At 52.8% G+C, this 57,671-nt stretch carries 45 protein-coding genes and 1 pseudogene (1 of these 46 running past the window's edge); 22 read left to right on the top strand and 24 right to left on the bottom strand.

What is annotated here, in order from left to right:
• Together ACF8OF_RS02575 and ACF8OF_RS02580 are read right to left on the bottom strand one after the other, a co-directional pair.
• Positions 1 to 2,457, bottom strand: a pseudogene (locus tag ACF8OF_RS02575) (hypothetical protein); the annotation flags it as partial.
• On the bottom strand, positions 2,454 to 2,915 hold the full coding sequence (locus tag ACF8OF_RS02580) for a hypothetical protein (RefSeq protein ID WP_025154263.1): 462 nt from the start codon (positions 2,913 to 2,915) through the stop codon (positions 2,454 to 2,456). The pseudogene ACF8OF_RS02575 and the gene ACF8OF_RS02580, both read right to left, overlap by 4 nt.
• A gap of 944 nt (positions 2,916 to 3,859) precedes the next feature.
• On the opposite strand from ACF8OF_RS02580, the gene xdhA reads away from it, so the two are divergent.
• From xdhA to xdhC, 3 genes are read left to right on the top strand one after another with little or no spacing between them, the layout of a single operon-like run.
• Complete coding sequence (gene xdhA / locus ACF8OF_RS02585; protein ID WP_392495625.1) at positions 3,860 to 6,166, top strand: xanthine dehydrogenase molybdenum-binding subunit XdhA; 2,307 nt, start codon at positions 3,860 to 3,862, stop codon at positions 6,164 to 6,166.
• Between the two features lie 5 nt (positions 6,167 to 6,171).
• A complete protein-coding gene (xdhB, locus tag ACF8OF_RS02590) occupies positions 6,172 to 7,050 on the top strand; it encodes a xanthine dehydrogenase FAD-binding subunit XdhB (protein WP_392495627.1) in 879 nt (292 codons plus the stop codon).
• On the top strand, positions 7,047 to 7,526 hold the full coding sequence (gene xdhC / locus ACF8OF_RS02595) for a xanthine dehydrogenase iron sulfur-binding subunit XdhC (protein ID WP_392495629.1): 480 nt from the start codon (positions 7,047 to 7,049) through the stop codon (positions 7,524 to 7,526). Before xdhB ends, xdhC begins: the two co-directional genes overlap by 4 nt.
• A gap of 35 nt (positions 7,527 to 7,561) precedes the next feature.
• On the opposite strand, the gene ACF8OF_RS02600 is transcribed toward xdhC, so the two are convergent.
• Complete coding sequence (locus ACF8OF_RS02600) at positions 7,562 to 7,927, bottom strand: winged helix-turn-helix transcriptional regulator (protein WP_392495630.1); 366 nt, start codon at positions 7,925 to 7,927, stop codon at positions 7,562 to 7,564.
• A 97-nt stretch (positions 7,928 to 8,024) separates the two neighbouring features.
• Between ACF8OF_RS02600 and nfsB the strand changes: the two genes are divergently transcribed.
• Entirely contained in the window at positions 8,025 to 8,678 is a 654-nt protein-coding gene (gene nfsB / locus ACF8OF_RS02605) for an oxygen-insensitive NAD(P)H nitroreductase (protein ID WP_392495631.1), read from the top strand.
• Positions 8,679 to 8,746: 68 nt separating this feature from the next.
• Here nfsB and ACF8OF_RS02610 read toward each other — a convergent pair whose 3' ends face one another.
• Positions 8,747 to 10,597 (bottom strand): sigma 54-interacting transcriptional regulator, encoded by a 1,851-nt coding sequence (locus ACF8OF_RS02610; RefSeq protein ID WP_392495632.1) that lies wholly within the window; start codon positions 10,595 to 10,597, stop codon positions 8,747 to 8,749.
• 535 nt (positions 10,598 to 11,132) lie between these two features.
• Here ACF8OF_RS02610 and ygeW point away from each other — a divergent pair.
• From ygeW to ACF8OF_RS02640, 6 genes are all read left to right on the top strand, one after another.
• Positions 11,133 to 12,320, top strand: a complete 1,188-nt coding sequence (gene ygeW / locus ACF8OF_RS02615; protein WP_279796054.1) for a knotted carbamoyltransferase YgeW — start codon at positions 11,133 to 11,135, stop codon at positions 12,318 to 12,320.
• Between the two features lie 59 nt (positions 12,321 to 12,379).
• Positions 12,380 to 13,582 (top strand): diaminopropionate ammonia-lyase, encoded by a 1,203-nt coding sequence (gene dpaL / locus ACF8OF_RS02620; protein WP_279796055.1) that lies wholly within the window; start codon positions 12,380 to 12,382, stop codon positions 13,580 to 13,582.
• 19 nt (positions 13,583 to 13,601) lie between these two features.
• Positions 13,602 to 14,819, top strand: coding sequence for a YgeY family selenium metabolism-linked hydrolase (locus tag ACF8OF_RS02625; protein WP_046892061.1), 1,218 nt, complete (start codon positions 13,602 to 13,604; stop codon positions 14,817 to 14,819).
• A 54-nt stretch (positions 14,820 to 14,873) separates the two neighbouring features.
• A complete protein-coding gene (gene hydA / locus ACF8OF_RS02630; protein WP_392495633.1) occupies positions 14,874 to 16,265 on the top strand; it encodes a dihydropyrimidinase in 1,392 nt (463 codons plus the stop codon).
• 46 nt (positions 16,266 to 16,311) lie between these two features.
• Positions 16,312 to 17,244 carry a carbamate kinase gene (gene arcC, locus ACF8OF_RS02635; protein ID WP_262858866.1) on the top strand — a complete coding sequence of 311 codons (933 nt, stop codon included), beginning with the start codon at positions 16,312 to 16,314 and terminating at the stop codon, positions 17,242 to 17,244.
• A 194-nt stretch (positions 17,245 to 17,438) separates the two neighbouring features.
• On the top strand, positions 17,439 to 19,136 hold the full coding sequence (locus tag ACF8OF_RS02640; RefSeq protein WP_392495634.1) for an AIPR family protein: 1,698 nt from the start codon (positions 17,439 to 17,441) through the stop codon (positions 19,134 to 19,136).
• A gap of 58 nt (positions 19,137 to 19,194) precedes the next feature.
• On the opposite strand, the gene ACF8OF_RS02645 is transcribed toward ACF8OF_RS02640, so the two are convergent.
• Entirely contained in the window at positions 19,195 to 20,820 is a 1,626-nt protein-coding gene (locus tag ACF8OF_RS02645) for a mucoidy inhibitor MuiA family protein (protein ID WP_392495635.1), read from the bottom strand.
• A gap of 259 nt (positions 20,821 to 21,079) precedes the next feature.
• On the opposite strand from ACF8OF_RS02645, the gene ACF8OF_RS02650 reads away from it, so the two are divergent.
• Positions 21,080 to 22,309: an MFS transporter gene (locus tag ACF8OF_RS02650; protein WP_072872256.1), complete on the top strand. Its 1,230-nt coding sequence runs from the start codon at positions 21,080 to 21,082 to the stop codon at positions 22,307 to 22,309.
• Positions 22,310 to 22,455: 146 nt separating this feature from the next.
• Positions 22,456 to 23,007, top strand: coding sequence for an RNA 2'-phosphotransferase (locus tag ACF8OF_RS02655; protein WP_262864613.1), 552 nt, complete (start codon positions 22,456 to 22,458; stop codon positions 23,005 to 23,007).
• A 6-nt stretch (positions 23,008 to 23,013) separates the two neighbouring features.
• Here ACF8OF_RS02655 and fghA read toward each other — a convergent pair whose 3' ends face one another.
• The 3 genes from fghA to tet(D) all read right to left on the bottom strand — a co-directional run bounded on the left by fghA (position 23,014) and on the right by tet(D) (position 26,254).
• Entirely contained in the window at positions 23,014 to 23,844 is an 831-nt protein-coding gene (fghA, locus tag ACF8OF_RS02660) for an S-formylglutathione hydrolase (RefSeq protein ID WP_392495636.1), read from the bottom strand.
• Positions 23,845 to 23,865: 21 nt separating this feature from the next.
• Positions 23,866 to 24,975: an S-(hydroxymethyl)glutathione dehydrogenase/class III alcohol dehydrogenase gene (locus ACF8OF_RS02665; protein ID WP_004236057.1), complete on the bottom strand. Its 1,110-nt coding sequence runs from the start codon at positions 24,973 to 24,975 to the stop codon at positions 23,866 to 23,868.
• Between the two features lie 94 nt (positions 24,976 to 25,069).
• Positions 25,070 to 26,254, bottom strand: a complete 1,185-nt coding sequence (gene tet(D) / locus ACF8OF_RS02670; RefSeq protein ID WP_392495639.1) for a tetracycline efflux MFS transporter Tet(D) — start codon at positions 26,252 to 26,254, stop codon at positions 25,070 to 25,072.
• 94 nt (positions 26,255 to 26,348) lie between these two features.
• Here tet(D) and tetR(D) point away from each other — a divergent pair, with 94 nt between their 5' ends.
• Positions 26,349 to 26,978, top strand: coding sequence for a tetracycline resistance transcriptional repressor TetR(D) (gene tetR(D), locus ACF8OF_RS02675; protein ID WP_279796063.1), 630 nt, complete (start codon positions 26,349 to 26,351; stop codon positions 26,976 to 26,978).
• Positions 26,979 to 27,089: 111 nt separating this feature from the next.
• Here the strand turns inward: tetR(D) and ACF8OF_RS02680 are convergent, their stop codons facing one another.
• On the bottom strand, positions 27,090 to 28,301 hold the full coding sequence (locus ACF8OF_RS02680) for a mechanosensitive ion channel domain-containing protein (RefSeq protein WP_346275052.1): 1,212 nt from the start codon (positions 28,299 to 28,301) through the stop codon (positions 27,090 to 27,092).
• Positions 28,302 to 28,491: 190 nt separating this feature from the next.
• Complete coding sequence (locus tag ACF8OF_RS02685) at positions 28,492 to 29,040, bottom strand: toxin-activating lysine-acyltransferase (protein WP_392495640.1); 549 nt, start codon at positions 29,038 to 29,040, stop codon at positions 28,492 to 28,494.
• 135 nt (positions 29,041 to 29,175) lie between these two features.
• Between ACF8OF_RS02685 and ACF8OF_RS02690 the strand changes: the two genes are divergently transcribed.
• Entirely contained in the window at positions 29,176 to 30,573 is a 1,398-nt protein-coding gene (locus ACF8OF_RS02690) for an Nramp family divalent metal transporter (protein ID WP_392495642.1), read from the top strand.
• A 38-nt stretch (positions 30,574 to 30,611) separates the two neighbouring features.
• Here ACF8OF_RS02690 and yqeB read toward each other — a convergent pair whose 3' ends face one another.
• Positions 30,612 to 32,228 (bottom strand): selenium-dependent molybdenum cofactor biosynthesis protein YqeB, encoded by a 1,617-nt coding sequence (gene yqeB, locus ACF8OF_RS02695; protein WP_392495643.1) that lies wholly within the window; start codon positions 32,226 to 32,228, stop codon positions 30,612 to 30,614.
• A gap of 40 nt (positions 32,229 to 32,268) precedes the next feature.
• Positions 32,269 to 33,084, bottom strand: coding sequence for a selenium cofactor biosynthesis protein YqeC (gene yqeC / locus ACF8OF_RS02700; RefSeq protein ID WP_279796068.1), 816 nt, complete (start codon positions 33,082 to 33,084; stop codon positions 32,269 to 32,271).
• Between the two features lie 146 nt (positions 33,085 to 33,230).
• Here yqeC and ACF8OF_RS02705 point away from each other — a divergent pair, with 146 nt between their 5' ends.
• The 7 genes from ACF8OF_RS02705 (at position 33,231) to ACF8OF_RS02735 (ending at position 45,073) form a co-directional block, all read left to right on the top strand.
• Positions 33,231 to 33,779, top strand: a complete 549-nt coding sequence (locus ACF8OF_RS02705; protein ID WP_392495644.1) for an NTP transferase domain-containing protein — start codon at positions 33,231 to 33,233, stop codon at positions 33,777 to 33,779.
• A gap of 345 nt (positions 33,780 to 34,124) precedes the next feature.
• Positions 34,125 to 37,235: a putative selenate reductase subunit YgfK gene (ygfK, locus tag ACF8OF_RS02710; protein WP_392495646.1), complete on the top strand. Its 3,111-nt coding sequence runs from the start codon at positions 34,125 to 34,127 to the stop codon at positions 37,233 to 37,235.
• A 2-nt stretch (positions 37,236 to 37,237) separates the two neighbouring features.
• The gene (ssnA, locus tag ACF8OF_RS02715) at positions 37,238 to 38,563 is read left to right on the top strand and encodes a putative aminohydrolase SsnA (protein ID WP_392495647.1); all 1,326 of its coding nucleotides are present in this window, start codon (positions 37,238 to 37,240) and stop codon (positions 38,561 to 38,563) included.
• Positions 38,564 to 38,622: 59 nt separating this feature from the next.
• A complete protein-coding gene (gene ygfM, locus ACF8OF_RS02720) occupies positions 38,623 to 39,396 on the top strand; it encodes a molybdopterin-dependent oxidoreductase FAD-binding subunit (protein WP_262862799.1) in 774 nt (257 codons plus the stop codon).
• A 3-nt stretch (positions 39,397 to 39,399) separates the two neighbouring features.
• A complete protein-coding gene (locus ACF8OF_RS02725; RefSeq protein ID WP_392495648.1) occupies positions 39,400 to 42,270 on the top strand; it encodes a molybdopterin-dependent oxidoreductase Mo/Fe-S-binding subunit in 2,871 nt (956 codons plus the stop codon).
• A gap of 61 nt (positions 42,271 to 42,331) precedes the next feature.
• Positions 42,332 to 43,648, top strand: coding sequence for a guanine deaminase (gene guaD / locus ACF8OF_RS02730; protein ID WP_392495649.1), 1,317 nt, complete (start codon positions 42,332 to 42,334; stop codon positions 43,646 to 43,648).
• A 57-nt stretch (positions 43,649 to 43,705) separates the two neighbouring features.
• Positions 43,706 to 45,073 (top strand): NCS2 family permease, encoded by a 1,368-nt coding sequence (locus ACF8OF_RS02735; RefSeq protein WP_025154294.1) that lies wholly within the window; start codon positions 43,706 to 43,708, stop codon positions 45,071 to 45,073.
• A gap of 85 nt (positions 45,074 to 45,158) precedes the next feature.
• On the opposite strand, the gene ACF8OF_RS02740 is transcribed toward ACF8OF_RS02735, so the two are convergent.
• Both ACF8OF_RS02740 and ACF8OF_RS02745 read right to left on the bottom strand, forming a co-directional pair.
• Complete coding sequence (locus ACF8OF_RS02740) at positions 45,159 to 46,085, bottom strand: sugar kinase (RefSeq protein WP_392495651.1); 927 nt, start codon at positions 46,083 to 46,085, stop codon at positions 45,159 to 45,161.
• Positions 46,082 to 47,104, bottom strand: coding sequence for an SPFH domain-containing protein (locus tag ACF8OF_RS02745; RefSeq protein ID WP_392495652.1), 1,023 nt, complete (start codon positions 47,102 to 47,104; stop codon positions 46,082 to 46,084). Before ACF8OF_RS02745 ends, ACF8OF_RS02740 begins: the two co-directional genes overlap by 4 nt.
• Positions 47,105 to 47,263: 159 nt before the next feature.
• On the opposite strand from ACF8OF_RS02745, the gene ACF8OF_RS02750 reads away from it, so the two are divergent.
• Positions 47,264 to 47,986 carry an NUDIX domain-containing protein gene (locus tag ACF8OF_RS02750; protein WP_126323592.1) on the top strand — a complete coding sequence of 241 codons (723 nt, stop codon included), beginning with the start codon at positions 47,264 to 47,266 and terminating at the stop codon, positions 47,984 to 47,986.
• A gap of 18 nt (positions 47,987 to 48,004) precedes the next feature.
• Here the strand turns inward: ACF8OF_RS02750 and ACF8OF_RS02755 are convergent, their stop codons facing one another.
• The 10 genes from ACF8OF_RS02755 to eutC all read right to left on the bottom strand — a co-directional run.
• The gene (locus ACF8OF_RS02755; protein WP_392495654.1) at positions 48,005 to 48,913 is read right to left on the bottom strand and encodes an ABC transporter substrate-binding protein; all 909 of its coding nucleotides are present in this window, start codon (positions 48,911 to 48,913) and stop codon (positions 48,005 to 48,007) included.
• 1 nt (position 48,914) lies between these two features.
• Entirely contained in the window at positions 48,915 to 49,634 is a 720-nt protein-coding gene (locus tag ACF8OF_RS02760; protein WP_392495656.1) for a ferredoxin, read from the bottom strand.
• Positions 49,635 to 49,646: 12 nt separating this feature from the next.
• Positions 49,647 to 51,611: a TonB-dependent receptor plug domain-containing protein gene (locus ACF8OF_RS02765; protein ID WP_392495657.1), complete on the bottom strand. Its 1,965-nt coding sequence runs from the start codon at positions 51,609 to 51,611 to the stop codon at positions 49,647 to 49,649.
• A 339-nt stretch (positions 51,612 to 51,950) separates the two neighbouring features.
• Entirely contained in the window at positions 51,951 to 52,994 is a 1,044-nt protein-coding gene (gene ansB / locus ACF8OF_RS02770) for an L-asparaginase 2 (protein WP_392495659.1), read from the bottom strand.
• A 214-nt stretch (positions 52,995 to 53,208) separates the two neighbouring features.
• Positions 53,209 to 54,243, bottom strand: coding sequence for an HTH-type transcriptional regulator EutR (eutR, locus tag ACF8OF_RS02775; protein ID WP_025154302.1), 1,035 nt, complete (start codon positions 54,241 to 54,243; stop codon positions 53,209 to 53,211).
• Positions 54,244 to 54,278: 35 nt separating this feature from the next.
• A complete protein-coding gene (locus ACF8OF_RS02780; protein ID WP_004236084.1) occupies positions 54,279 to 54,833 on the bottom strand; it encodes a BMC domain-containing protein in 555 nt (184 codons plus the stop codon).
• Positions 54,834 to 54,835: 2 nt separating this feature from the next.
• The gene (locus tag ACF8OF_RS02785; protein ID WP_392495660.1) at positions 54,836 to 56,188 is read right to left on the bottom strand and encodes a 4Fe-4S dicluster domain-containing protein; all 1,353 of its coding nucleotides are present in this window, start codon (positions 56,186 to 56,188) and stop codon (positions 54,836 to 54,838) included.
• Positions 56,181 to 56,735: a BMC domain-containing protein gene (locus tag ACF8OF_RS02790; RefSeq protein WP_392495661.1), complete on the bottom strand. Its 555-nt coding sequence runs from the start codon at positions 56,733 to 56,735 to the stop codon at positions 56,181 to 56,183. Before ACF8OF_RS02790 ends, ACF8OF_RS02785 begins: the two co-directional genes overlap by 8 nt.
• 44 nt (positions 56,736 to 56,779) lie before the next feature.
• Complete coding sequence (gene eutL / locus ACF8OF_RS02795) at positions 56,780 to 57,439, bottom strand: ethanolamine utilization microcompartment protein EutL (protein WP_392495663.1); 660 nt, start codon at positions 57,437 to 57,439, stop codon at positions 56,780 to 56,782.
• 13 nt (positions 57,440 to 57,452) lie between these two features.
• Positions 57,453 to 57,671, bottom strand: partial view of an ethanolamine ammonia-lyase subunit EutC gene (eutC, locus tag ACF8OF_RS02800; RefSeq protein ID WP_004236091.1) — the 3' end only. 675 nt of this gene lie beyond the right edge of the window; 219 of the gene's 894 nt are visible here — the last part of the coding sequence; the start codon falls outside the window, past its right edge — the gene reads right to left on this strand; its stop codon occupies positions 57,453 to 57,455.

Genomic DNA, 57,671 nt, shown 5'->3' on the forward strand with positions numbered 1-57,671 from the left:
GAGTTCTTTTTTCAGCTTATCACCCTGCGCCGCAGCGGCTTTATCCTGACTGACCAGCTGCTCCGCCAGTTTCTGCTTATCTGCTTCGGCATTTTTCAGCTTCTGCTCAGTCTCCGTCAGGTTGCGGGTGACTTTTGCCAGATCGGCATTTTTATCGCTCAGCTGCGCGATATTTTTTTCGGCCTGTGCCTGCTCTTCGGTCAGCCGGGTGATTTGCCCGGTCAGCGCCACTTTATCGGCGGTCAGCGCTGCCAGATCTTTTTGCAGCCGTGTATTCAGCTGCTGGTTATCAGTGGTTTTCTGCAGTAATTCAAGCGCAATAAGCTGTTTTTCTGCAGCACTTTCTTTCAGCTGTTTTTCCAGCTCCGCTACCTGTGCGGCAGTTTTCTCCATTTCTGCTGTCTTCGCATTCAGCAGTTCGGTATTTTTGGCTGAAGCACTGCTTTTGTCTGCGGTCAGTGCGGTGATCTGTTTTTCCAGTGCCGCTTTTTCTGCCGCCAGACCCTCGAGGGATTTTTTCAGCGCTTCACTCTGTTTCGCACTTTTACTGCCCTGCTCCGCCAGTTGCGCAGTCAGCGCCAGTTTTTCTGTATCACTTTGTTTCAGCTGACTTTCTGTTGCTGTCAGCTGTTGCGTGATTTTTGTAAGATCGGCATTTTTACTGCTGAGCAGTACAACGCTCTCTTCTGCCCGGCGCTTCTCTGAATTCAGCTGTGCAACCTGTTTCTCAAGCGCGGATTTATCCGCAGTCAGCGCGGTGATCCGTTTTGCCAGATCAGCTGATTGTTTGCCGTTTTCGGTTTCCTGAGATTGCAGTTTGGCTGCCAGGCGCTGTTTTTCCGCATCCTGAGACTGCAGTTGTTTTTCCAGCTCTGCCAGCTTCTGCGCGATTTTTGCCAGATCGGCATTTTTATCCTGCAGCAGGGCGAGATTTTTTTCCGCCTGTGCATTATCGGCTTTCAGTCCGGCTACCTGTTTTTCCAGCGCGGCTTTTTCTGCTGTCAGTGCGTCCAGATCTTTTTTCAGTGCCTCACGCTGCTGACTGTTTTCACCGGTCAGCGCGAGGATGTTGTCACTCAGCTGCTGTTTTTCCGCATCCCGCTGAGCCAGCTGTTTTTCCAGCTCAGCCAGTTTCTGCGTGACGTTTGCCATATCGGCATTTTTATCCTGCAACAGGGCGAGATTTTTTTCCGCCTGTGCATTATCGGCTTTCAGTCCGGCTACCTGTTTTTCAAGATCGGCTTTTTCTGTTGTCAGTGCGTCCAGATCTTTTTTCAGTGCCTCACGCTGCTGGCTGTTTTCACCGGTCAGCGCGAGGATGTTGTCACTCAGCTGCTGTTTTTCCGCATCCCGCTGAGCCAGCTGTTTTTCCAGCTCTGCCAGTTTCTGCGTAATTTTTGCCATATCGGCATTTTTGGTTTCCAGCAACGCGACGTTTTTATCTGATATCGCTTTTTCTTTATTCAGTGCCGCAATCTGTTTTTCAAGATCGGCTTTTTCTGCTGTCAGAGTCGCAACCTGACTTTCCGCCTGACCAAAACGCGCCAGGTTTTCACTTATCTGCTGATTGAGTGAATCAATCGTTTTGCGGTTCTGTTCCAGCTCTGCAGTCAGTCTGGCATTATCGCCTTCTGCCGCAGCCTGTAACGCATTATTTGCCAGAGTCAGATTTTTCAGTTCTGTCTCTTTTTTCGCAATATCCGCGAGCGCCTGTTCATAATCACGCTGAACATTCCGGTACTTTTCGTTCAGTGACGCCAGTTCGCGTTTCACATCCTGTAATGTCAGGCGGGTGAGGCGCAGCTGTTTCTGCGGGTCCGACGGCGTAAACCAGGTTTCCGGTTTCAGCACACGGGCAACCGTCAGCGGCAGATCAGAGAAATACGTCATTGAACGGAAAGGTTCACCCAAAACGGTAAACAGGACTTCCGGTGTGAGAGTCAATGAGGAGGTCATACGGGAAGGAACGGGTGAAAACACAAATCCGCCGTGGTTCCCGCCCCACTTCTGGCTGTCACGGACCAGATATGCCGGAGACCACTGCGGGTATCCGATCGGAACCGGATTTGTCACAACAACCGGTTCCCTGACCACAATATTGTCACATTGTGCCGGTACAGAGAGTACCGGGGTTGTTGTGTCCGTTTTCTGTACGGCAGCTGTTTGTGTCCGGCCTTCCTGCGCGGACGAAACAGCGCGTTTTCCTGTGCGGGCAGCTTTACGTGTGCCCTGACGCTGTGACTGAGTGGCCTTACCCGCCGTGTTTACCGGCGCGGTAACCCGTTTTGCGGGATACCGGTCAGGTTGCTGTACTGATACCGGAAAATTGCCTGATTCTTTTTCAGTCTGAATATAACGGTCAAAATCTTCGATAACCTGATTAAATTCAGATGCAGTTGCCGGTTGCACTGCCGCAAATAACGCGACAGTAATACACAACCTGATGTTCAGTCTCATAACCCGTTAACCTTCTCCAGGGTATTCTCAATAGACAGAACAGAATAATAACGAACCTGCGCGCACATCACTTTGGTTTTCGCTTCAATCGACATTTTCAGTAATTTAAGCGTATCCGGGCTGGCGGTTCTTTCGAGCTGACGGTACAGTTTGTTGATCTGGCTGATTTCACTGAAACCGGCGACCATCTGACTGTAATCTTTCGGAGAGATCGTTTTGAGTGAGTCGAGTTCTTTGACACACATACTCAGCTCAGGCGAAATCAGTCCGGAGGGTTGCTGTAATTCAGGTTTTGGCAAAGGTGCTGTCGTTCTCACCGGCTCCTGCTCCGCCGGCTGAACCGGTTGTGCCGCAGGCTTCGGCGCAGAGGGTGTCGTTAATGAACAACCTGACAGGGTTACAACGCCTCCTAACAGGAGTATCCCCGCCATTTTGTTCAGTGCTGTCTTGGATAACATAAGTTTCACCTTAGAGAAATAATTTGGCCACTGCTGCGTTGTGCAAAAATAGGCACCAATTGTATAGCCAGAGCCGGGGAAAATAAACTCTGACGTGTCACAACTCAGCCTTATGTAACATACACTACGTCACGGGCAAGTCTGAACTATTTGTTTTTTGTTATCCGGACACCTTACTGCAGCCGCACAATCTGAATTTTCACGCTTGTCAGCGTCAATGATTTGGCATCGTTATTATTCTGCTCTGCCGCTCTGTTTATCACAGGCGAGAACATAAATTAGTCATTTTGCTTTACAAAACCGTACCGGGATATTTGCCGGACAATTTGTAACAAGTTTTAAAAACACGTATCACCCGGTATCTGTTCACCATAAAAAAATATAAGCACAGTTGTACCTGACACGGCATTATATCTTATTCACGAATAAAATCGATTAACCGCCGCAGACGACCATTCTGTAAATATGAAAATAAAACGACAGATACAGAACAAATACATAACCAACTGTTATCCCGGATGATTCACGGCAGTATAAATCAATACTCCCGTTATGGATTCTCTTTTTTTCAATTATGCGACCGGGATTCCGTTCCTTTTCCCTGACTGATTATTATCATTATTTTCGTTGTAATCTATTATATTCTTATAATTTAAAAGCGACAGAACTTATCAGGTTTATTACGCATAATATGATTAGTAACGCTATCAAACTGCACATTATCATTTTGCTTCTGTGGTATCCCTGAATTATCAATACCGACATATTTTTCTCTCATATTGAGAGAAATCAGGACAGGAAATGCCGCTGTTTTCAGCCGGATGCCTTTATTTTTTTTACCTCAGTCACAAATCCCCCGATAAATTGCTGTTTTTCTCTCTGCTGGCGTATTTATTGCTTGTTTTTCTGCATGCTTACTTTTTCCTGAAGCCGGAGAAATAATAATGTCTGAAGCAGTCGGAAAACGCGCGCTGGGTACACCTTACCTGCGCGTTGATGCTCTGAGCAAAACATCAGGGCGGGCGCGCTACACGGATGATCTGCCGATGCCGGGTATGCATTACGCCAAATATGTCCGCAGCACCATTGCCCACGGAATGGTGACGTCTGTGGATACATCACGGGCGCTTGCCATGCCGGGCGTGGTTGCGGTATTCACCTGTGACGATGTGCCGCAGATCCCGTTCGCCACCGCCGGTCACGCCTGGTCTCTGGAACCGGCCAAACGCGATGTGGCAGACCGCCTGCTGCTGAACCGCCATGTACGCCACCACGGCGACGGTGTGGCGATTGTGGTTGCCCGTGACGAACTGACCGCCGAAAAAGCAGCGGCACGCGTCAGCGTCACTTATGATGAACTGCCGGTTATCACTTCACCGGAAGCCGCGCTGGCGGCAGATGCCCCGCAAATCCACAACAGCGGCAACCTGCTGAAACGTACCGCGATCAATGCGGAAAGCGCCAGAGCGACAGTCAGCCGGTCGCCGTTTCAGTTCCGCGGTCATTTTGATACCCCGGTGGTCCAGCACTGCCATATGGAAGGCGTCACCTGCTACGCCTGGCAGGAAGCGGATAATAAGATTTCCGTGGTATCGAGCACCCAGATCCCGCATATCGTCCGCCGTGTGACAGGTCAGGCGCTGGATATACCGTGGTCGCATATCCGGGTGATTAAGCCGTATATCGGCGGGGGATTCGGCAATAAACAGGATGTGCTGGAAGAGCCGATGGCAGCCTGGCTGACCCTGAAACTCGGCGGTATTCCGGTGAAAGTGGAACTGAGCCGCGAAGAGTGTTTCTTCGCCTCCCGCACCCGTCACGCCTTTCATATTGATGCGGAAATGGGACTGATCGCTGACGGCACACTGAACGGCTATCACCTTGATGTGTTGTCCAACACCGGCGGCTATGCCTCTCACGGGCACTCAATTGCCGCCGCTGGCGGTAATAAGATCCCGTATCTTTATCCGCGCTGCGATTACGGCTATTCCGCCGCCACCGTCTATACCAACTATCCGTCAGCGGGCGCAATGCGCGGCTACGGGGCACCACAGGTCACGTTCGCCCTTGAATGCCTGATGGATGATGCCGCCGCACAGCTGAATATCGACCCGGTGGATATCCGTCTGCGCAATGCGGCGCGATCCGGTGACTGCAATCCGGTCAACAAAAAAACCATTTACAGTGCAGGGCTGATTGAGTGCCTGAAGCGCGGTAAAGAATTGTTCGGCTGGGATGAACGTAAAGCAGAGGCGCTGGCAACACGCGGGGATATCCGCCGGGGTGTCGGCGTGGCCTGTTTCAGCTATTCATCCAACACCTATCCGGTCGGCGTGGAAATCGCCAGTGCCCGTCTGCTGATGAACCAGGACGGCAATATCAATGTGCAGGTCGGCGCAACGGAAATCGGTCAGGGTTCGGATACTGTGTTCTCACAGATGGTGGCGGAAACCCTCGGCGTACCGGTCAGTACCATTCAGATGATCTCCACCCAGGATACGGATATCACCCCGTTTGACCCGGGCGCGTTCGCGTCACGGCAAAGTTATGTCACCGCACCGGCACTGAAAGAAGCGGCGCTGTCACTGCGGCAGAAAATTCTCGATCACGCTTCGCTGATGACACATCAGGCCGCGTTTAATATGACCATTCTCAACGGCAATGTCGTGCTTGAAGCCCAGCCGGACGTGGTGGTGACCACCGTCGCGGAAGTGGCTATGCACAGTTTTTATCATCAGGAGATCGGCGGTCAGCTTTCTGCCGAATCCTCTCACAAAACACAGACCAACCCGCCGGCGTTCGGCTGTACCTTTGTCGATATCACCGTGGATATTCCGATGTGTCAGATAACCATTAACCGGATCATCAATATGCACGATTCCGGCCGGATCCTGAACCCGCAGCTGGCGGAAGGCCAGGTCCACGGCGGGATGGGGATGGGGATCGGCTGGGCGTTGTTTGAAGAGATGCTGATCAACGAAAAATCCGGGGTTGTCCATAACCCGAACCTGCTCGACTACAAGATGCCGACCATGGTTGACCTGCCGGATCTGGAGTGCGGGTTTGTCGAAACCTACGAGCCGCAGTCCGCCTACGGCCATAAATCCCTGGGCGAACCGCCGATTATTTCACCGGCGGCTGCTATCCGTAATGCCCTGCGCATGGCGACGGGGATTTCTGTCAATACTATCCCGCTGACACCAAAACGGCTGTACCGGGAATTTGTTAATGCCGGGCTTATCAGGGGGTAACTGCCATGTATGATTTTGAAACGTATCACCGCGCGGAGAGTGTCGCACATGCCGTCTCACTGCTGGCTGCGGATCCGCAGGCCAGATTGCTGGCGGGCGGAACGGATGTGCTGATCCAGCTTCATCACCTCAATGAACGTTTCCGCCGTATTGTGGATATTCATGATTTGCCGGAATTGCGCGGGATCCGCTGTGATGATGCGGGGCATATCCGTATCGGCTCCGCGACCACTTTCTCCGAACTGATTGACAGCCCGGTTGTCAATCAATGCCTGCCCGCACTGAGTGAAGCGGCAGCCACCATTGCCGGACCGCAGATCCGCAACGTTGCCACTTACGGCGGCAATATCTGTAACGGTGCCACCAGCGGCGACTCCGCCTGTCCGTCCCTGGTTTATCAGGCAGAGCTGGAGATAGCCACCCCGGACGGCATCCGCCGCAGACCGCTGCGCGGCTTCCATACCGGCCCGGGTAAAGTGGCCTTTGAACCGGGTGAACTGCTGATCGCGTTCCATTTCTCACCGGAGAATTACCGCGGTAAAGGCTCCGCTGCTTACAAATATGCCATGCGCGGCGCGATGGATATCGCCACCATTAACTGCGCGGCACTGTGTGATATCCGGGAAGGACGTTTTGAGGAACTGCGCCTTGCTTTCGGCGTTGCGGCACCGACACCGGTCCGCTGTGAACACGCGGAAGCGGCTGCGCTCGGAAAACCGGTCACCGCAGATACCCTGAAAGCCGTCAGTCAGGCTATTGAACAGGATGTGGCACCGCGTACGTCATGGCGGGCAGAGAAAGAGTTCCGTTTACACCTGATCCGCGTCCTGAGCGAGCGGGTGATCCGCGCGGCGGCTGAACGTCTGGGAGAAAAAATCGCATGAATATCAAAGAATGGAAAACCATCAGCTGCACACTCAACGGACAGGTACGGGAACTGACGGTGTCACCGGCAGCCCGGTTGTCCGATATCCTGCGTGAGCAGGGACTTATCAGTGTCAAACACGGTTGTTCTGTCGGCGAGTGCGGTGCCTGTACGGTGCTTATCGACGGTATCGCGGTGGATACCTGCCTCTATCTGGCGGTCTGGGCGGACGGTAAGCAGATCCGCACCGCCGAAGGTGAGATGAAGCACGGTAAACCGTCTGCGGTACAGCAGGCTTACGCCGACAGCGGCGCGGTACAGTGCGGATTCTGCACCCCCGGCCTGATTATGATGACCACCGCCCTGCTGGAAAAACACAAAGGGCAGACCCTGACCATCCGTCAGATCCGCCACGGCCTGGCCGGTAACCTGTGCCGCTGCACCGGTTATCAGATGGTTGCCAATGCAACGGATAAACTCCAGCGTAATCAGTAAACCGCAGAAAACAGACACCGCGCCCGGCGTCAGGGTTACGGTGTCTGCTGCTGTAAAAGTACCGGCAGGGCATGTTCTTCTCCCCAGCTTTTCAGCATCAGTAAGATCGGTACCAGCGACTGCCCGGCGTCCGTCAGGCTGTATTCCACTTTCGGCGGCACCTCCGCATAGACCTTACGGTGGACAAGCCCTGCCATCTCAAGCTCCCGTAACTGTTTTGTCAGCATACGCGGAGTAATAAATATCAGGAGCCGTTTCAGCTCGTTAAAGCGCTTGATGCCGCTTATCAGATGGTAAAGGATCATTCCCTTGCCCTTCCCGCCCATCATTTCCAGTGTTGCCTCAACCGGACAGGCCTCATAGGCATACGATTCATAACGCGTCTTTCTGACAGTATCCATTTTGTACCTATATACCAAAAATGTACGTACTTGTTAAAAACATATCATAGTTTATCATTGCGCCGGTTAATGTAAATTACCTTATAAGGACGTCATCATGACCATCACTCAGGCTGTAATGCAGCGTTATTCCACCAAATCATTCGATCCGGCGAAAAAAATCAGTGATGAGGTGATGAACAGTATCAAAACATTGCTGCGCTACAGCCCGTCCAGCGTCAATATCCAGCCATGGCATTTTATTATTGCGGCCAGCGAGGAAGGGAAAAACCGGATCGCCGCATCCACCCGCCCGGGCTTTGAATTTAATACCGCAAAAATCACCGATGCCTCACATGTTGTGCTGCTGTGTGCAAAAACAGATGTTGATGAAGCCTACATGAACAGCGTGCTGGAACAGGAAGACAAAGACGGTCGTTACGCCACGCCGGAGCACAAAGCGATGAACAACAGCGGCCGGACTTTCTTTGTTAATCTCCACAAAGAGACGCTCGGTGATCTGCCGCACTGGGCGGCAAAACAGGTTTTTCTGAACATGGGGACATTACTGCTGGGTGTGTCCGCACTGGGTGTGGATGCGGTTCCGATGGAAGGGATGGATTTTAATACCCTGGATACAGAATTTGGTTTATCCGCCAAAGGGCTGACACCGGTGGCCGTTGTGTCGCTCGGTTACCGCAAAGAGGATGATTTTAACGCTGCGCTGCCAAAATCCCGTCTGCCGGAAGCGCAGATCATAACCGTTATCTGATACGAAAAAGCCGCACGGACCGGCAACATCCGTGCGGCTTTGGCACACATTTCTTCTTCCGCTTACTGCTACCCGGCGGATAACTCGTACTTTTTAATCTTCCGGTACAGCGTGGCGATACCGATCCCCAGCTCCTCTGCCGCCTGACGCTTGTTATCATAGCGCTGCAGTGCTTCGCGGATCATCTGTTTTTCCATCTCTTCCAGCATGGTTTCCCCGTGCAGTGCCGGATCCTCATCCGCTGCTGCCGCAGGTACGCTTCTGACCGGAATGGTAATTTCACTGCGGTGGATATCCCCGCTGTTCTGAACCGGTGCGGTAGTACCGCTTATCATCTGCGCCGCATGTCTGGCAACGTTCGGCGGCAGCAGTGAGATATCAATCACCTCACCCGGCGGCACCACGTTGACCAGATATTCCACCAGGTTACTCAGCTCACGCAGGTTGCCCGGCCACGGCCATGCATTAATGACCGCCATCACTTCATCCGAAATGCCCGGATACACCAGACCAAGACGTTTGGTATGCACATTGAGGAAATGGTGTACCAGCAATTCCACATCACCGTGACGCTCACGCAGCGGCGGCAGGGCAATCGGGATAACATTGAGGCGGTAATAGAGATCCTCGCGGAATTTGCCTTCACTGACAAACTGTTCCAGATTCTGGTTGGTCGCGGACACAATCCGGATATCGACCGGGATGGTCCGGCTTGAACCAATCGGCTGCACTTCGCGTGATTCTATCGCACGCAATAATTTCGCCTGAACAATCAGCGGCATATCGCCGATTTCATCCAGAAACAGCGTGCCTTTATCTGCCGCCTGAATCAGACCCTGTTTTCCGTTGGCGGACGCGCCGGTGAATGCGCCTTTCACATAACCGAATAATTCACTTTCCAGTAACTGCTCCGGTATCGCCGCACAGTTAATGGCAATAAACGGTTTTTCACTGCGATTACTCAGTTTATGGATAGCCCGCGCCACCACTTCTTTACCGGTGCCGCTCTCGCCGGTGATGAGAATACTCGACGGGCTCGGTGCCACGCGGGAAATCAGGTGTTTCAGCTGACGGATAGGTTCGGATTCCCCGACCAGGTGCTCAATCAGCAATCCGTTTTCATCACGGCGCACTTCATTCATATCAATCGCCGCGTGAGACTGATGGAACGCCATCAGGAACATCTGACAGCCGTTAACCACATGAAGCTGCCCGATAATAATATTGCTCTCCCCTTCCCAGGAGACAATATGCTGCAAATGCCCGCGGTTCAGACTCTTGAAATAGGTCAGCGGGCGGATGGCAATGGTTTTGCCGGAAATCTTTTCGTGCGGGACATTGAGGATCTTAAGAGCATGCGGATTGGCAAATTTCAGGTGATTTGCCTCATCCAGGATCAGAACGCCCTGATCCATAAACTCTATCAGGCTCAGTAATACCTTTTGTGCGGCATTACGGCCTTCCTGTTCATCCAGCAGTTTAGCCACAAAAATAGTGGAAATATGCTGCACATAATCCGAGAAGTCATGGATATTATCCCGGATGCGCTCCTGCTGTTCAGAGGTGACAGCCACCAGGCTGATAACCCCGATACAGCGATCCTGGAAGATGATCGGTGTACCGATAAACGCTTTCTCCTTACAGTTATCTTTATCCGCGCAATTGAGGCAGAGCGGATCAAAACAGGAGTGCGTGACTATCTTTTCTTTTTTGGTATCCAGCACATAGCGGAGCAGCTGGGAATTATTGGTCAGACGGTGTCCGAGATGCTGGTTAAACAGCCCTGTTCCGGCAATCCTTGTCAGTTTGTCATCAACGATTTCAACATCAAGCTGTAACACACTGGCGAGCATTTTGCTGAAGTGAACAATTGTCGGCTGTATCTGCATCAGCACAGATGGTGATTTTTCAGTGATCATGCTTACGACTTCCTATGCTCTTAAAACGACATATCTAAAAGAAAGTACATAACGCGACAAATTTATGATTTTATTATAGTTATTTATCAACAGGCTGAATTATCACCCGTTAATAGCACAAGATTGCCAGAGTTTTATCACCGAAACTCCAACGCATGTACAAAAATCACACTTTTCTTCAGATTTGATAATGAAACTGGAACCGCCGTCACTCTATTTTATCAATATGATAAATCCGCCGGGGTGTTTATCATTCTGGCCCCGCTTCCGGCCGTTCCGTCCTCTCACCGGTCTGATCCCGGTGACTTTTCACCCTTACTGAAAATAACTTTCATTCGCATTTATCACACATAACCCCGCTCTCAGCCCCTGATAATTGTGATCATTATCCCGATTTTACCCTGTATATCACCTCCGGCAGATCATTCCGGCTGATTTGGCATGCTTATTGTTAATAGTCACAGTACACATGCAGAAATGCCATCTTCTCACTGCATATTCAATTGTCACCGGCCATTTCATATAGGATTTAAAGATGAAAAATGTTAATGAATTATTGAAAGATATCGCCAGACTGAAATCGAATCTTCATCAAAAGGATTTTTTACTTACCTGGGAACAGAGTCAGGATGAACTGACGATGGTGCTTGATATTGCAGCCGCACTGAAAGGGCTGCGTGCCGATAACATCGCCACCAACGTATTCACAAATGGCCTTGGCATCTCTGTTTTCCGTGACAACTCCACCCGTACCCGTTTCTCTTATGCCTCTGCACTGAATATGCTCGGCCTGGCCCAGCAGGATCTCGACGAAGGTAAGTCTCAGATTGCTCACGGCGAAACTGTGCGTGAAACGGCCAACATGATTTCATTCTGTGCGGATGCCATCGGTATCCGTGACGATATGTACCTCGGCGCCGGTAACGCCTATATGCGTGAAGTGGGTGCGGCACTGGATGAAGGTTTTGAGGAAGGCGTTCTGCCGCAGCGCCCTGCGCTGGTTAACCTGCAGTGTGATATCGACCACCCGACACAATCTATGGCTGACCTGGCCTGGTTACGTGAGCACTTCGGTTCACTGGAAAACCTGAAAGGCAAAAAAATCGCCATGACCTGGGCGTATTCACCAAGCTACGGTAAACCACTCTCTGTACCGCAGGGCATCATCGGTCTGATGACCCGTTACGGTATGGATGTGACGCTGGCACATCCGGAAGGTTATGACCTGATCCCTGACGTTATTGATGTGGCGAAAAACAACGCCAAACAATCCGGCGGCAGCTTTAAGCAGGTGACGTCGATGGAAGACGCGTTCAAAGATGCGGATATCGTGTATCCGAAATCCTGGGCACCGTACAAAGTCATGGAACAGCGTACCGAACTGCTGCGTGCCAATGACCATGACGGCCTGAAAGCCCTTGAGCAGCGCTGCCTGGCTCAGAACGCCAACCACAAAGACTGGCATTGTACTGAAGAGATGATGAAGCTGACCAAAGACGGTGAAGCGCTGTACATGCACTGTCTGCCTGCGGATATCACCGGTGTTTCCTGTAAGGAAGGGGAAGTGGAAGAGGCTGTATTCGAGAAATACCGTATCGCCACTTACAAAGAAGCCAGCTGGAAGCCGTATATCATCTCCGCCATGATTCTGGCCCGCAAATTCCCGCAGCCTGCCCTGGTTCTTGAGCAACTGCTGAAAAACGCACGTAAACGTATTTTATAAATCCGGATCCCGGCCGTCACCGGCCGGGTTCTTTTCCCGATGATATGAGGTGAGGCTCTATGTCTGTCTTCTCACTGAAGTTAGATATTTCAGATAACCGTTATTTCAACGGCAAACACTCCCCGCTTTTTTCCCGTGAAGAAGCACATAAAGCGCTGACGTTTCATGAGAAAATTACGGGTTACCATCCGACACCACTGTATGACATGAACGATCTCGCCGCCCTGTTCGGCGTACGTCATATCCTGGTGAAAGATGAGTCACAGCGTTTTGATCTGAATGCATTCAAAATTCTGGGCGGCTCTTATGCTATCGCCCACCTGTTGTGCGAAAAGTACAACATGGATATTAACGATTTCTCTTTCGAGAAACTCAAAAGCACCCTGACTGAAAAAATGACGTTCGCCACCACTACTGACGGCAACCACGGCCGCGGTGTGGCCTGGGCGGCACGCGCACTCGGTCAGAAAGCGGTGGTGTACATGCCGAAAGGCTCCGCACAGGAACGTGTGAATCACATTACCGGCCTCGGGGCGGAGTGTATCGTCACAGATATGAACTACGACGATACCGTCCGTCTCACCATGGAAAATGCCAAAAAACACGGCTGGATCGTGGTTCAGGATACCGCCTGCGAAGGCTACACCAAGATCCCGACCTGGATTATGCAGGGCTACACCACGCTGGCTGCCGAAGCCGTTGCCCAGATGAAAGAGATGAAGATTCAGCGTCCGACCCACGTGCTGTTACAGGCCGGTGTGGGTGCGATGGCCGGCGGTGTGCTGGGCTATCTGGTCGATGAGTTCGGGGCAAAAGATCTGCATTCCATTATTGTCGAGCCGGATCTGGCTGACTGTCTCTACCGTTCCAGCCTGAAAGGCGAAATCGTCAATGTCGGCGGCGATATGGCCACCATCATGGCGGGCCTGGCCTGCGGCGAGCCGAACCCTATCGGCTGGGATCTGATGCGTAACTGCGCGACACAGTTTATCTCCTGTGAAGATGCGGTGGCTGCTCTCGGCATGCGTGTCCTCGGTAACCCGTACGGCAAAGACAGCCGCGTGATTTCCGGTGAATCCGGCGCAGTCGGTCTCGGTGTGCTGGCGGCGGTTAACTATCATCCGGAACGTGCGGAACTGATGGAAAGACTCGGCCTGAACAGTGATTCCGTCATTCTCGTGATCAACACCGAAGGTGACACCGATACCAAACATTATCGTGAAGTTGTCTGGGAAGGTAAAAACCCGGCGCAGAAATATTAACTAATTGGAGTATTGAAACATGGCTAAGCAAATCCCGTTTGATGAAATTGTCAAAAAAGCTGAACACTATAAAAAAGATATGACCCGTTTTCTGCGCGATATGGTGGCAATTCCCAGCGAAAGCTGCGACGAAAAACGCGTGATTCACCGCATCAAAGAAGAGATGGAAAAAGTCGGCTTTGATAAAGTGGATATCGACCCGATGGGGAACATTCTGGGCTATATCGGTCACGGTCCGCACCTGATCGCCATGGATGCACATATCGATACCGTGGGTATCGGTAACATCAAAAACTGGGAATTCGACCCGTACGAAGGTATGGAAAACGACGAAATCATCGGCGGACGCGGTACCTCTGACCAGGAAGGCGGCATGGCCTCTATGGTCTATGCCGGTAAAATCATCAAAGATTTAGGTCTGGAAGATCAGTACACCCTGCTGGTGACCGGGACTGTTCAGGAAGAAGACTGTGATGGTCTATGCTGGCAGTACATCATCGAGCAGGACAAAATCAGACCGGAATTCGTGGTCAGTACCGAACCGACGGACTGCCAGATTTACCGCGGCCAGCGCGGCCGGATGGAAATCCGCATTGATGTGCCGGGGATCAGCTGCCACGGCTCCGCACCGGAGCGCGGCGATAACGCTATCTTCAAAATGGGTCCGATTCTGGGCGAGTTACAGGAACTGTCAAAACGTCTGGCACACGACGATTTCCTCGGCCAGGGCACACTGACGGTTTCTGAAATTTTCTACACCTCACCAAGCCGCTGTGCGGTTGCTGACAGCTGCGCAGTCTCTATCGACCGCCGCCTGACCTGGGGCGAAACATGGGAAGGCGCACTGGACGAAATCCGTGCATTACCGGCAGTCAAAGCCGCGAAAGGTGTGGTTTCTATGTACACCTATGAGCGTGCCTCCTGGACCGGTCTGGTTTATCCGACAGAGTGCTACTTCCCGACCTGGAAAGTGGAAGAAGATCACTTCACCGTGAAGACACTGGATCGCGCTTACCGCGGCCTGTTCAACAAAGAGCCGGTTGTTGATAAGTGGACTTTCTCCACCAACGGTGTTTCTATCATGGGTCGTCACGGCATTCCGGTTATCGGTTTTGGTCCGGGTAAAGAGCCTGAAGCTCACGCACCAAACGAAAAAACCTGGAAAGATCACCTGGTGACCTGTGCGGCAATGTATGCGGCCATTCCGTTAAGCTATATGGCTGAACTGAAAAAATAATCTTGTCTTACCGGCCCCGTACTGATGTGCGGGGCTTTTTCAGGAGTACCCCCTATGCGCACACTGATTATCAACGGCACCGTTGTCAATGCAGACGGACAATACCGGCACGATGTTCTGATTGAAAACGGCCTGATCTCACAGGTTGCACCGGACATTGCCCCGGAGACAGATGACCGCGTTATTGATGCACAGGGATGTTATGTTTTTCCCGGCGGTATTGATGTTCATACCCATTTTAATATTGATGTCGGCCTTGCCCGCAGCTGTGATGATTTTTACACCGGCACGCGTGCGGCAGCCTGCGGCGGTACCACCACCATTATCGATCATATGGGATTTGGTCCGGCGGGTTGTTCACTGCACCACCAGCTTGAGAATTATCACCGCTACGCCAAAGGACGCGCCGTTATCGATTACAGTTTTCACGGCGTGATCCAGCATATCAACGACGATATTTTAAAGGAAATCCCGCTGATGGTGGCGGACGGGATCAGCAGCTTCAAACTCTATCTGACCTATCAGTACAAGCTGGATGATCCGGATATTTTACGTGCCCTGCAACAGCTTAACCACGCCGGGGCGCTGACCACCGTGCATCCGGAAAATGATGCGGTGATTGCGCAGCGCAAAGCGGAATTTGTGAAAAAAGGTCAGACCTCGCCGATTTTCCACGCCCTGAGCCGCCCTGCGGAATGTGAGGCGGAAGCGATAGGCCGGATGATTAATCTGGCGCATATCTGCGGCAATGCGCAGCTCTATATCGTCCACCTTTCCAACGGATTGGGTCTCGATTACCTGAAGATGGCGAAAGCCCGCCACCAACCGGTCTGGATAGAAACCTGTCCGCAGTATCTGTTCCTTGATGAGCGCTGTTATGAGCGTGATGACGGCCTGAAATTTATTCTCAGCCCGCCGCTGCGTAACCGCCGGGAAGCCGATGCTCTGTGGCTGGGTATTGATGACGGCGCGATTGATGTGGTCGCCACCGACCACTGCACCTTCCCGTATCAGCAGCGCCTGGCGCTGTCCGGCGGGAATTTCACCCGCTGTCCGAACGGCCTGCCGGGAGTTGAAAACCGTATGTTACTGCTGTTTTCCGCAGGCGTGATGCAGGGACGGATTTCACCGGAACACTTTGTTTCCCTTACCAGTGCGATGCCGGCAAAACTGTTTGGTATCTGGCCGGAAAAAGGTGTGATCCGCCCGGGCGCGGACGGTGATATCACCATTATCGACCCGGCGCAGGAAACCACTATCCGCCATGCGGATCTGCATGATAACGCGGACTACAGCCCGTATGAGGGAATGACGGTACAGGGCGCAATCCGCTGCACACTGTCGCGCGGTGATATTGTTTACCGTGACGGCGAATTTTCTGCTGAACCCGGCCGCGGTCGTTTCCTGAAACGCCGTCCGTTTAAGGCGCCGCACCGGTGTTATTAATTTTTTCCGATTATCGTTTCAACTCATTTATTACGGGTAAAAAAGGATGAAAAAAACAATCGTATTAGCACTGGGCGGCAACGCACTGGGAAATGATCTTCCGGGACAGATGGCTGCCGTCAAAACCACCTCTGTCGTGATTGCCGACCTGATTGCTCAGGGATACCGCGTTGTGGTCACACACGGTAACGGCCCGCAGGTGGGGATGATAACCGGTGCCTTTGAGGCTGCCAGCAAAACCGAAGCCAAATCACCGGTTCTGCCGATGTCAGTCTGTGTGGCACTGAGCCAGGGATATATAGGTTATGATTTGCAGAACGCGCTGCGTGAAGAACTGCTGAACCGGGGTATCAATAAGCCGGTTGCCACCATCGTGACACAGGTGGAAGTCGATGCGGCGGATCCGTCATTTAAAAACCCGACCAAACCTATCGGCGCGTTCTACAGCAAAGAAGAAGCGGAAGCCCTGAGCAAAAAAGGGTTTGAAATGCGCGAAGATGCGGGCCGTGGTTACCGCCGCGTGGTGTCATCACCAAAACCGGTTGATATTATTGAAAAAGAGACCGTCAAAGCCATGCTGGATGCTGATCAGCTGGTGATCACTGTCGGCGGCGGCGGTATTCCGGTGATCCGCGACGGTAACACACTGCACGGTGCCAATGCGGTTATCGACAAAGACTGGGCGAGCGCCAAACTGGCGGAGATGATCGATGCGGATATGCTGATTATCCTGACTGCCGTGGAAAAAATTGCCATCAACTTCGGCAAACCCAATGAGCAGTGGCTGGATAAACTGACATCTGCGGATGCGCAGCGTTATATCGATGAGAAACATTTTGCGCCGGGTTCGATGTTACCGAAAGTGGAAGCAGCGCTCTCCTTCAGCCGCAGTAAAAAAGGCCGCAAAGCGCTGATTACGTTACTGAATAAAGCCAAAGACGGTATTGAGGGTAAAACCGGTACGGTTATCGGCGACTGATAATCATCCATGATACTAATCTGAAACGACCGATTACTCGGTTGTTTCAGATCAAAAAATCAAGATAACATCTCAATTTATAAACCTTATTATTAATTATCCATAATTAGAAAAAACAAATTAAATGGATAGCATTAAATAATATAAATTGATATTATTTATAGTCAATAAATTTTCATAAAAAATGAGGTGATATGAGTAACTTAACTAACTCGCAAATTATAATGGAAAAAATAATTCGTGACCAAGCAAAAGATGAAGGTGTGAATTTTTCAGAGTACTTTGAGATATATACCGCATCTCAAATTCTTAAAGACTATGATTTAACATATGCTGATATTGAATATAGTATTGTTGGTGATGGTGGAGATGGTGGAATTGATTCAATTTACACATTTCTAAATGGTGAGTTAATAAAAGAAGATACTGCATATCAAAAATCAGGAAAACATAATAAGATTGAATTAGTAATAATTCAATCTAAAACCTCAAAATCATTTGGTGAAGATGCAGTTGTTAAATTCAATGAAGTAACAAGGGATTTATTTAATATATCATTAGATATTAATAGCGACGAACTAGCTAAAAGATATAACGATGACCTAAGAGGACGCGTATCCATTTTTAGAAGCGTCTATAGTGATCTAATGAAAGGATTCCCTGACTTAACATTTTCATTTTATTATTCCACGTTAGGTGAGGATGTTCATGATAATGTAATCGGGAAAGGGACACCATTACAAGAAACTATATCTAGAATGTTTACAGGCTCTAAGTTTTCATTAGAATTTATTGGTGCCACTAAATTAATAGAGCTAAATAGAAAAGTAAGAAGTACATCAAGAACAATGGAGTTAGCGGAATCACCAATAGCAACCGAAACGGGAAGTTACTTATGTCTTGTCAATCTGAAAAAATACTATGATTTTATTTCTGATAATAATGATTTATCTAGAAGCATCTTCGAATCAAATGTAAGAGATCATAATGGTGATGTTGTTGTAAACGTAGCAATACAGGAAACACTTTCTCAAGGAAATGAGGATTTTTGGTTTTTAAATAATGGAATAACGATAATTACATCAAAAGCTGTTCTTGCTGGTAAAACATTGACTATAGAAAACCCTCAAGTAGTAAATGGGTTACAAACCTCTCATGAAATTTATAATTATTTTTCTACCTTGATAGATGATAAAAAAGAAATCCGAAATGTTTTAGTTCGTGTTATCTGTGAAGATGACCCAGAATCAAGAGATAAAATAATAAGAGCTACAAATAGTCAAACTAGCATCCCTCCGGCTTCATTGCGAAGTTCTGATATGATACATAGAGATATTGAGGATTTTTTTAAGGCTAGCGGTTATTTTTATGATAGAAGAAAAAATTTCTACAAGAATGAAGGAAAGGCTGCATCCAAAATTGTATCAATCCCATACTTATCTCAATGTGTAATATCCATCGTCCTTCTCCAGCCTAATAATGCCAGAGCAAGGCCATCGACATTAATAAATGATAACACTCGCTATGAGAAAATTTTCAATAAAAAATATTCATTATCACTTTATTTAAATTCCTATCTAATCCTTAAGCGATGCTCTGAATTATTAAAGGAATATGAATTTAAAAGCAAAAGGGATTTTAATAACGTTATATATCATGTATCGATGGCAACCATATTTAGCCTAGCCATCAAAGATGGCGAAAATAATAAAATTATAAAATACGTTAGTGAGTTTGACATTAATAGAATTGACAATCTTCATTTCGATAATATTTTTGATTTAGTTTGGAAGGAATATGCTAATTTAGGTCAGGATGATAATGCTGCCAAGGGGACTGATTTCGTTGAAAACATACAAAAATCGCTTATAAAACTCTATAAAAATAATTAATTTAAAACACTAACGGCCAACAAATTTGGCTGTTAGTGTTTTACCTTAAATAAGAATATTATAAACCGCTGATAGGTTTTTCTTTCGGGTATTTCAGTGTATAACTCAGCGACAGTTCCATGACCTGCTGCGGCTTCAGTTCGGCTTTCCATTCCACTTCACCGGTCTGTTTATTGACAGTTCCTTCCCCGGTTTTGACATCTTTCACCAGGATATTGCTGTCCTGACTGACCGGGATCTGGTCATAAACCGTCACCACCAGCGGCGCTTTGGCAAAAGAGGATAAAGTAATCATATAGCCTTCGCTCTGTTCAACCGCAGAGCCCAGAATACCCGGCTGTTTTGTCAGCTTACTGTCCACCTTACGGCTGACCTGAATATCTTTATTCATGCCGAACGGCAGTTCCAGCTCATTAGTGATCAGGCCGGAATCGAGATAGGTCTGCCCGATATAACGGTTATCAAAATAGATATTCGCCTTACCGCTGAGCAGATTCAGCGCCGGTGCGTTTTCCACAACCGCCTGTAAATACACATGTTCGTCCATCTTCGGTCGTGTGATATAACGGTATTTTCCGTCCAGCGCCGTCTGTTTGATGGTCAGGGAACGGGATTCCGGAACGGACGGCAGGGAATACGGTTTATCAATGCGGTACGTCAGGCTGATACCGTTACTTTCTGCGGTAACAAACGACGAGATCCCGCCTGCAGGGGCTTTTTTCACTGAGCGGTTACGGCTGTAATCTTTATCCTCCGCCATCATGGCTACCGGAGCAGGCGCCATTTCCCCCATCACCGCATACTCATTGATCAGTGACAGATACTGCGGATAGAGCTGCGGCGGGGCAATACTCTGTACCGGGTCAGCGGATGACAACACCAGTTCCACCTGATCCCAGTCGATACCGGTGTTCTGTATCACATCCGCTTTGTAGGTCAGTGTCACGGGCTTATCCATACCGGCGCTGCGGATATCATAGGACGGCGCCCAGGCCGCATCCGGCGTGATATAGTTGATATCCAGTTCCGCTGTCACCGCTTTTTTCGCGGACACATTCAGCACCAGCTGCGTGCGGCGCGCCTTAAACTGTGCGACTTTCTCTTCATACTGCGCTTTCAGCAGGTTCAGTGCTTCGGTTTTTTCATTGATTTGCCGGGTGTATTCCAGCTGTTCCGCATAGATTTTTGCCATCTGACTGCGGATAAAATCCAGCTTCTGCACCGATTGTTCCTGTGTCAGCGGCGCACCGCCGGTGCCGAAGAAATTCTGATCCCGCAGCAGACCCAGCTGTTCGTTATTCACTTCCGTCTGCATATTCAGCTGCTGAATCGCCCGATCCTGCTCCTCAATCTGCGCCTTCATGGCATTGATGTCGTCTGAATACTCCGGCTTTTCAATTTCGCTGCGCAGATTGACGGACTGAATAATGACATCATCATTATTCAGCATAACGGATAAGCTGCCCGGATTAATATTTCCGGCCACATTGGTCAGGATCACATCACTGTCACCGGCAGGCAAATTCAGTGTTGCACTGTTACTCAGCTCTGCCCCGCGCAGGAAAATCGTGGCTGTGTTAAGTTTTACATCCTGAACAATGACATTCGGTTTGCCCGCCGCCGCCGCGGTTACCGCCATACCGGCGATCAGCAGGGTACTTTTAACGCCAAAGGTTAATGCCATTACGTAACTCCCTGATTATTATCATCACGATTCCGGCACCGCATACCGGCAGGCCGCTGTGTGCACCATAACACACCATAGTAAAACAGCTGCCATAACGAAGATAACGGAATAACCTTAAAAGCGCGGCTGTCCGCTGTTTGCCGGGCTTTTTATATGTTACTGCTTCTTTAAAACCGTATTTTATGATTAACATTTGCACGCTTATTGTTTAGTATACTAAACACATTTCATCTGACGGATAAAAAAGGTCGCAACCATGACGACACTCCGGACACACACGGCAGCGACTGCCACTTCACGCAACAAGTTGTTATGGATAGCCGGGATGGGCTGGACATTTGACGCCATGGATGTCGGGCTGCTGGCGTTTCTGCTGGCTGCCTTACAGGCAGACTGGGGGCTGAGTGCCGCACAGCTCGGCTGGATCGGCAGTCTCAATGCCGCCGGGATGGCAGTCGGTGCCTTTGTTTTCGGTCTGATGGCAGACAGAAAAGGCCGCAAACCGGTATTTATTCTCACTCTGCTGCTGTTCAGTCTGGGATCCGGACTGACGGCTGTCGCCGGTTCGCTGGCGGTGGTGCTGGTGCTGCGCTTTTTCATCGGTATGGGGCTTGGCGGAGAACTGCCGGTGGCCTCCACGCTGGTCAGTGAGAGCGTGGCTCCTCACGAACGCGGACGCGTGGTCGTGCTGCTGGAAAGCTTCTGGGCCGTGGGCTGGCTGATTGCGGCACTGATTGCCTATTATGTTATCCCGGATTACGGCTGGCGCACGGCGATGCTGCTCAGCGCCCTGCCTGCGCTGTATGCCCTCTGGCTGCGGGCAAAACTGCCGGAGCCGGTATCCCGCTATACCGCGCAGGAACGCCCGAAACTCACCATTGCACAATCGATGGCCCTGATCTGGTCACCACAGTACCGTCGTGCCACCCTGATGCTGTGGATCCTGTGGTTCTGTGTGGTGTTTTCCTATTACGGTATTTTTCTCTGGCTGCCGGGCGTGGCGATCCTCAAGGGATTCAGCCTGATAAAAAGCTTCCAGTATGTGCTGATCATGACACTCGCCCAGTTACCCGGCTATTTCAGTGCCGCCTGGCTGATTGAACGTTACGGCCGCAAATTCGTGCTGGTCACCTATCTCGCCGGAACAGCAATCAGTGCTTACGGGTTCAGTTGCGCGGAAACCGCCACGGCACTGGTCATTTCGGGTATGCTGCTCTCATTCTTTAACCTCGGTGCCTGGGGCGCGCTCTACGCCTACACGCCGGAACAGTATCCCGACAGTGTCCGCGCCACCGGCGCGGGAACTGCCACCGCCATCGGACGGATAGGCGGGATCCTCGGCCCTCTGCTGGCCGGGTACCTGATTCAGTATCAGTTTGCTGTCAGCACCATTTTCCTGATCTTCAGTGCAGCGGTGGTGATCGCCATTCTTGCGGTCATTTTTCTCGGTGCGGAAACCCGCAACCGCGAACTCAGTACCATTTAAACCACATCCTGACGGCGGTTATTCCGCCGTCAGGGCCTGATGCAGCGCATAGTTATCGCTGTCATTCCTCCCCTTTACCGCAACAGGCGCGTATAATTCCGCCATGATGTCACGACCGGATCACCGGTAAAAACCGTAAAAAGAAAATGAATCAATACGATAAAATCAGTAAATTTCTGAGTTATGTCCTGCGGCACCAGCCGGAGTCCATCGGGATCCGCCTTGACAATGAAGGCTGGACAGATATCGCCGTTCTGCTGCATCAGGCCGCTGCTCACGGCACACCGTTTGACCGTGAAACGCTGGAAAAGGTGGTGGAAACCAACGACAAAAAACGGTTTACGATCTCATCCGACGGCATGTATATCCGCGCGGCACAGGGGCATTCCGCCGGACAGGTGGCGATCGATTACCCGCCGCAGACACCACCGGATAGTCTGTATCACGGCACGGCTATCCGGTTTATCAGTGATATCTGTGAACTGGGATTAATTGCCGGATCACGGCACTATGTGCACCTCAGCGCGGATGAAGATACCGCACTGGCTGTCGGTGCCCGTCACGGCAAACCGGTGGTGCTCACCATTGCCGCCGGGGAGATGCATAAAACCGGTTATCCGTTCTATCTGGCGGATAACGGCGTCTGGCTGACGCCGCATGTCCCGATAAAATACCTGTCGCAGAAAAAACCCGGCTGACCGGGTTTATGCGTTAAGACGTGCTGCATGCCACGCGATATGATCGGCGATAAAACTCGCAATGAAGTAATAGCTGTGATCATAACCGGCATGCACACGGATGGTGTGCGGGATATTGTGCGTTTCACAGGCGGATTTCAGTAACCCGGTTTTCAGCTGCTTACTGAAGAAGGTATCCGCAAGCCCCTGATCAACCAACATATCCGCAACTTTATGGCCGGATTCGATCAGTTTCACCGCATCATACTGCTCCCACGCCGCTTTATCCCCGCCCAGATAGGCAGAGAACGCTTTTTCGCCCCACGGTACCTGTGACGGTGACACAATCGGCGCAAACGCCGACACGCTGAGGAACGCCTCCGGATTACGCAGTGCCAGCACCAGCGCGCCGTGTCCGCCCATCGAATGCCCGCAGATACCGCGTTTTTCCGATGTGCCGAAATGCCCGCTCACCAGGGTGTGCAGCTCATCCAGAATGTAATCATACATCTGATAATGCGCTTTCCACGGTTCCTGTGTGGCATTGACATAAAACCCGGCACCCTGCCCGAGATCGTACTCTTTATCATCTGCCACCTGACTGCCGCGCGGACTGGTATCCGGCGCGACAATCACCAGACCGTGCTCCGCTGCATAACGCTGCGCCCCGGCTTTGGTGATAAAATTCTGCTCGTTGCAGGTCAGCCCGGAAAGCCAGTACAGCACCGGACATTTCTCTGTTTTTGCCTGCGGCGGCAGAAACACGGAAAAGGTCATCGGCGTACCGGTCACCGCAGAGTGGTGACGCCAGACTTCCTGGCTGCCGCCGAAACAGACGTGATGTTCAATCCGTTCCATAATATCTCCCTGAATACGTTATCAGTAATGAATGACGGTGCGGATGGATTTACCATCGTGCATCAAATCAAACGCCTCGTTGATTTTATCCAGTTCCATGGTGTGGGTGACAAACGGTGCCAGCTCGATTTTGCCGCTCATGGCATCTTCCACCATTCCCGGTAACTGGGTACGCCCTTTCACGCCGCCGAACGCCGTGCCTTTCCAGACCCGCCCGGTGACCAGCTGGAACGGACGTGTTGAAATCTCTTTTCCGGCACCCGCCACCCCGATAATCACCGACTGTCCCCAGCCGCGGTGCGCACTTTCCAGTGCCGAACGCATCACATTGACATTGCCGATACATTCAAAGGTATGATCCACACCCCATTTGGTCATTTCGACCAGCACCTGCTGAATAGGTTTGTCATAATCATTCGGGTTGATGCAGTCTGTGGCGCCGAACTGTTTTGCCAGCTCAAACTTGGACGGATTGGTATCGATAGCAAAGATACGACCGGCTTTTGCCTGACGCGCCCCCTGCACAACCGCCAGCCCGATACCGCCGAGGCCGAATACCGCGACGGAATCCCCTTCCTGCACTTTCGCGGTATTGTGTACCGCGCCGATCCCGGTGGTCACGCCGCAGCCGAGCAGACAAACCTGCTCCGCATTGGCCTGCGGATTGATTTTCGCCAGTGAGACTTCCGCCACAACGGTGTATTCGCTGAATGTTGAGCAGCCCATATAGTGATAGAGCGGCTGACCGTTATACGAAAAACGGCTGGTGCCGTCCGGCATCACACCCTTACCCTGGGTTTCGCGGACTGCGACACAGAGGTTGGTTTTACCGGAGGTACAAAAATCACACTCGCCGCACTCGGCGGTGTACAGCGGGATCACATGATCGCCCGGTTTCACACTGGTTACGCCCTCGCCGACCTCAACCACCACCCCGGCACCTTCATGACCGAGCACCACCGGGAACAGACCTTCCGGATCATCCCCGGAAAGCGTGTAGGCATCGGTATGGCATACCCCGGTGTGGCTGATTTTCACCAGCACTTCCCCTTTCTTCGGCGGTGCCACATCAATTTCAACAATTTCAAGGGGTAAACCCGGCCCGAAGGCCACTGCTGCACGTGATTTCATAACGGTTCCTCTGTGTCTGAGGCTTATCATGGCAGGTGATAAGCACGAATGCCGTCCACCATACCGCACAACAGCGCTGCCTGTATAGCACCGGTCAGCAGGTGACCGCCACCGGTGCCGGTTTTCTGATCAGCAGGCAGATTGCCAGCAGCAGACCGTACAGTGCCGTGCCAATCAGCCATACCGTGCCGTCCGCACTCTGCTGTGTCTGACTGAAAATAAAGGCAAACAGCAGCGGGCCCGCCACGCCGGTCAGATTAGTCAGGCTGACCAGCACGCCCTGTAATTTGCCCTGGTTTGCCGCTGATGCCCCGGCGGAGATAATTCCCTGCAATGCAGGCAGGGCAATCCCGCCGCCCGCCAGCAGGATCAACACCGGATATACCATCCATCCGGAAGTGATAGCAGACATCAATAAAAACGCGGTGACATCGGCGATAAACCCGGTAAAGATAATCGTTTTTTCACTCAGCCGTTTCGCCAGTATCCCGGCAACCACCGCCTGAAACAGAACATGCATTGCTCCGAGTCCCGCCAGTGAAAACCCGACAGCGGCACTGTCCCAGGCAAAGCGGCTCTCTGTGAACAATACCCAGACGGTAGCCGGGATCTGCCCGATAAGCTGGGCGGTAAAAAAAACAAACAGCAACAGCGCCAGTGGCTTAAGTAATGTGATAAAGCGGATACCTGCGCTTTCCGCTTTCTGCTCCGCCGGTTTTTCGTCTGCCTGTACCGCCGGTTTAAAGAGAAAAAAGACCATCAGAAAGGTGCAGGCATTCAGTATCGCCGCAATGACAAACGGCAGATGCGGCGAGATATCCCCCGCCAGTCCGCCGATAGCCGGCCCGGCGATCAGCCCGGCTCCGAAGGCCGCACCGAGACGACCGAACCAGGCGGTGCGTTCACTGACCGCCGTGCTGTCTGCCACCACCGAAGCTGCAACCGCGCCGGTAGCACCGGTGATCCCGGAGATAATCCGCCCGAGATACAGCATCCACAGCACATTGGACAGCGCCAGCAGCGTGTAATCAAACGCGGCACCCGCCAGGGATAACAGCAGCACCGGTCTGCGCCCCAGCTTATCTGACCATCTGCCCAGCAGCGGCGCAAAACAGACCTGCATCACCGCATACAGCGCCAGCAGAATGCCGTAATGATTTGCCACATCCGCTTCCGGGAGATACTCCCGCAGCAGTGACGGCAATACCGGCATGATCAGACCAATTCCCATCGCGTCCAGCAGTGTAATCACCAGCGCGATAACAGCGGGTTTATTCATGTTTCAGATCCTGTATTAATTCTCTATCATTGATAGAGTTGGAATATATCCCTATCAGTGATAGAGTGTCAATCTGAAATCAGAGGAGAAGGTCATGGCACGGCTGAACAGAGAATCGGTTATTGATGCGGCACTGGAACTGCTGAATGAGACGGGCATTGACGGGCTGACGACCCGCAAACTGGCACAGAAGCTGGGAATAGAACAACCGACGCTCTACTGGCACGTGAAAAATAAGCGGGCACTGCTGGATGCGCTGGCGGTGGAAATTCTGGCGCGTCATCATGATTATTCACTGCCTGCGGCGGGGGAATCCTGGCAGTCATTTCTGCGCAACAATGCGATGAGTTTCCGCCGTGCGTTACTGCGTTACCGTGACGGGGCAAAAGTGCATCTCGGTACACGCCCTGATGAAAAACAGTATGATACGGTGGAAACCCAGTTACGCTTTATGACCGAAAACGGCTTTTCCCTGCGTGACGGGCTGTATGCAATTTCAGCGGTCAGTCATTTTACGCTGGGTGCCGTGCTGGAGCAGCAGGAGCATACTGCCGCCCTGACCGATCGCCCGGCGGCACCGGATGAAAACCTGCCGCCGTTATTGCGGGAAGCGCTGCAGATTATGGACAGTGATGATGGTGAGCAGGCCTTTCTTCACGGCCTGGAGAGCCTGATTCTGGGGTTTGAGGTGCAGTTAACCCACTCAGGACATAGCCCGCGATAACGGGAAAAGAAAACGAAAAGCAGGCGCGTCATGGATGACGCGTCTGAGCGTACAGGGATGTATTTACAGCGACTTTTCGTTTTTGCCCGTTATCAACGCGGGCGGGACGCATCACCGTCCGGCTCTGTAACGCAGATTCGCCAGGTCATGACCGGACGGTTGCTGGTAAATATCCAGCCGGAAATATTTTGCCGACGCATTCACATATTCAAATATCTGCGACTGGGTTTCCTCATAATCAACCCAGGTGGTGGAGCGGGTAAAACAATATATTTCAACCGGCAATCCCTCCGGGGTCGGCGACATGGTTCTGATCACCAGATACATATCCTCCCGCACATCACCGCGCATTTTGATCCAGTTAAGCAGATATTTACGGAACAGCTGTAAATTGGTGACGCCTTTTGCAGCCATCCACTCTTTTACATCATCGTAGCCGGTATTTTCCGCCAGTATTTCATCCAGTGACTGACGAAAAGCGTCCTGATTCCGCAGCTCCGCTAACAACGTTTCATCGGCAAACGATACTGAGGACTGATCAATATAAAAACTGCGTTTAATACGGCGACCGCCGGAAGAGAACATCGGCTGCCAGTTGGTGTATTTTTCGGTCAGGAAATCTTTTGTCGGGATCCTTGAGATCGTATTATCCCAGTTGCGGACAGTAATGGTATGCAGTGCAATATCAATCACTTCACCGCTGATATTGCTGCCGGGTAATTCTATCCAGTCATACAGTTTCAGTACTTTACCGTTGGAGACCAGAATATTGGCGACAAAGGATAATAAGGTGTGCTGAAAGACAAACATCAGCACCGCCGCAACGGCACCGAAACCGGAAATAATAATCAGCGGCGACTGCGAGGTCATTAACGCAATAATCAGGATAAAGGAAACAATCCACACCCCGATTTTGGCGATCTCAATATAGCCCTTTATTGAGCTGTTACGGTACGATGAACGCCCGGTATGGCGCAGAATAAAGATATCCAGCCCGTCATTGACCAGTGAAGCCAGATTAATAATCAGGAATGCGCTGCATACGGTATTAAACAGAATATTCATTTCTGCCGAAAAGGTCGGCAGCATCTTATTAATATACAGTACCAGCGTGACCGCCACGACAGAGGCACTTTTCTTGGCAATACTGTGGATCATGCTGTCGTCAGTCAGGTTGGTAAATAACGACAACAAACGTTTTGCCACGCGCAGAAATATGAGCCGCCCGAGAAACCAGGTGACCAGCAGAATAACCACCAGAATCACTGCCGATAAAACGGCGCTCGCGGTAATAAAATCATATAATTCAGATAATTTTTCCATCATATCTCACAGCATACATCAAAATATCAGCAATAGAGTCTGACACAGGTAAAATAGGTGTGTTTGATTACGGGTGATATCAGGCACCGGTTATTACCGGCGGGAAATTCAGGATTTTTTCTGCGGCTCACAGACCCTGTGCCCCGGTGATTCCGGATTCAGATCGCGGGTGCCGAAGCGGCGATACTTTTCATTTCTGCTCCTGTGAATTCTGCTGCGCTTTCTGCGGATATATAACCGGATGTGCGGCACGCCATTCAGCGGCCTGTTTTTCGCTGAGTTTATGGCCTTTGAATTCGATGATTCTGATACTTTTTTCACTTTCATTCAGGCGCAGCATGCGAAAACACTGATCCGGAAAAATCGTGCTCATAATAAGCTCAGCCATCTCATTTTCCTCATCAGAAGGGGCTATCCAGTCAAATAACCAGATGCGGTTACCGCTGCGCAACTGCTGATACAACTCAGACTCATCACATCCCGCCAGATAGCGCTGTTCCGTTTCCGCACTCAGCGCCCCCCAGCTCAGGAAAAAACAGGGCTGGCTGTTTTCCAGTACCAGAACATACTGTTTTTGTTTGATAAGCGGCAGCAGCAGTTTTCCCAGCGCACGCAGCGGTGTTTTACTGTGCCGGGGAGACAACATCCACAACCAGACCGATGCCCCCCAGATTTCCGCCTCACTGGGTTTATCATCCGCCAGAAACGGGGCATAAACCGTGTATTTGCCGATTTTCATGTTTCTTCCTTTTGCACAGAGCCTGTGCGGAGAGGGTAACGCATTACGGGAAATCCTGTACCCGGTTTCATCCGAAATCCGCCCGTTGTGACGATCGCACAATTGTGATAATTCCGCATCACGATAAGGGATATAGTGATAATAATTCTCATTGCGATCACGGATGAATTTATCATGCTGAATACACCGCAACTCAGTCTGGCTGAAATCAATAATACCGTGCCGGTTGCCGGGGCAAAGTCCGGTTTTCTGCGCAAGCTGTTTGCCTTTTCCGGCCCGGGTGCACTGGTGGCGGTGGGTTATATGGATCCCGGTAACTGGATCACCTCGATTCAGGGCGGTGCGCTGTACAGTTATCTTCTGCTGTCGGTGATTTTGCTGTCCAGCCTGATTGCGATGCTGTTACAGGCAATGTGCGCGAAACTCGGGATCGTGACCGGACAGGATCTGGCGCAGGCCACCCGGGCGCGGGTCGGGCCGAAGCTGGCTGCACTGTTGTGGGTCACCACTGAACTGGCAATTATGGCGACTGAAATTGCGGAGGTGATCGGCAGTGCGGTGGCACTGAACCTGCTGTTCGGCATTCCGCTGATGGCCGGTGTGCTGCTGACCGTGCTGGATGTATTTCTGCTGCTGGTGCTGATGAAACTCGGTTTCCGCAAAATCGAAGCCTTTGTATTTGTCCTGATCTTAACGATTTTCCTGATTTTTGCCTACGAGGTGATGCTGTCAGATCCGGACATGGGCGCGGTGCTGCGCGGCTTTATTCCGTCGGAGAAAATCTTTACCTCCACACTGGCCGGGCAGGATTCCGCCCTGCTGATCGGGCTGGGGATTGTCGGTGCCACCGTGATGCCGCACAACCTCTATCTGCACTCTTCTATTGTGCAGAGCCGTCAGTATGACCGCCGCAGTGAAGCCGGGCTGCGTGAGGCGATCCGCTTTGCGACAATTGACTCCAATATCCAGCTCGGATTTTCCTTTATTATCAATTGTCTGCTGCTGGTGCTGGGGGCAGCGCTGTTTTTCGGTAACGATCCGTCTGACCTCGGGCGTTTCACCCAGCTGTATGACGCGCTGCAGAATCCGGGTATCGTCGGCGGTATCGCCAGTGCCACGCTCTCCACACTGTTCGCGGTGGCGCTGCTCGCCTCCGGGCAGAACGCCACGATCACCGGTACACTGACCGGGCAGATTGTGATGGAAGGCTTTATTCATCTGCGCCTGCCGGTGTGGCTGCGCCGCGTGATCACCCGTGGTCTGGCCGTGATCCCGGTGATTATCTGTATTTACCTGTGGGGCGATCGTGAGGATGTGGTGGAAAGTCTGCTGATTTACACCCAGGTGTTTCTGAGTATCGCCCTGCCGTTCTCAATGATCCCGCTGCTGCTGATGACCTCGAGCAAAAAAATCATGGGGGTGTTTGTCAATTCGCGGCTGACGATCATACTCGGGACGGTGTCCGCTGTGGCACTGGTGATCCTCAATTTACAGTTGATCCGGGAAGTGGCCGGGATGCTGTTTCGTGCCTGAATAATCCGGGTACGGTGCCGTACCCGGAAAATCCGCGATCAGCACGTCGGTGCGCTGTCCATTTTATTCAGCCGTGTCATGATGGCCTCCAGTACGCCACCGGCGATCGCGCGGGCTTTATCAGAGACCGAACGGAAATCGGCCAGTGCGCCGCGCGGGTCAACGTCAGCGATTTTAAACCCTTCCGGCACACACAGCCCTTCATTGAGCAGGCCGCGCACCATGCCGTCCATCGGCGAGAGAATCTCAGTATCACCGATACGGGCAATCACATCCCCTTCGTGTACCAGGTCGCCGATATTCACATGGCGCGTCATCATACCGCTGTGCGGTGCGCGTAACACCCGTTCGGTGGTTTTACCGTTGATATTGCCGGGAATGCCGGTATTCGGTGCCGCGCTGCCGTGAGTAATCACCCGTCCGAGGTGATGGCCCCGCTGCGTTTCAATCACCGCATCACAGTCAACACCCGCTTCAAAGCCAGGCCCGAGGGCAATGGTGCAGGGCGCCATCTTGCGGTGGGTACCGGCAACATTACGTTTGGCGATAATCGCATCCACCACCACATCCGGGTGCAGCGCCGGTAACAGTTCGCCGTGCTCGTCCGCCAGCACCGGAATAGTGCCTTCTTTCAGATAGCGGTTTACTTCATCAATATCATGAGCATAGCGGGCACTGACCCCTTCCACGCAGCTTTCGCCGTCATAGAGCGCCTGGGCGAAAGAGACCGTACAGCGGATCACGGTCGGTTTGCAGACATCCAGCATCACCACCTCAAAACCGCTGTGATACAGACGTAATGCCACGCCGGTTGCCAGGTCACCCGCGCCGCGGATCACCACCCGTTTTGCTCTGCGGATCTCCGCCGGGTTCTGTTTCATTGCCCCGCCCGGTGCGTCATTCATGACCTGTAACAGCTCAGCCAGAATACTGACCGCGATTTCATGCGGCGTTTCCGCACCGATATCATAGCCAACCGGCGCATGAAGCCGGGAGAGCTGTGCATCAGATACCCCGGATTCGCTTAATTGTTTGGTGAATGTCTGCACTTTGCGGCGGCTGCCGAGTAATCCGAGGTATTTCACCGGTTTTTCGATAAGGCAGTTGAGGGATTCCAGATCCTGGCTGTTAGTGGCGATAATCACATAATCTTCCGGCTGCGGATCCAGCTGGTTAACGGCATCGGTAAATGACGGTACGTGCCACAGGCGGGTTGACGGCGGGAACAGATCCGGCTCCAGACTGCCGGCATACACATCCGCCACATGAATATCGATATTCAGAAAAGCCGCCAGCTGTGCAATGGCACGGTTGACGTGACCGCCGCCGAGCAGGATCAGACGCGGACGCACGCCGTGTACCGCGATATACACCGACATCGCACCACCGCAGTCAGAGCCGACAGCATGCTGCCCGTTGCGGGCCATCCGGCCGTGAAACATACGGGAGCGCCCCTCGTGCAGCGCTTCCACCGCCTCTTCAATCACTTTACGCTCCACCATACCACCGCCGATGGTACCGATGGTTTTTCCGTCTCCCAGCACCAGCATTTGCGCACTGTGGCGGGGGGTACTGCCTGAGCATTCAATAATTTCTGCCATGGCAAACGGGCAATTCTTCTCAACCAACTTCGCTGCTTCGGTAAAAATTTTCATAAACAGACCTCAATGGATATCCCTGCATTTATCATTGATATTATTGTCGCTGCAATATGTGTGTAATTGCGGGATCTTCCCTGACGGCACCGAACCATACAGCGTTCAGCGGAGTGCCGCGGATCCAGTCTGCCAGTATATCCGGCGAAAAATTCTCATTTTGAGAAAAGCGGTTTATCAGCCAGATCCGTAATGCATCCGGTGGTGCTGATTTCCACATCCCCTGCGGGTGCCGGATCAGGCGGCTTATCGCTCCCAAATCCAGCGTATCACCGCTGTTTAAGCCGGTAACGGCAGAGAAATGTGACCACCGGTGAACATTATCAGGCCCGACGGACGCCCCCAGAAGCCGGCCATCCGTCACAGCAATAACACAATCACTGTAATCAGGTATGCAAGGTTCATGCTCAGCCGGCGCTTTTATGCCAAAACCGCGAGCTCCGTCAGCTTCGGCTAAAATAACATCAACGGCATTTTGTTCCGCCAGGGCGTTAATATCAGCGGCAGAAAAACCGCGCACCTTATTATTCAGCGGGTTCCAGCCGGTATAACAGGCAAATGAGCCACGGTTCGTCACTGCATCAGGCAGGCAGACCGGGTGACAGGCGAGAATGACCGGAAACCCTTCACGGGGCAGAAACATATGCGTGGTGGTGGTGATCATCACCTTTTTCCCTGACTGAGAAAAAGCCCGCGCCAGCCAGAACAGACAGCTGGTTTTGCCGCCTGCCCCGACAATACTGATCACCATTGCATGGCCGCCCGGATGTGTATCACATAACCGGCGCAGCGGTTCAGGTATAGTGGCGCAACTTCGGACAGGGATCTGTGTATTGAGGGCCGTTGTCATCGTCATTACCGAATCCTTTGAATATCAGTCACTTTCAATATTTACCAGCGGAGTTTATACCCATTATGCCGTCTCACCCGACCTCAGCCGATACCGCTTTATCTTATTTATCAGTCCGGGAGCCGCTTTGCCCGCAGGAAACGGACTGCATAATGACGGCGGCCGGGCTCTCCTCACGGATGGGTGAGTGGAAAATGATGCTGCCGTGGGGCCGCGGCGGTGCCACTCTGCTGGATACCAGTCTGTCGAATGCACTGCGCTTTTGTCACCGGGTCCTGCTGGTGACCGGCTTTCGCGGCTCGGAACTCGCTGCGCGTTATCAGTCCGTAAAACGCATTCAGATTCTGCATAATCCGGATTATGAAACCGGACTGCTCTCTTCACAGCGCCTGGCCGCACAGGCAGTGACCAGCGAATACTGTTTTCTCACCCACGGTGATGTGCCGTTTCTCACCCCGGAAATCTGGCAAACGCTGTGGGTACAGCGCGGTGATGCCGCACTCCTTCCCTGTTACAAGCAAGTTCCGGGCCACCCCGTACTGCTCTCCCGCGCATGTCTGCTCGCGGCACTGTCACACCCGGCGGGCAATACCATGAAAAAACGGCTGCTGGCCGGTCCTCACCGTTTTCTGACTATGCAGAGTGATGCGGTGATTACCGACATCGATACCCCGGAGGTTTATCAGTATTATCGCGGGTAATCCGGATGTACACTATTACACCCATCCCATTAATAACATTAACTGTTAACATCACTTTTTCCATTATCAATGTGATACATTTTTTCTTTTTTTGAGAATCTTATTCACCTGTTAATCCCATGGTAATCAAGATATTTTTTATTGATTCATATTCTCATTTAGCGCTGTGCGAGCTGTTTCACACTTTGACATTAAGATTAGATTTGTCTCACATTTTTTTATTTCTCTGAACGCCAAATCCGCAGCCTTAAACAATCCTGGCGTAATTGTTGCAACTGTGAGTGCATACAGTTGCATGTCCGGCACCACCGGCATGCCCCCTCATATTGCAGCAAGGAGAGTTTTATGGGAGATATAATGCGTCCCGTCCCGTTCGGCGAACTTCTGAACCGGATCTTTGAAGAATATAAGGCGAGCCGTTCCATTTTTGGTATCAATGAACGGCAGTTTTACCGCAGAGAGCATCAGCATCCTCTGATGTCCGTCTTCGGTGAAACCTGTGAGACGCCGATCGGCCCGGCGGCCGGTCCCCATACTCAGCTTGCTCAGAATATTGTGGTTTCCTGGCTGACCGGCGGCCGTTTTATCGAGGTGAAAACCGTTCAGATCCTCGATGAACTTGAGCTCGAAAAGCCGTGTATCGATGCTCAGGACGAATGTTTCAACACCGAATGGTCCACCGAATTTACCCTGCCGAAAGCCCACGACGAATACCTCAAAGCCTGGTTTGCCCTTCATTTATTAGAAGCGATTTTTGACCCGCGCACCAAAGGTGAGGCCAAATCCTTCATCTTTAATATGAGTGTCGGCTATAACCTGGAAGGGATTAAACAGCCGCGTATGCAGCAGTATATCCACGCGATGATGGATTCCTCTCAGTTGCCGGTCTTCGCGAAATACCGTGAGGAAATGAAAGTCTTTATTTCCCGTCCGGGCTTCCTGAAAGAGCTGGGTCTGGAGGATCGCAAAGCCGATCTGCTAGCCATGACTGACCGTGTACCGGGTGATTTATCCAAAGGTGTGACCCTCTCCACCATGCACGGCTGCCCGCCGGATGAAATCGAGGCTATCTGCCGCTACATGCTGGAAGAAAAGCGCATCAATACCTATGTGAAGCTGAACCCGACACTGCTCGGCTTCGCACGCGTCCGTGAAATCCTCGACACCTGCGGCTTTGATTATATCGGGCTGAGTGAGGAATCGTTCTCTCATGACCTGAAACTGGATCGCGCGCTCGAGATGTTACAGCGCCTGATGGATCTGGCGAAGGAAGTGGATCGCGGTTTCGGGGTGAAACTGACCAACACCCTCGGCACCATCAATAACAAAGGGCGTCTGCCGGGCGGCGAGATGTATATGTCCGGCCGCGCCCTGTTTCCGCTCTCCATCAACGTTGCCGCGCTGCTCTCCCGTCATTTTGACGGCAAACTGCCGATTTCCTATTCCGGCGGTGCCAGCAAGTTCAATATCCGCGATATTTTTGAATCCGGTATCCGCCCTATCACCATGGCGACTGATCTGCTGAAACCGGGCGGTTATATGCGCCAGACCGAGTGTCTGCGTGAGCTGGATAAATCCGATGCGTGGGGCATGACGCAGATTGATACGGGTAAACTGAATGCGCTGGCAGAACGCGCCGTCAGCATGGAATATACCCAGAAACACTGGAAATCAGACCAGGAAATCGACGCGGGCGGCCCGTTGCCGCTGACCGACTGTTATGTCGCACCGTGTGTGACCGCCTGTGCCATCAAACAGGACATTCCTGAATATATCCGCCTGCTGGGCGAAGGCCGCTATGCGGATGCACTGGAACTGATTTACCAGCGCAACGCCCTGCCTGCTATCACCGGTCATATCTGTGATCACCAGTGCCAGTACAACTGTACCCGCCTGGATTACGAAAGCGCACTGAATATCCGCGAACTGAAAAAAGTGGCGGTGGAAAAAGGCTGGAAAGAATACAAAACCCGCTGGCACAAACCGGCCGGTTCCGGTGATAAAAACCCGGTGGCGGTGATTGGTGCCGGTCCTGCGGGTCTGGCGGCCGGGTATTTCCTCGCCCGTGCCGGTCATCCGGTGACCGTGTTTGAGAAAGAAGCCAATGCCGGTGGTGTGGTGGCGAATATCATCCCGCACTTCCGTATCCCGCGTGAAACCATCGAACATGATATTCAGTTTGTCGCCGACCACGGCGTGAAATTTGAATACGGCTGTGACCCGCGTCTGACTGTCGATAAGCTGATGGAGCAGGGTTTCACCTATGTGCTGGTCGGGATCGGGACAGATAAAAACAGCGGCGTGAAACTCGCCGGTGACAACCGCAATGTCTATAAATCCCTGCCGTTCCTGCATGATTACAACAACAATGCGCCGCTGAAAATGGGCAAACATGTTGCGGTTATCGGTGCCGGTAACACCGCGATGGACTGCGCCCGCGCCGCCAAACGGATTGCCGGAGTGGAAGATGTGACCGTTATCTACCGCCGCTCTCAGGCGGAAATGCCAGCCTGGCCGGAAGAGTATGAAGAAGCGGTGGAAGATGATGTGAAATTCATGTTCCTGCACAATCCGGAGCAGTTCAATGCTGACGGCACCCTGCTGGTCCGCACCATGAAACTGGGTGAACCGGATGAATCAGGCCGCCGCCGTCCGGTGGCGACAGAAGAAACTGTCACCCTGAAAATAGACAGCGTGATCACCGCTATCGGCGAACAGCAGGACTGCGAAGTACTGTCACAAATCGGGGTGCCGATGGGTGACGACGGCTGGCCTGCGGTATACCGCAACAGCGGTGAAACCACCCGTGCCAATGTGTTCCTGATTGGTGATGTGCAGAGCGGCCCGTCTTCTATCGTGGCAGCTATCGGTGATGCGGGTCGTGCAACGGATGCCATTCTGGCGCGCGAAAATATCCTCTCTCACTACAGCGATAAATACTGGCTCAATGTCGATCCGCAGGATATCACGGACCGCAAAGGCGCTATCGCCGTGCAGATGGTGGACAGCGACGACCGCGAAGCGTTCGTGAAACAGGAAGCAGAGCGCTGCCTGGAGTGTAACTACATCTGTGCGAAATGTGTCGATGTGTGCCCGAACCGCGCCAATATTTCCGTGGCAATTCCGGGCTTCCGTAACCGTTATCAGACCCTGCACCTGGATGCGATGTGTAACGAGTGCGGCAACTGTGCCCAGTTCTGTCCGTGGCAGGGCAAGCCGTACAAAGACAAAGTCACTATCTTCAGTCTGCCGGAAGACTTCGAAAACAGCACCAACCCGGGCTTCCTGGCTGACGGCAGCACCTTTACTGTCCGCCTCGACGGCAAAGTCAGCAAACTGCAACTGGATGCTGACGGGGAATTCAGTCAGGTTCCTCAGGAGCTGGAAGAGATGTGCCGCATCATGAGCCATGTCCATAAACACTATCGTTATCTGTTAGGCCGGGTGGAGAAATAATTATGCTGATTCTGAAAAACGCCACCATCACTGAGTTCGAACCGGCGCAAATCCGCGAAGGGGTCGATATCGCCATTGAAGGTGACAAAATTACGGCGGTGGGTAACGGGCTTCATTCCCGTTACCCGGGCGCGGAAGTCAAAGAGATGAACGGCAAACTGGTGATGCCGGGGATCGTCTGCTCCCATAACCATTTCTATTCCGGCCTGTCACGCGGCATCATGGCGAATATTGCGCCGAGCCCGGATTTTATCTCCACCCTGAAAAACCTGTGGTGGCGGCTCGACCGCGCGCTGGATGAGGAATCCCTTTATTACAGCGGCCTTATCTGCTCTCTCGAAGCGATTAAGAGCGGCTGTACCTCGGTGATTGACCATCACGCCTCACCAAACTATATCGCCGGTTCCCTGAAAACCCTGCGCGACAGCTTCCTGAAAGCCGGTTTGCGCGGCATGACCTGCTACGAAACCACCGACCGTAACGGCGGCCTGAAAGAGCTGGAAGCCGGGGTGGAAGAGAATATCGCCTTTGCGGAACTTATCGACAGCGAACGCAAAAGCGGCAAGTCCCGCTATCTGGTGGAAGCGCACATCGGGGCACACGCACCGTTTACCGTGGCGGATGAAGGTCTGAAAATGCTGCGCGAGGCGATTAAGAAAACCGGACGCGGCCTGCATATCCATGCGGCGGAAGACAGTTATGACGTCTCTTTCAGCCACGACAAATACGGCAAGGATCTGCTGATCCGCCTGGGTGAGTTTGATCTGATTGATGAAAGAACCCTGATCGCCCATGGCCTGTATCTTTCTTCCGCAGATATTGAGCTGCTGAATAAAAAAGATGGCTTCCTGGTTCACAACGCCCGCTCCAATATGAACAACCATGTCGGCTACAACCACCGCCTCAGTGACTACAACAACGTGGTGCTCGGCACGGACGGTATCGGCTCCGATATGTTAGAAGAAATGAAGTTTGCCTTCTTTAAACACCGCGATGCAGGCGGTTCTATGTGGCCGGACAGCTTTACCCGTTTCCTGTGGAACGGTAACCGCTTACTGGCGCGTAACTTCGGCAAACAGTTCGGCCGCGTGGAAACCGGCTATCAGGCTGACCTGACCATTTGTGATTACACACCGCCGACACCATTCGTGGGGGATAACCTGCCGGGCCATCTGGCCTTCGGTCTGGGATCCAACAGTGTCAACAGCGTGATGGTGGATGGTGTGATGGTGTATGAAAACCGTCAGTTCCCGTTCGATATCGGACCGCTCTTTGCAGAAGCACGCAAAGCCGCGAAAAAGATGTGGACCCGGATGGACGCACTGTAATAAAAAAACCATGGCCTGCGGCACTGCCGCAGGTCTGAAGAGCAATGTAGGGGTAACCCATGATCGAACAATTTTTCCGCCCTGCTACCTTAACGCAGGCAACTGAGCTGAAACAACGCTTTCAGGAAAACGCCGTCTGGTTTGCAGGCGGCAGTAAACTGAATGCGGTACCGACCAAAACTGACCGCACCGTCGCTATTTCACTGTCACTGCTGCCGCTGAAATCCATTGAGTGGCAGGATGGTATTCTGCGCATCGGCGCGGTTGTCACGCTGGAAGCGCTGCGTGAAAGCCCGCTGATCCCGCGTGCGCTGTATGACGCGCTCGGTTTTGTCTATTCACGCCACATCCGTAACCAGGCCACCATCGGCGGGGAGATCGCCGCCTGTCAGCGCGAACACGCGCTGCTGCCGGTGCTGCTGGTGCTGGATGCGCAGGTTCAGCTGGCCAGCAATGATGTGATCCCGCTGGAAAGTTATCTCGCCGCACCGGATGACCGCCTGATCACCCATCTTATTTTACAGGATCCGTTCCGCCGCTGTGCCACCCGAACTGTCCGCGAAACCGCTGACGGCTGGGCGGTGGTCACTGCCGCTGTCGCACTGACCGGCAATAATGAGCAGCGGATCGCCGTGGACGGTGTCGGTTGCGGTATCAGCCGTCTGCCGCAGGTTGAGGCGAAAAATCTCAGCGGGGAAGCGCTGGAGAAAGCCGTCAGTCAGGCGGTGAAGCCGAAAGCGGATTTACTGGGCAGTGAAGAATATAAACGCTATATCACCGGAATTTTAGTTTCAGATCTGCTGACAGACTGCCGGCAAATGGGGGAGGAATAAGACATGAACGTCCATTTTATACTTAACGGCACCCCGCATTCGCCCGATTGCATTCCGGGCGAAAACGTCCGCAACATTCTGTTCAGCCTGGGTATGCACTCTGTGCGTAACAGTGATGACGGCTATGGCTTCGCAGGCTCTGATGCCATTTTATTCAACGGCCGGATTGTTAACGCATCACTGCTGATCGCCGCCCAACTGGAAGGCGCTGTCATTGAAACCGCCGAATCACTCGGCAAATGGAATGAACTGAGTGATGTTCAGCAGGCGATGGTCGATGTGGGGGTGATCCAGTCCGGTTATAACGACCCGGCTGCTGCCCTGATCCTGACTGATCTTATCAAACGTATTCCGGAGCCGGATCGCGACCAGATTGATGATGCCCTTTCCGGTCTGTTCAGCCGTGATGCCGGTTATCAGCAATTCTATGAAGTCATTGATCTGCTGGTAAAACGCCGTAAAGATCCACACTACAAAGCCGATAATGCTCCGGCCTTCCGCGATGACCTGACCGTTGTCGGGAAAGTCACACCGAAAACCGATGCTGCCGTGATGGTGCAGGCAAAACCGTGCTATGTGGAAGACCGCATTCCGGCCAATACCTGTGTCATTAAAATGCTGCGCAGCCCGCACGCTCACGCGCTGATCACCCGTCTGGATGTCAGTAAAGCCGAAGCGCTGCCGGGCGTGGTGCATGTTATCACCCACAAAAACTGTCCGGATGTGTATTACACCCCGGGCGGACAGAGTGCGCCGGAGCCGTCTCCGCTTGACCGCCGCATGTTCGGTAAAAAACTCCGTCACGTCGGTGACCGCGTGGCTGCGGTGGTGGCAGAAAACGAAGCTATCGCACTGAAAGCATTATCGTTAATCGAAGTCGACTATGAAGTACTGAAACCGGTTCTGTCTATCGATGAAGCCAAAGCTGACGGCGCACCGCTGGTGCATGATGAGCCGGTGATTTATGTTAACGGCGCACCGGCTGACCTGGCAGAGCAGAATAAGAACGCGGCAGATCGCGGCGAGCATTTGCAGATTAACTTCCCGATCGGCGCAAAACCGTGCAAAAACATTGCTGCGGGTGTTCACGGCCATATCGGGGATCTGGATAAAGGCTTTGCGGAAGCAGATACCGTTATCGAGCGCACCTATGAATCCCGCCAGGTTCAGCAGTGCCCGACCGAACCGCATATCTGCTACACCTACATGAACGGCGACCGTCTGGTGATCCACGCCTCCACTCAGGTACCGTGGCACTTACGCCGCCAGGTGGCGCGTATTCTCGGCCTGAAACAGAACAAAGTGCATGTGATTAAAGAGCGTGTCGGCGGCGGTTTCGGCTCCAAGCAGGATATCCTGCTGGAAGAGGTCTGCGCGTGGGCGACGTATGTTACCGGTCGTCCGGTCTCATTCCGCTACACCCGTGAAGAAGAGTTTATCGCGAACACCAGCCGCCATGTGGCGAAAGTGAAAATCAAACTGGGCGCGAAAAAAGACGGGAAAATCACCGCCATCAATATGGAATTCCTGGCGAACACCGGCCCTTACGGTAACCACTCACTGACGGTACCGAGTAACGGCCCGGCGCTGTCACTGCCGCTCTATCCGTGTGATAACGTCGATTTTCAGGTCACGACTTACTACTCCAACATCTGTCCGACCGGCGCATACCAGGGTTACGGGGCACCGAAAGGCAACTTTGCCCTGACCATGATCCTGGCTGAACTGGCAAAAGAACTGGATATCGACCTGCTGGATCTGATTGAAACCAACCGCGTGCATGAAGGCCAGGAACTGAAGATCCTCGGCGCTATCGGGGAAGGGAAAATGCCGACCTCGGTACCGACTGCCGCCAGTTGTGCCCTCGGCCCGATCCTGAAAAAAGGCCGCGAACTTATCAACTGGGATTCCCCGCGCAAACAGGACGGCGACTGGAAAACCGGGCGCGGCGTGGCGATTATCATGCAGAAATCCGGGATTCCGGATATCGACCAGGCAAACTGTATGGTCAAACTGGAATCTGACGGCACCTTTATCGTCCACTCCGGTGGTGCGGATATCGGTACCGGCCTCGATACCGTGGTCAAAAAACTGACCGCCGAAGTGCTGTGCTGCTGCCCGGATGATGTCCATGTTATCTCCGGGGATACTGACCACGCACTGTTTGATAAAGGGGCTTATGCCTCCTCCGGTACCTGCTTCTCCGGTAATGCGGCGAAAATGGCGGCAGAGAATCTGCGCAAGAAAATCCTGTTCCACGGTGCCGCGAAAATCGGCGAGCCGGTGGAGGATGTCACCCTGGCGGCACCGGGTGTGGTACGAGGTAAGAAAGGCGAAATCACGTTCGGGGATCTGGCGCATGCTGCCGAGGGTGGCACCGGGTTTGGTGTACTGGTGGCGAGCGCCAGTTATATCACGCCGGACTTTGCCTTCCCGTACGGGGCAAACTTTGCCGAAGTGGCGGTGAACACCCGTACCGGTGAAATCCGTCTGGATAAATTCTACGCGCTGCTCGACTGCGGTACGCCGGTGAACCCGGATCTGGCCCTGGGTCAGATTTACGGTGCCTCCATGCGTGCCATCGGCCACAGTATGTCGGAAGAGATCCGCTACGACGCCAAAGGTGTGCCGCTGACCCGCGACCTCAAAACCTATGGCGCACCGAAGATCGGCGATATCCCGCGTGACTTCCGTGCCTTCCTGGTGCCGAGTGATGACCAGGTCGGCCCGTACGGCGCGAAATCCATCTCGGAAATCGCGGTTAACGGCGCGGCACCGGCGATCGCCACCGCAATTCATGATGCCTGCGGTGTCTGGCTGCGTGAATGGCACTTCACGCCGGAAAAAATCCTGCGCGGCCTGAGCAAAATATAATTAAATCAACCCTGCCCTCGCCGGTTCCGGTGAGGGCTTTTTGTAAGCAGAGGAGTCAGCTATGTCATCTGAACATACCGTCAAAGCGGTACGCGGGAAGTTTCTGGATATCACCCGCGTAGTGACCTCGATGGACGATCTGCCTGATGCAGTCCGCCTGATTGATGACGGCCTGATGCTCATCCGGCACGGAAAAATAGAGTGGTTCGGACAATGGGAAGACGGGAAGCATCTGATCCCGGACACCGTCCGTGTCCGCGATTACACCGGGAAACTGGTGGTGCCGGGCTTTATTGATACCCACGTTCACTATCCGCAGAGTGAGATGATCGGTGCTCACGGCGAGCAGTTACTCGAATGGCTGAACCGCCACGTGTTCCCGACCGAAAAACTGTATCAGGATATTGATTACGCCCGTGAAATGTCGGCGTTTTTTATCAAACAACTGCTGCGTAACGGCACCACAACCGCACTGGTCTTCAGTACTGTTCACCCGGAATCGGTCAATGCCCTGTTTGATGCGGCAAGCCAGCTCAATATGCGCCTCATCACCGGTAAGGTGATGATGGACAGAAACGCGCCGGACTACCTCACCGACACACCGGAAAGCAGTTACGAAGCGTGTAAAGCGCTGATTGAACGCTGGCACAAGAACGGGCGCCTGCTCTACGCCATCACCCCGCGTTTTGCGCCGACCTCCAGCCCGGAACAGCTGGCTGTCTGTCAGCGGCTGCGCGAAGAGTATCCGGACACCTGGGTTCACACTCATCTTAATGAAAATAAAGCAGAAATTGAGTGGGTAAAAGAACTCTATCCGGACAGCAAAAACTACCTGGATGTCTATCACCACTACGGACTGACCGGCGAACGCAGCGTGTTTGCGCACTGTATCCACCTTGAGGAAGAAGAGTGGGACTGCCTGCACGATACCGGCTCAGCAGTGGCGTTTTGCCCGACATCAAACCTTTATCTCGGCAGCGGCCTGTTTAACCTGAAAAAGGCGCTGGCGAAAAAAGTGAAAGTCGGGATTGGTACCGATGTCGGTGCCGGAACGACCTTCAACATGCTGCAGACACTGAGTGAAGCTTACAAAGTGATGCAGTTGCAGAAAACCTGTTTAACCGCCTTTGAAGCATTTTATCTCGCCACCCTCGGCGGGGCACATTCATTAGGACTGGATAACTGTATCGGTAACTTTGCCGCCGGCAAAGAAGCGGATTTTGTGGTACTTGAACCGACCGCGACCCCGCTCCAGCAGTTGCGTTATGACAACTCTCGCACGCTGGCGGAGAAACTGTTTGTGATGATTGCGCTTGGTGATGACCGCACGATTTACCGGACTTACATCGATGGACGCCTGGTCTATGAACGGACCTGACGCACACCAATGCTGTGATTAAAACACATTTTCATTTCATTCTCGGGGTCTGCAATTATGTCTGATAATACAACACCGGATAACACCGGGGCGGCAGCAAAAGGCGCACTTGATGCGTACTTTAAAATCTCCGCCCGCGGCAGCAGCGTCAAACGGGAGATCCTCGCCGGGGTCACCACCTTCCTCGCCATGGTCTATTCTGTCATCGTCGTTCCTTCCATGCTCGGCAAAGCCGGGTTCCCGCCGGGCGCTATTTTTGTCGCCACCTGTCTCGTCGCCAGTATCGGTTCTCTGATGATGGGACTGTGGGCAAACCTGCCGATGGCTATCGGCTGTGCTATCTCACTCACCGCCTTTACCGCGTTCAGCCTGGTGCTCGGGCAGCAAATCAGTATTCCGGTTGCACTCGGCGCGGTTTTCCTGATGGGGGTGATTTTTACCCTGATTTCCGTTACCGGGGTACGAAACTGGATCCTGCGCAACCTGCCGATGGGGATAGCCCACGGCACCGGGATTGGTATCGGTCTGTTCTTACTGCTGATCGCCGCCAACGGCGTCGGCCTTGTAATAAAAAACCCGCTCGAAGGTCTGCCGGTGGCAATGGGGGCGTTTACCTCTTTCCCGGTGGCGATGTCGCTGATCGGGCTGGCGGTGATTGTCAGCCTGGAAAAAATGCACGTGCCGGGCGGGATCCTGCTGGTGATTATCGGGATTTCGGTTATCGGCCTGATTGTTGACCCGAACGTCACCTACCAGGGGCTGATCGCCATGCCGTCACTGAGTGGCGCGGACGGTAAATCCCTGATCTTCAGCATGGATATTATGGGTGCGCTGCAAACCGCCGTTCTGCCGAGTGTGCTGGCACTGGTGATGACGGCGGTGTTTGATGCCACCGGCACCATCCGCGCCGTCGCCGGACAGGCCAACCTGCTGGATAAAGACAATCAGATTATCAACGGCGGCAAAGCGCTGACCGTGGACTCCGTCAGCTCCATTATCTCCGGTGCAGTGGGTGCTTCCCCGGCAGCGGTATATATTGAATCCGCGGCGGGGACAGCCGCAGGCGGTAAAACCGGACTGACTGCCGTGACCGTCGGTGTGCTGTTCCTGCTGATCCTGTTCTTCTCACCGCTCTCTTACCTGATCCCGGGATATGCAACCGCACCGGCGCTGATGTATGTCGGCCTGCTGATGCTGAGTAATGTGGCAAAACTGGATTTCGACGACTCTGTCGATGCCATGTCCGGGCTGGTGTGTGCGGTCTTTATCGTACTGACCTGTAATATCGTCACCGGGATTATGCTGGGCTATGTCACCCTGGTGATTGGTCGTCTGGTGGCAAAAGAGTGGCGCAAACTCAACACCGGCACGGTGATTATTGCCATCGTGTTAGTCGCGTTCTATGCGGGTGGCTGGGCTATCTGATCAATAAACAAACGTGGTTTTATTCCTTACGGGGCACGCTGTGTGCCCCGTTCTGTTATCCGCTCTCTGACGGTACACCGGTTTCTTATTCATACATCAGCCTTCCCTGTATATCCGCAATACCGATTGTGACAATACATCCTGCATTGAAATGCAGAAAATCGGACTCTATCCCGTCAGAAAAAATAACCCCGTTTTCCGGCATCTGTGATTCAAGCTGTAATGTCATCGTATTATCGACCGCCCCGAAAACCAGTGAGGTTCCGGATGTCCGCCCAGGGAAAGGCTCCCGCACACTGAACTGCAGCCGCTTTTCATCCCAGCCGATCCCGGCACGCAGCGGATGTGAACTGCCGCCGGTCACCCCCAGCGCACCGGCCAGAACCGATTGCAGCCAGCCAGTGGAACCCAGACCTGTTGAGACAATCACCCCGGAGGAAGACTGCGCTTCCGCCTGCCCGCCGTGACTGAGAATATAGCGGGCCGATGTGTGACTTTTCGGCCCGATAAACAGATCATTGACCGCCAGCATTTTCTGTCCGTCATTGGTGACCGCCTGTGCGAAACTCAGGGCTTTCGACGGCATATCCCGGTTCAGTGTCCGCGTCACCACCGATTCCAGCTGCGGCAGCTCAAAAGGCAGCAGTATGCCGTCCCAGCGTTCCGGATCAGGATTAACCGCAATCACCGGCTGGCCGTTCAGGTATTTCAGGGTATTCGCCACCAGCCCGTCGCGGCCGATAATCACCACAATATCGCGGTCAGAAAACTGATACCCCGGCAGCAGCGTGCGATCCGTAACCTGTACCTGTCCTGCCTGCAGCAAAATACGTTTCGCCTCTGTCAGCTGCGCCTGGTAGCGATCGTGTTCCGCCAGGTAATCACTGACAGAGATACCGTTATGCTCCAGATAAAACTTCGCCTGCGGCCAGGTATTGAAACGGGCGATCAGCTCCTGCAGCCGGGTTTTCTGTGTGACCAGGACAAACCGTACTTCCTCCCGGCAGCTCATGCTTTACTCCCTTTTCTCATCATCTGACTGAACATATCCGGCGCGATATTCAGCTCACCAATTTTTCCGGCATTCTGTGCCAGTGACTCAAAGGCCATCGCCATCAGTTGTTCCGGCGCCATCCGGCTCAGGGCAAGGGCTTTGAGATTTTCCACCGGCAGTTCACGGTACGCTTTCATTTTGGTTTCAATCGCATACGCATCGGCGTCGGACTGAACACGCTGGTTATCGGCACTGAGAGAAACCAGTGTCTGACGCTGCTGCTCCTCACCAATCTCTGCCGCCAGCCGTTCCTGTGACATTGCTGCCTGCTCGCGCAGCAGTGTACGTTCATTTTCCAGCCGGGATTCCTCTATCTGCTGCTCTTTTTTCTGCACAGAGAGATCGGTTTCCAGCTCGGCCTCTTTGATCGTGCGCTCCTGCTCAACCGAGGATTTGCGCCGCGCATAAATCGCGTCATCCGCTTCTTTCAGCAGGGATTCCCTGGCTTCCGCTTCGAGTGCGCGGGCCGTTTCCGGTGTCGGGTTAATGGCGGTGACAGAGAAATCCAGAATGGTGATCCCCAGCGCCTCAACCGCCGCCTGCTGTGACAGACGTGACTGCACCAGTGCCACCAGCGACTGACTGAGCAACAAGGCCTGACGCAGCGGCGTGGATTGGATCTCCGCCTGGATAATGGTTTGTGCCGCACGGACAATCCGGTCATTCAGTTTCATCGGGTCGTCGGTCGCGTAGGTTTTTCCGTCCCGGTTGAGCACAAAGTTAAGCACCCCGGCCGTTTTTTCCGGCGCACTGACCTGAAAGGAGAGCTGTCCCTGAACACGGAGATTCTGAAAGTCTGCGGTCTGAAAATTAAAAATAAACGGGGTTTCCTGTGCCGTTAACGGCAATGCGGCGATCGATGTGGTCGCACTGTTGTACCAGAAGCTCAGCCCTTGTCCCTGACGTTTAACATTACCGTTCACGGAACGGATAACAAATGTGGACGGGTCTGCTTTAAAGAATTTTAAATTAAACATAGTATCACCTCATTAGTGTCGTTATGACAATAACAATATAGTGACTTATTGACACTATTAATGTCAAGCCGAATTAGTGTCTGAATGACATTTAATTTGCAATCCGGATTTCTCTCCTTACAATAGAATGACTTATCCCGATTTCAGGATGTGACACAAATGGATGAACAAACTTACCTCGCCGGTTATCAGCGCCGTGATTTTTTGTCGCCCCTGGTGACCGTTGATGCGGTACTTTTCACTTATCACAATGAAACCCTGCATGTACTGCTGGCCGAACGCGCGGAACATCCGGAAAAAGGCAAATGGGGATTGCCCGGTGGTTTTGTGGATGAGGCCCAGGATAAGACTCTGGAAGATACCGTACTGCGGAAACTGCGGGAAAAAACCGGTGTGACACCGCCGTACATTGAGCAGTTATGTACGGTTGGCAATGATCAGCGGGACAAACGCGGCTGGTCAGTCACCGTCTGTTATACCGCGCTGATTGCCATGCAGGCGTGTGAAAAACAGATTAATACCGTTAATTCCGTCAGATGGATACCGCTGGATGAAGCAGAGAATATGACACTGGCGTTTGATCACCAGTTACTTATCCGCCAGGCCAGAGCACGGCTGCGCCAGAAATCGCTCTATTCCGTTGTGCCGGGATTTGCTCTGCCGGAAACCTTTACCCTGCCGGAATTGCAGCACGTTCATGAAATTCTGATTGGTCAGCCGATTCAGAAAAAATCATTCCGCCGCCGTCTCGAGCAGGCCGATCTGCTGATTGATACCGGTGAAAAACGGGCGGAGCGCGGTCGCCCGGCGGCACTGTACCGCCTGAAACCGGCGTCGGCTGATTATCGTTTTATCCGTAATCTGGAGACGGACGAAGAATAACACCGGGTTCTGTCCGTATTACTTTCTGACCGCTTCCGCAATCGTCAGCAGCACATCCGGGCTTTTCACATTGGGATAAACGCCGCTGAACGGGATAACAATATAGCGCCTGTTTTTAACCGCTTCGAGGTGAGACAGCGCCGGATGATTCGCCAGCCAGGCTTTCTTCTTTTCTGCCGGTGACCAGACCGCATCGGCGAGGATGATATAGTCCGGCTGTTTATCCAGCAGGGTTTCCGGGGAGACATGAATGCCTGCCATCGGCATGTTTATAAACACATTTTCGCCCCCGGCCAGGGTGATGACTTCGGTCATAAACCCTTTCTTTCCCTGTGACATCAGGGTGTCGCTCTGGCTGTCGAGATAAAAAATCACCGGTTTCCGGGGCAGCGGCGGCAGGGCTTTTACCTGCGCCAGCGTGGCATCGATACGGGCAACGGCGGCATCCGCCTCTTTTTCCCGCCCGAGAACCCGCCCTAGGCGCTGCAAATCTATTTTAATACTGTCAAATCCGCTGTATGCCTGACGTTCACAGGCAAATGCCATCAGATAGCTGCCGATACCGGCACGTTGCAGATCATCCTGTCCGCCCATCGAAGCCATAAAGGCAGAGGAAAACCCGGCCACGACAAAATCCGCCCCGGAGGCGATCAGTTTCTCGGTGGCGGGGTATTTGGCTGAAAAAACCGGAATACCGTGATAGCGCCCTGATTTCAGTGCCTCCGCTGAATCATCAATATAGCTCACGCCCAGCATCTGCGGCCCGGCATCCAGCGCCAGCACCATATCCGCAGCGTGCTGATTCATGGCAATGATATGCTGCGGCGGTGCAGGTTTATCCCACTGCGGCTCACAACGGTTTCCCGCTGACGCCCCCGCTGACAGCAGCAGAAGCACCGCACTGAGCGCATAGCGGGCAATTCCCATCTTATTTATGCTCCGCCAGCAACGACGGTACCACTCTTCCCTGTTCTATCTGTTCAGACACAAACAGATGGATCTCTTCCGGCGTGGTCAGGCGATACCATAAATTATCCGGATAGACCGTGACCAGCGGTCCCTGATTGCAGGGATACTGGCAGTGCGAGCGGGTCAGCAGCACGCCGTTTTCATTTTCAAACAGGTTGCGTGCCGCAAGCTGATGGCGCAGTTGCATCAGCAGGGATTTGGCACCGCGACAGACACAGCGCGGCCCCATACAGAAGAAAAGGTGATAGCGGTACGGCGGTGTTTTTTCCCAGTTCGGGTTGGATTCCGCTTTCGGCTCACGGCTGTTCGACTGCTTTTCCAGTTCCGTCATCACCTCACCGGCCTGTTTGGCATCCGCCGCCACGTCCGCCCCGGTAAGTACACACAAACTGCGGAATACCCGTAACTGCGGATAATGCGCTGCTATTTCCTGCTCCAGCGCGGAGGTCAGGGACATCAGTTTTTCAGCGGATTGCGCCGGATCGGTCAGCACCATCAGCAGGATACAGCGGGTATCCGGTGTGATCGTTTCCTTCAGCTGATGCAATACCGCCCCGCTGTCCGCACAGCAGGCGGTATCACCGGGAAAGCCCTTCTCACTGAGTGACAGCCAGAAATCCGCAGATAAGCACGCCTCATTCTGCAATGTGTTCAGATACAGTGTGACATTCTTTCCCATCGCTCAGTGTCCTCAGAAACGGTAGGTGTAACGCAGTTCAGCGGTTAACGGACGACCCAGGTTGTCCACTTTTTCCAGGCCGTTGCTGGTCAGTCCCGCCGGATAATCGCGATCAAACAGGTTTTCCACCAGCAGCGTGAGCTTATGCTGCTGCGCATGATCCACATACAGATACGCGCTGGCATCAAACACGGTGTAATGACCGTAGGTATCACCACCGGATTTCAGTTCACCCACATAGCGGGCAGCCAGTTCCGCGCCCCACTGTTTCGCCGGAGCGTCATAACCAATGCGGCCGCGGGTAAAGAGTTCCGGGATATCGTTGAGTGTCGCACCGTTTTTGGTATCCAGCCAGTTACGGGTGATATCCCCGGAGACATACCAGGATTCATCGAAGTTCAGTTTTGTAGAGAGCACCACGCCTTTGGTACGGATTTCACCGTCACCGTTCACCCATTTGTCGTATTTACCGACTTTCACTGTGGTGATCAGATCATTGATTTCACGCGCATACGCTGTTGCACCGAATTGCCAGGCTCCGCCGTTTTCCCACTGCGTCAGATAATCGAATCCGGCTTCGATATTTTTACTGGTTTCCGCTTTCAGATTGGCATCACCGATGGTTTGCTTGCTTTCATCATTCACAAACAACTGTTCAGCGTTCGGCAGTTTAAATGCCGTTCCCACCTGGCCGCGTAAATTGAGCTTTTCATTCACCTCATATTTGGTGCTTGCCATCCAGACCGTCGCATCCTGACCGCCTTCAAAGCGCTCATAACGCACGCCGAGACTCGGTTTCAGTTCCGGTAAGACAGGGATATCCGGTCGCACCTGTAAATACAGGGCATTGGCTTTCGCGGTATCCGTTTCGATCTTCATGACCTCATCTTTACCTTTGTACCACTGGTTATCTGTACCGAGGACAAACTCGTTATCCCCGAACAGGTAAGATTTGATCTGCGCCTGAACGCCGTAGTCGCGGAATCCCCAGTAAGAATCGTCATTCTGGATATCCACGGAGCCGTCCGCCAGATAACGGCTGCGGTCATAACGGGTATTCCAGTCATTAAGATGTGCACGGATTGAGTAGCTGGTGTCCGCACTCAGAAAATGCTCAAAGGAAACCGTCGCCAGATGGTGATCACGTTTGTTCATCGCCTGGCGGTGATGGTTCGGGGACACCATATCCAGATCGGCCTGTGTATACTGGTAGAATCCCTGTAACTGCGCAGCATCCGCAATGGTCTGTGTGACCTGAACACCCATAGAGGTCACGTCATAGCCACGCTTTTTCTGACCGATCGTGCCATTGTAATCACTGTCGCGGTACGGCTGATAACCATCTGATTTACTGCGGGTTACCCACGCCATCAGGCCGGTTTTGCCGATATCGTTATCAAACGCTTTCTCGATATACCCTTCACCATAACGGCCTTTATCCGTATCCGCGCCGACACTGAATTCACCGGACAGCACTTCTGAGGTCGGCTTTTTGGTGACAATGTTAATCACACCGCTGATCGCCTGAGTACCGAAAGAGAGACTTTGTGCCCCCTGTAACACTTCGATACGGTCAATCGCAATCAGCGGCAGAGTATCGAGATAGATCCCGCCGAACAGGCGGTTATTCAGACGAACACCGTCAATCAGAATTAAGGTGTCATCCGGACGTCCGCCCATAAAGGAATATTTCCCGTAGCCGTAAGCCCCCTGTCCCAGAGAAACATATAACCCCGGCACATATTGCTGTAATACCTGGTTTAAATCGGATGACGGCCCTGAACGCTGAATTTCCTCACGGGTAATAACCTGTAATTTGTTCCCGTAGTCAGCCAGTTCATTCACGGTGGTGGATTCAATGGTGGAAGATCGGACAATAATCGTGTCGCCATTATTCCCCTGAGTTCCGGCGTGTGCGCAGAACGATAACAACACCATGGCGGATAATGGTGCCAATGCAAACTTAACTGATTTCATACCTTTCTCTTTTATTATTTTGTTGTGATACATGCCGTGAAGACAGAGTCGCCCTGACTCAGAAACAGACAATATACTGAACAAATTCAAGGGGTAAATATGAAAACCGTTCTTTTTCCCGCTTTGTGAATACGGACAGATTCAGCCCCTTTTTTCTTTAAATTCCTGTGGGTAGCTGTGTCTTTTTTGTTTCATTTGTTAATTATCATTAATGACAACTATCTCCCCAAACCCATCAATTGATATGCTATAACATAACATTGCTAACATAAGAACAGCTCAGATAATAAAAAACCGCAACCCCGTCTGCTGGTGGTTGCGGCCTGAAAAAACGCTTAATTAATATTTTTCGAAGAATGACTGAATTTTCTGCGGATCAGTGGTTTGTGTCAGGGCAAGTTGCAGTAACACCCTGGCTTTTTGCGGATTCAGCCTGCCGGAAGCGACAAAGCCGTATGCGTCATCATCCACTTCTGCGTTACGGGTGGTATAGCCCGTTGGCACCCTGCTGGCACGGACAACCACCACACCCTCTTTGGATGCCGCGGCTAATGCCTCAAAAATGCCTTTATACATATTGCCGTTACCCACACCTGCACTGACAATCCCGGCATTTCCCTCGTCCCGCAGGGCTTTTACCGGCGCATCTGACGCATTGGCATAATTATAAACAATGCCGACTTTCGGCAGTTCACTGAGTTTACTGATATCAAATACCGCACCGGCCTGACGTGGTTGCGCGGTCTGATAATAGGTCACTTTACCGTTATGAATAAACCCGGTATCACCGGCATTCACCGCTTCAAATGCCTGCACTTCCGTCGTGTTCATTTTGACCACATCACGCCCGCTGATCACCTTGTCATTCATCACCATCAGCACACCGCGATCGGCTGCCGATTTGTCTGTTGCCAAAACCACTGCATTATAGAGATTCAGCGGGCCATCCGCGCCCAGCGCCGTGGAAGGACGCATTGCCCCCACCAGCACAACCGGTTTATGGCACGATACCGTCAGGTCAAGAAAGTACGCGGTTTCCTCCAGCGTATCGGTGCCGTGGGTGATGACAAATCCGTCCGTTTTATCACAGGTCCGGTTAATTTCTTTTGCCAGCGTCAGCCACACCTTGTCATTCATATCCTGTGAGCCGATATTCACAATCTGCTCACCACTGATATCAGCCAGTGCTTTGACTTCCGGTACGGCATCAATCAGCGCACCAATTCCCACTTTTCCGGCCTGGTAACCGGACGAAACCGACGATTCTCCGCCCCCGGCAATCGTGCCGCCGGTTGCCAGCACCGTCACGGAAGGAAGTGCAAACGCCGGGGTCATAAAGAGAGATATCAACGCGGACAGCAGAATCTTGTTGCGGTTTTTCATACCTGAATACTCCATTGCTCAGTAGAATTATAAATAGCCAATTAATAAATATAGAACTAATTGGATATTTAAATTCTTCTTATGAGAAATATTCACAGCAAGATGCTAAAAATGAGATCAGGCGCGGGATTTTAAAACGCTAACTCAGAAGAAGCCGTTCTGACCTGCCGGAAAAAAACACGATGCAGGTCAGAAAGCGGAAAGCGGGACAAAACTACATCAGACGGCGGCTCAGCGTCTCCGACGGTTTTTCATTAAACAGGCGCTGGTAATCGGTAGCGAACTGCCCGAGATGCCAGAATCCCCACTGCATTGCCGCGTCTTTGACAGTGGTCTGTTTTGAATACGGGCTGACCAGTTCACGGCGTACCGCGTTCAGGCGGATGGTTTTCAGATAGGCATTCGGGCCGATCCCCAGCACCTGCTGGAAGGCATTCTGCAGGGTACGGCGGCTGACATACAGCTCGTTACACAGCTCCAGGACAGTCACCGGTTCGGTGGCATTCTCAAACAGATACTCACGGGCTTTGGAGACCAGTTTCAGGTAGTTCACACGGTTGGTGTAGTGCTCATCCGCCACGGTGCTGGCATCTTCCAGTAACCCGAGGAATGCCGTCAGCAGATTGTGGCTCAGGACGCGGCTGACGGTACGATTGCGTTCCTGCTCAATTTTGGAGTGCCAGAGGGCATGGCGGATATACTGCCAAATCGCCTCTTTTTTGAAGGGGTTCACGCCCACAGCCGGATTTTCGCTGAGCAGATTCATCAGCCGCTCCGGGTTTTGTAACACAACCGAGTGTTTTTTCAGGATATCGTGAGAGATCACCAGCCCCTGGATGTGATAGTCATCCGGCGTACTCAGTTCAAATTCTTTCCCGCCCGGACGCACCGCGATTTTCTGGCGGCACAGCATCTGATTGCCGATATAACCGGTATTCTGCTGCTCCCCGGGAATGCCGAACCAGAAGGCATTCGGCCAGACCATGCAGGACTGGCGCAGAGACAGATTGGTGTATTCGTGGAACACCTGAAGCCCGTCAAACAGGGTTTCGGTCAGTTCTCCTTCAAACCGGCCCGGCGTCAGCTGATCATACAGCTGCTGCCAGGCGGTGATGGAACAGGCCTGTTCGTAAGCATCATGCGTATAACGCTGTGTAAAATTCTGCTCGATCACGATAGGGCTGAGATCGCGGTCATGCGGCACTTCATCATTAAGGTGATGTAAATCGGGTGTGATTTTTTTCATCATTATTTTTTCCCCAAAATGAACGGCCGCCATCAATGTTAACCAGCGACCAATTGCTGCCAGAAATCGGGATGAGGATTCGGTACGACCATGCTGTAAACCAGCGCACCTTTATCTGCGGCGACTTGTGATGCGGCTTTTTTAGCGGTTTCGACGTCTGCGACATCGCCGCTCATCACAAAGTAACATTTACCCCCGATACCATACGCCATATGAAGTCGTATTAACGTGACGCCGGCGGCTTTAACAGCAAAATCCGCCGCCTCAATGCAGGTCGCAACACTAAAGGTTTCCACGACCCCGACGGCTTCGCGGGCATTCACATCCGTCACGCCGCCGATAGCGGGCAGTACGTCCGGGTGGATATTACTGAGCAGAAACTCATCCACCACCTGTGCGCCGCCTTTTTCCACACCGCAGCGCATTGCCTGCTGTGCGGCGGCAACATCACCGCCGACCATCACCACATATTTGCCGGGACACACGGTTTTGCCCATCAGCAAAGTGACTTCCGCACTTTTGAGCATAAAATCGGTGACTTCCATCCCTTTGGCGATGCTGGACAATTCCACCATCGCAATTGCACTGTGCATAGTTATTCCTTCTCTATCGTGACAGCCGTGCTGTCAATATGACGAACCACACCACTGATACTGGCGTGAACCGGCGCACCCAGTGCTTTTTCCGGGATGGCGGCGATCAGCATGCCCGCCGTGACGTTATCCCCCTCACTGACAACCGGTACCGCCGGGGCACCGATATGCTGGCGTAACGGGATAATCACCTGCTGCGGTGCGTAGATCTCATCGGTCATCGGCGCTTTGTGCATGTATTCCGTCAGTTCCAGACGACGGACAAGGCGTTTGACCGGCAGCATACGGTGCTGAGCCATCGGATCTTCAGGGCGCAGTTCACCTTCGTAGCGGATCCCTTCTTCGCGCAGTTTCACTTTCAGCATCTGGTTGAGCCGCATCGGTGAGATTTCCACCGGGCAGGACCAGGCTTCGCAAATCGCACACTCCGAACAGGTCAGTGCCGCAACGACGGCTGACGGCGCGGAGATCTGCTCATAACCCACCGCGCGGACAATCAGGTGCGGCGGCAGTTCGTGGCCGATCATGTGACGCGGGCAGAGCTCGGTACACATTCCGCACTGTTCACAGACGGTACGCGCCTGGTTGATCACCGTGCGCTCCGAACGGGTCCGGCGCTGAATTAAAATATGGTCATCCGGCAGGACTAATAAGCCGCCGGTGGTTTTGGTCACAGCATCATCAAGGGATGTCTGTAATTTGCCCATCATCGGCCCGCCGTTGATATACGCCGGGTTGCTGATGGTGGCTCCGCCCGCCAGCGCCAGCACTTCACGCAGTGTGGTGCCGACCGGGACGGAAACGGTAACAGGATGGTGAACCGCGCCGTTCACCGTCAGGACACGGTGTATCACGGCCTGTTCCTGTTCAACGGCATACGCCACATTAATCAGGGTCTGCACATTGCTGACCACCACGCCGACAGACAGCGGCAGTGCCGCAGGCGGAACCCGGCGACCGGTCGCCAGCCAGATGGTGATCACTTCATCACCGGCCGGATAAACATCCGGCAGGATATGCAGACGGACAGAATCCGGCACGCGGGCATTCAGGATATCAATGGCAGCCTGATGCTTGCCTTTGATGGCGATAATGCCCTCTTTCGCGCCGGTAGCCCGCATGGCATACAGCAAACCGCGGATCATCGCATCCGCCTCACGGACAGCCAGTTGCTGATCCACCTGCAAAAGCGGCTCACATTCAGCCGCATTCACCAGATAGATTTCCGCCTGTGCCGCCAGTTTGACGTGGGTCGGGAAACCCGCCCCGCCCGCACCGACAACCCCTGCATCCTGCACACGCTGACGAATGATTTCGGGCCCGCACTCATGCAGACCCGGCATCAGATTACTCATCGCGGTTTCCCTCCTGTTTTACCCGGTAGCGGCTGCCGCGCTTGCGCAGTTTACCCTGTTTAAACAGGCTCTCCAGCACATCACGGCTGTCCTCTATCAGGCAACTGAAATGCATGGCCGCTTCTCCGGCGGTCACGCCGTGGCGGTGTTTGGCTTCTGCGGTAAACGTCATCATGGCATCCGCATCCGGGGCAGCGGCAGAAACCGCCGCCGGAGCCGGTTCAGACGCCGGAACCGGTGCCGGAGACTGCGGTTTGACCTTCACCGGCACACCGCTGAAACCGGTGACCAGCCATTCGGTATCACCATCCGGACGACCGATGACCTTATGGCCAATCACTTTACCGGTGCGGGTTGCCGCAGCAATCCCCGCATCCACCGCCGCACGGCACGCCGCCAGATCGCCCTCAACAACAAGCGTCACCATCCCCGGGATCACCATTTCATAGTTAAGGATGCGGACATTGGCCGACTTCAGCATCGCATCCGCCGCATCAATGCCGGACACCAGGCCGTATACCTCAAGTAATCCCAGTGAATCGATCATGACCTTTCTCCTGTGTTAATGACTGACGTCGGGTATCCCCGGACTCAGGCGCGCTGAATAGGGTTGCGCGCGATATCCAGAACGGCTTCGGTAAAGGCATCACATGCTGCTTTACATGCTGCCTGGCTGCCGGTCAGGAAGGCTGCTGAGTAGTTGGTTTCTGACGGCGGCGGCACATAGGTTGCCAGCTGCACGTCAGCGGCTTTCAGTGCGGCATCGATCCCGAATGTGGCTTCCAGCGGCGGTGCCACCAGATAGGCAATCGGATCACCGTGTTTAACTTTGTCACCATCAGACAGGTAAGAGCCGGTACGGGAGACCAGATGTGCCAGGAATGCGGTATCTTCTTTGTCATTCGCCCATTGGAATGCCGCGCCGGATTCGATATTGGCGACCATGGCATCCAGACCCGCGCGGACTTCTGCCGGGTTCGGGCCACCGAGGATAATCATCACTTCACCGGCGGTCGGTGATGGTGAGTTTGACGCCCCTGCATACAGGGAACGTCCGTAAACCACTTCCACCAGTGCTTGTTTGGTGGCTTCGTCAGCGGCAATGTAAGCAACGTCATCGGAGTCTGCGGTGATAAGGCCGAGGCTGCGGATGTGTTTCGGTAATTTCAGTTCACGGCAGAAATCTTCGTGTGCATTAGCGATAAGACGCATCGCTGTCACGCTCGGCCGGATAAGATCTAATGCAGGCATATTCAGTTCCCCGTTAACGGTTCATGTTGATACCGGACGCTTTCTGCTCCAGCATGCGTTTGGCTAAATCGACGATAACAGCGGCGGCTTCCACCGGCGGTGTCCCTGCGCGGTGAATGTTCGAGATACAGGTACGGTCTGCTTCCACTGTGCCCGCCACTGTCGGTGAGTACACCGCGTAGCAGGAGAGGCTTTCAGACTGACCCAGCCCCGGACGTTCGCCCACCAGCAG

Origin of the sequence: Morganella sp. TYF_1 (assembly GCF_043105645.1) — a bacterium.
Classification (GTDB): Bacteria; Pseudomonadota; Gammaproteobacteria; order Enterobacterales; family Enterobacteriaceae; genus Morganella; species Morganella morganii_B.

Coding starts and splice junctions, on each gene's coding strand:
- ACF8OF_RS02580 (WP_025154263.1), bottom strand. CDS start 2,915: ATGTTATCCAAGACAGCACTGAACAAAATGGCGGGGATACTCCTGTTA.
- xdhA (WP_392495625.1), top strand. CDS start 3,860: ATGTCTGAAGCAGTCGGAAAACGCGCGCTGGGTACACCTTACCTGCGC.
- xdhB (WP_392495627.1), top strand. CDS start 6,172: ATGTATGATTTTGAAACGTATCACCGCGCGGAGAGTGTCGCACATGCC.
- xdhC (WP_392495629.1), top strand. CDS start 7,047: ATGAATATCAAAGAATGGAAAACCATCAGCTGCACACTCAACGGACAG.
- ACF8OF_RS02600 (WP_392495630.1), bottom strand. CDS start 7,927: ATGGATACTGTCAGAAAGACGCGTTATGAATCGTATGCCTATGAGGCC.
- nfsB (WP_392495631.1), top strand. CDS start 8,025: ATGACCATCACTCAGGCTGTAATGCAGCGTTATTCCACCAAATCATTC.
- ACF8OF_RS02610 (WP_392495632.1), bottom strand. CDS start 10,597: ATGATCACTGAAAAATCACCATCTGTGCTGATGCAGATACAGCCGACA.
- ygeW (WP_279796054.1), top strand. CDS start 11,133: ATGAAAAATGTTAATGAATTATTGAAAGATATCGCCAGACTGAAATCG.
- dpaL (WP_279796055.1), top strand. CDS start 12,380: ATGTCTGTCTTCTCACTGAAGTTAGATATTTCAGATAACCGTTATTTC.
- ACF8OF_RS02625 (WP_046892061.1), top strand. CDS start 13,602: ATGGCTAAGCAAATCCCGTTTGATGAAATTGTCAAAAAAGCTGAACAC.
- hydA (WP_392495633.1), top strand. CDS start 14,874: ATGCGCACACTGATTATCAACGGCACCGTTGTCAATGCAGACGGACAA.
- arcC (WP_262858866.1), top strand. CDS start 16,312: ATGAAAAAAACAATCGTATTAGCACTGGGCGGCAACGCACTGGGAAAT.
- ACF8OF_RS02640 (WP_392495634.1), top strand. CDS start 17,439: ATGAGTAACTTAACTAACTCGCAAATTATAATGGAAAAAATAATTCGT.
- ACF8OF_RS02645 (WP_392495635.1), bottom strand. CDS start 20,820: ATGGCATTAACCTTTGGCGTTAAAAGTACCCTGCTGATCGCCGGTATG.
- ACF8OF_RS02650 (WP_072872256.1), top strand. CDS start 21,080: ATGACGACACTCCGGACACACACGGCAGCGACTGCCACTTCACGCAAC.
- ACF8OF_RS02655 (WP_262864613.1), top strand. CDS start 22,456: ATGAATCAATACGATAAAATCAGTAAATTTCTGAGTTATGTCCTGCGG.
- fghA (WP_392495636.1), bottom strand. CDS start 23,844: ATGGAACGGATTGAACATCACGTCTGTTTCGGCGGCAGCCAGGAAGTC.
- ACF8OF_RS02665 (WP_004236057.1), bottom strand. CDS start 24,975: ATGAAATCACGTGCAGCAGTGGCCTTCGGGCCGGGTTTACCCCTTGAA.
- ACF8OF_RS02680 (WP_346275052.1), bottom strand. CDS start 28,301: ATGGAAAAATTATCTGAATTATATGATTTTATTACCGCGAGCGCCGTT.
- ACF8OF_RS02685 (WP_392495640.1), bottom strand. CDS start 29,040: ATGAAAATCGGCAAATACACGGTTTATGCCCCGTTTCTGGCGGATGAT.
- yqeB (WP_392495643.1), bottom strand. CDS start 32,228: ATGAAAATTTTTACCGAAGCAGCGAAGTTGGTTGAGAAGAATTGCCCG.
- yqeC (WP_279796068.1), bottom strand. CDS start 33,084: ATGACGATGACAACGGCCCTCAATACACAGATCCCTGTCCGAAGTTGC.
- ACF8OF_RS02705 (WP_392495644.1), top strand. CDS start 33,231: ATGACGGCGGCCGGGCTCTCCTCACGGATGGGTGAGTGGAAAATGATG.
- ygfK (WP_392495646.1), top strand. CDS start 34,125: ATGGGAGATATAATGCGTCCCGTCCCGTTCGGCGAACTTCTGAACCGG.
- ssnA (WP_392495647.1), top strand. CDS start 37,238: ATGCTGATTCTGAAAAACGCCACCATCACTGAGTTCGAACCGGCGCAA.
- ygfM (WP_262862799.1), top strand. CDS start 38,623: ATGATCGAACAATTTTTCCGCCCTGCTACCTTAACGCAGGCAACTGAG.
- ACF8OF_RS02725 (WP_392495648.1), top strand. CDS start 39,400: ATGAACGTCCATTTTATACTTAACGGCACCCCGCATTCGCCCGATTGC.
- guaD (WP_392495649.1), top strand. CDS start 42,332: ATGTCATCTGAACATACCGTCAAAGCGGTACGCGGGAAGTTTCTGGAT.
- ACF8OF_RS02735 (WP_025154294.1), top strand. CDS start 43,706: ATGTCTGATAATACAACACCGGATAACACCGGGGCGGCAGCAAAAGGC.
- ACF8OF_RS02740 (WP_392495651.1), bottom strand. CDS start 46,085: ATGAGCTGCCGGGAGGAAGTACGGTTTGTCCTGGTCACACAGAAAACC.
- ACF8OF_RS02745 (WP_392495652.1), bottom strand. CDS start 47,104: ATGTTTAATTTAAAATTCTTTAAAGCAGACCCGTCCACATTTGTTATC.
- ACF8OF_RS02750 (WP_126323592.1), top strand. CDS start 47,264: ATGGATGAACAAACTTACCTCGCCGGTTATCAGCGCCGTGATTTTTTG.
- ACF8OF_RS02755 (WP_392495654.1), bottom strand. CDS start 48,913: ATGGGAATTGCCCGCTATGCGCTCAGTGCGGTGCTTCTGCTGCTGTCA.
- ACF8OF_RS02760 (WP_392495656.1), bottom strand. CDS start 49,634: ATGGGAAAGAATGTCACACTGTATCTGAACACATTGCAGAATGAGGCG.
- ACF8OF_RS02765 (WP_392495657.1), bottom strand. CDS start 51,611: ATGAAATCAGTTAAGTTTGCATTGGCACCATTATCCGCCATGGTGTTG.
- ansB (WP_392495659.1), bottom strand. CDS start 52,994: ATGAAAAACCGCAACAAGATTCTGCTGTCCGCGTTGATATCTCTCTTT.
- eutR (WP_025154302.1), bottom strand. CDS start 54,243: ATGATGAAAAAAATCACACCCGATTTACATCACCTTAATGATGAAGTG.
- ACF8OF_RS02780 (WP_004236084.1), bottom strand. CDS start 54,833: ATGCACAGTGCAATTGCGATGGTGGAATTGTCCAGCATCGCCAAAGGG.
- ACF8OF_RS02785 (WP_392495660.1), bottom strand. CDS start 56,188: ATGAGTAATCTGATGCCGGGTCTGCATGAGTGCGGGCCCGAAATCATT.
- ACF8OF_RS02790 (WP_392495661.1), bottom strand. CDS start 56,735: ATGATCGATTCACTGGGATTACTTGAGGTATACGGCCTGGTGTCCGGC.
- eutL (WP_392495663.1), bottom strand. CDS start 57,439: ATGCCTGCATTAGATCTTATCCGGCCGAGCGTGACAGCGATGCGTCTT.